Annotated in this window: 25 protein-coding genes, 3 tRNA genes, 3 rRNA genes and 2 pseudogenes (2 of these 33 only partly in view); 8 read left to right on the top strand and 25 right to left on the bottom strand. The window is 66.7% G+C overall.

Annotated elements, in window-relative coordinates:
• Together aceF and aceE are read right to left on the bottom strand one after the other, a co-directional pair.
• Positions 1-437, bottom strand: partial view of a dihydrolipoyllysine-residue acetyltransferase gene (gene aceF / locus ACQ86G_RS30400; RefSeq protein WP_431258731.1) — the beginning only. It extends 1258 nt beyond the left edge of the window; 437 of the gene's 1695 nt are visible here — the first part of the coding sequence; its start codon is at positions 435-437; the stop codon falls past the left edge of the window.
• A 24-nt stretch (positions 438-461) separates the two neighbouring features.
• The gene (aceE, locus tag ACQ86G_RS30405) at positions 462-3191 is read right to left on the bottom strand and encodes a pyruvate dehydrogenase (acetyl-transferring), homodimeric type (RefSeq protein ID WP_431258732.1); all 2730 of its coding nucleotides are present in this window, start codon (positions 3189-3191) and stop codon (positions 462-464) included.
• A gap of 368 nt (positions 3192-3559) precedes the next feature.
• On the opposite strand from aceE, the pseudogene ACQ86G_RS30410 reads away from it, so the two are divergent.
• The 3 genes and pseudogenes from ACQ86G_RS30410 (at position 3560) to folD (ending at position 7787) form a co-directional block, all read left to right on the top strand.
• A pseudogene (locus ACQ86G_RS30410) lies at positions 3560-6213 on the top strand (PAS domain-containing sensor histidine kinase).
• A complete protein-coding gene (locus tag ACQ86G_RS30415; protein ID WP_067268997.1) occupies positions 6210-6842 on the top strand; it encodes a response regulator transcription factor in 633 nt (210 codons plus the stop codon). The pseudogene ACQ86G_RS30410 and the gene ACQ86G_RS30415 overlap by 4 nt, the downstream one beginning before the upstream one ends.
• Before the next feature lie 87 nt (positions 6843-6929).
• On the top strand, positions 6930-7787 hold the full coding sequence (folD, locus tag ACQ86G_RS30420) for a bifunctional methylenetetrahydrofolate dehydrogenase/methenyltetrahydrofolate cyclohydrolase FolD (protein WP_088409068.1): 858 nt from the start codon (positions 6930-6932) through the stop codon (positions 7785-7787).
• Positions 7788-7843: 56 nt separating this feature from the next.
• On the opposite strand, the gene ACQ86G_RS30425 is transcribed toward folD, so the two are convergent.
• Complete coding sequence (locus ACQ86G_RS30425; RefSeq protein ID WP_431258733.1) at positions 7844-10336, bottom strand: ABC transporter permease; 2493 nt, start codon at positions 10334-10336, stop codon at positions 7844-7846.
• A gap of 252 nt (positions 10337-10588) precedes the next feature.
• Here ACQ86G_RS30425 and ACQ86G_RS30430 point away from each other — a divergent pair, with 252 nt between their 5' ends.
• Positions 10589-11389: a dioxygenase family protein gene (locus tag ACQ86G_RS30430; RefSeq protein ID WP_431261535.1), complete on the top strand. Its 801-nt coding sequence runs from the start codon at positions 10589-10591 to the stop codon at positions 11387-11389.
• Positions 11390-11463: 74 nt separating this feature from the next.
• Here the strand turns inward: ACQ86G_RS30430 and ACQ86G_RS30435 are convergent, their stop codons facing one another.
• From ACQ86G_RS30435 to ACQ86G_RS30480, 10 genes are all read right to left on the bottom strand, one after another.
• A complete protein-coding gene (locus ACQ86G_RS30435; RefSeq protein WP_431258734.1) occupies positions 11464-12381 on the bottom strand; it encodes an aspartyl/asparaginyl beta-hydroxylase domain-containing protein in 918 nt (305 codons plus the stop codon).
• A gap of 30 nt (positions 12382-12411) precedes the next feature.
• Positions 12412-13614 carry an MFS transporter gene (locus ACQ86G_RS30440; protein ID WP_431258735.1) on the bottom strand — a complete coding sequence of 401 codons (1203 nt, stop codon included), beginning with the start codon at positions 13612-13614 and terminating at the stop codon, positions 12412-12414.
• Positions 13615-13729: 115 nt separating this feature from the next.
• Positions 13730-14521 carry a hypothetical protein gene (locus tag ACQ86G_RS30445; protein WP_431258736.1) on the bottom strand — a complete coding sequence of 264 codons (792 nt, stop codon included), beginning with the start codon at positions 14519-14521 and terminating at the stop codon, positions 13730-13732.
• A 23-nt stretch (positions 14522-14544) separates the two neighbouring features.
• Positions 14545-14700, bottom strand: coding sequence for a hypothetical protein (locus ACQ86G_RS30450; protein WP_431258737.1), 156 nt, complete (start codon positions 14698-14700; stop codon positions 14545-14547).
• Positions 14701-14803: 103 nt separating this feature from the next.
• Positions 14804-14878: transfer RNA gene (locus tag ACQ86G_RS30455), tRNA-Gly, on the bottom strand.
• A 49-nt stretch (positions 14879-14927) separates the two neighbouring features.
• On the bottom strand, positions 14928-15449 hold the full coding sequence (locus tag ACQ86G_RS30460) for a hypothetical protein (RefSeq protein WP_431258738.1): 522 nt from the start codon (positions 15447-15449) through the stop codon (positions 14928-14930).
• Positions 15450-15598: 149 nt separating this feature from the next.
• Entirely contained in the window at positions 15599-16429 is an 831-nt protein-coding gene (gene dkgB / locus ACQ86G_RS30465; protein WP_431258739.1) for a 2,5-didehydrogluconate reductase DkgB, read from the bottom strand.
• Positions 16430-16475: 46 nt separating this feature from the next.
• Positions 16476-17684, bottom strand: coding sequence for an MFS transporter (locus ACQ86G_RS30470; RefSeq protein WP_431258740.1), 1209 nt, complete (start codon positions 17682-17684; stop codon positions 16476-16478).
• 111 nt (positions 17685-17795) lie between these two features.
• Positions 17796-18086 (bottom strand): helix-turn-helix domain-containing protein, encoded by a 291-nt coding sequence (locus tag ACQ86G_RS30475; protein WP_431258741.1) that lies wholly within the window; start codon positions 18084-18086, stop codon positions 17796-17798.
• A 16-nt stretch (positions 18087-18102) separates the two neighbouring features.
• Positions 18103-18378, bottom strand: coding sequence for a type II toxin-antitoxin system RelE/ParE family toxin (locus ACQ86G_RS30480; RefSeq protein ID WP_431258742.1), 276 nt, complete (start codon positions 18376-18378; stop codon positions 18103-18105).
• A gap of 260 nt (positions 18379-18638) precedes the next feature.
• On the opposite strand from ACQ86G_RS30480, the gene ACQ86G_RS30485 reads away from it, so the two are divergent.
• The gene (locus tag ACQ86G_RS30485) at positions 18639-19535 is read left to right on the top strand and encodes a LysR substrate-binding domain-containing protein (RefSeq protein WP_431258743.1); all 897 of its coding nucleotides are present in this window, start codon (positions 18639-18641) and stop codon (positions 19533-19535) included.
• A gap of 71 nt (positions 19536-19606) precedes the next feature.
• Here the strand turns inward: ACQ86G_RS30485 and ACQ86G_RS30490 are convergent, their stop codons facing one another.
• Positions 19607-21085 (bottom strand): NAD-dependent succinate-semialdehyde dehydrogenase, encoded by a 1479-nt coding sequence (locus ACQ86G_RS30490; protein WP_431261536.1) that lies wholly within the window; start codon positions 21083-21085, stop codon positions 19607-19609.
• A gap of 271 nt (positions 21086-21356) precedes the next feature.
• Between ACQ86G_RS30490 and alaS the strand changes: the two genes are divergently transcribed.
• Positions 21357-23990 carry an alanine--tRNA ligase gene (alaS, locus tag ACQ86G_RS30495; protein ID WP_431258744.1) on the top strand — a complete coding sequence of 878 codons (2634 nt, stop codon included), beginning with the start codon at positions 21357-21359 and terminating at the stop codon, positions 23988-23990.
• 123 nt (positions 23991-24113) lie between these two features.
• Positions 24114-24866, top strand: coding sequence for a UPF0149 family protein (locus ACQ86G_RS30500; RefSeq protein ID WP_431258745.1), 753 nt, complete (start codon positions 24114-24116; stop codon positions 24864-24866).
• A 116-nt stretch (positions 24867-24982) separates the two neighbouring features.
• On the opposite strand, the gene ACQ86G_RS30505 is transcribed toward ACQ86G_RS30500, so the two are convergent.
• Positions 24983-25468 carry an SET domain-containing protein gene (locus tag ACQ86G_RS30505; RefSeq protein ID WP_431258746.1) on the bottom strand — a complete coding sequence of 162 codons (486 nt, stop codon included), beginning with the start codon at positions 25466-25468 and terminating at the stop codon, positions 24983-24985.
• A gap of 353 nt (positions 25469-25821) precedes the next feature.
• Between ACQ86G_RS30505 and ACQ86G_RS30510 the strand changes: the two genes are divergently transcribed.
• Positions 25822-26427: a GNAT family N-acetyltransferase gene (locus ACQ86G_RS30510; protein ID WP_431258747.1), complete on the top strand. Its 606-nt coding sequence runs from the start codon at positions 25822-25824 to the stop codon at positions 26425-26427.
• 58 nt (positions 26428-26485) lie between these two features.
• On the opposite strand, the gene ACQ86G_RS30515 is transcribed toward ACQ86G_RS30510, so the two are convergent.
• From ACQ86G_RS30515 to ACQ86G_RS30560, 10 genes and pseudogenes are all read right to left on the bottom strand, one after another.
• Positions 26486-29077, bottom strand: coding sequence for a chemotaxis protein CheW (locus tag ACQ86G_RS30515; RefSeq protein WP_431258748.1), 2592 nt, complete (start codon positions 29075-29077; stop codon positions 26486-26488).
• 203 nt (positions 29078-29280) lie between these two features.
• On the bottom strand, positions 29281-29586 hold the full coding sequence (locus tag ACQ86G_RS30520) for a hypothetical protein (protein WP_431258749.1): 306 nt from the start codon (positions 29584-29586) through the stop codon (positions 29281-29283).
• 52 nt (positions 29587-29638) lie between these two features.
• Positions 29639-31903: a penicillin-binding protein 1C gene (gene pbpC, locus ACQ86G_RS30525; protein WP_431258750.1), complete on the bottom strand. Its 2265-nt coding sequence runs from the start codon at positions 31901-31903 to the stop codon at positions 29639-29641.
• Positions 31900-33194 (bottom strand): annotated as a pseudogene (locus ACQ86G_RS30530) (hypothetical protein). The gene pbpC and the pseudogene ACQ86G_RS30530 overlap by 4 nt, the downstream one beginning before the upstream one ends.
• On the bottom strand, positions 33194-36766 hold the full coding sequence (locus ACQ86G_RS30535) for an MG2 domain-containing protein (RefSeq protein WP_431258751.1): 3573 nt from the start codon (positions 36764-36766) through the stop codon (positions 33194-33196). The pseudogene ACQ86G_RS30530 and the gene ACQ86G_RS30535 overlap by 1 nt, the downstream one beginning before the upstream one ends.
• 1121 nt (positions 36767-37887) lie before the next feature.
• Positions 37888-38000, bottom strand: a 5S ribosomal RNA gene (gene rrf / locus ACQ86G_RS30540).
• A gap of 169 nt (positions 38001-38169) precedes the next feature.
• Positions 38170-41049: ribosomal RNA gene (locus ACQ86G_RS30545) — 23S ribosomal RNA — on the bottom strand.
• Positions 41050-41350: 301 nt separating this feature from the next.
• Positions 41351-41426, bottom strand: a tRNA-Ala gene (locus tag ACQ86G_RS30550).
• A gap of 19 nt (positions 41427-41445) precedes the next feature.
• Positions 41446-41522: transfer RNA gene (locus ACQ86G_RS30555), tRNA-Ile, on the bottom strand.
• Between the two features lie 179 nt (positions 41523-41701).
• Positions 41702-42296 (bottom strand): 16S ribosomal RNA (locus ACQ86G_RS30560) (it continues 934 nt past the right edge of the window).
• The 16S, 23S and 5S rRNA genes sit together here with 2 tRNA genes alongside, the layout of an rRNA operon.

Consider the following 42296-nt stretch of genomic DNA (forward strand, 5'->3'; position numbering starts at 1 on the left):
CCGACCTTGACCAGCACCTCGATCACCGCGACTTCGTCGAAGTCGCCGATGTCGGGAACGATGATGTCGACGGCACCTGCCGGCGCGGCCGGTGCAGCGGCCGGAGCCGGAGCCGGCGCAGCGGCAGCCTGCGGCGCGGGCGCCGGAGCGGCAGCCGCCGGTGCGGGCGCGGCGGCGGCCGGCGCGGGAGCGCCTGCGGCATCGCTTTCGAGCACGACGATCAGGTCACCCTGGTTGATCGTGTCGCCGATCTTGACCTTCACTTCCTTGACGACGCCCGCCACGGAGGACGGGATCTCCATCGAGGCCTTGTCGGACTCGACGGTGACGAGGCTCTGCTCCACTTTCACCGTGTCGCCGGGCTTGACCAGCAGCTCGATGATCGCGACGTCCTTGAAGTCCCCGATGTCGGGAACCTTGACTTCCACCAATGCCATTTGTGTTGTCTCCGGGTCCGCTGCTTAGGCGTACAAGGGGTTGATCTTGTCGACGTTGATGCCGTACTTCTTGAGGGCTTCAGCCACCTTGGCCTGCGGGATCTTGCCCTCGTCGGCCAGGCTCTTCAGCGCGGCCACGACGATGTAGTGGCGGTTGATCTCGAAGTGCTCACGCAGCTTGGAGCGGAAGTCGCTGCGGCCGAAGCCGTCGGTGCCCAGCACCTTGTACGAACGGCCGGCCGGGATGAAGGCGCGGATCTGCTCCGCATAGTTCTTCATGTAGTCGGTCGACGCGATCACCGGACCCTGCACCTTGCTCAGCTGCTGCGTCACGTAGGGCACGCAGGCCAGTTCGGTCGGGTGCAGCAGGTTCCAGCGCTCGGCGTTCTGGCCGTCGCGGGCCAGCTCGTTGAAGCTGGGGCAGGACCAGACGTTGGCGCCGACGCCCCACTCTTCTTCCAGCAGCTTCTTGGCGGCCTGGCTCTCGCGCAGGATGGTGCCCGAACCCAGCAGGTTCACCGTCAGCGGCTGCGCGCCTTGCGGCTGCACGGCCTCTTCGAGCAGGTACATGCCCTTGAGGATCTGCTCCTCGGTGCCGGCCTTGAGGCCCGGCATCGGGTAGTTCTCGTTGAGCAGCGTCAGGTAGAAGTAGACGTTCTCCTGGTTCTCGACCATGCGCTTCAGGCCGGAGTGCAGGATGACGGCGACTTCATGCGCGAAGGTCGGGTCGTAGCTGATGCAGTTGGGGATGGTGCCGGCCAGGATGTGGCTGTGACCGTCCTCGTGCTGCAGGCCTTCGCCGTTCAGCGTCGTGCGTCCCGAGGTGCCGCCCAGCAGGAATCCGCGCGCCTGCATGTCGCCCGCTGCCCAGGCCAGGTCGCCGATGCGCTGGAAGCCGAACATCGAGTAGTAGACGTAGAACGGGATCATCACGCGGTTGTTCGTCGAGTACGACGTCGCCGCGGCCACCCAGCTGGCCATGCCGCCCGCTTCGTTGATGCCTTCCTGCAGGATCTGGCCGGCCTTGTCCTCGCGGTAGTACATGACCTGGTCCTTGTCGACCGGCGTGTAGTTCTGACCCGCGGGGTTGTAGATGCCGATCTGGCGGAACAGGCCTTCCATGCCGAAGGTGCGCGCCTCGTCGACCAGGATGGGCACGGTGCGCGGGCCCAGTTCCTTGTCGCGCAGCAGCGTCGTCAGGAAGCGGACGTAGGCCTGCGTCGTCGAGATCTCGCGGCCTTCGGCGGTCGGGTCCAGCACGGCCTGGAACGTGGCCAGGTCGGGCACCTTCAGCGCTTCCTCGGCCTGCGGACGGCGCTTGGGCAGGTAGCCGCCCAGCGTCTTGCGGCGCTCGTGCAGGTACTGCATCTCCGGCGTGTCGTCGGCCGGCTTGTAGAACGGGATCTTGGACAGCTCGCTGTCCGGGATGGGGATGTTGAAGCGGTCGCGGAAGGCCTTGATGTCCTCGTCCTGCAGCTTCTTGGTCTGGTGCGCGGTGTTCTTGCCTTCACCGATCTTGCCCATGCCGTAACCCTTGACGGTCTTGATCAGCATGACGGTCGGCTGGCCGACGGTGTTCACCGCCTTGTGATACGCCGCGTACACCTTCTGCGGGTCGTGGCCGCCGCGGTTCAGGCGCCAGATGTCCTCGTCGGACATGTTCTCGACCATCTTCAGCAGCTCGGGGTGCTTGCCGAAGAAATGCTTGCGCACGAACGCGCCGTCGTTGGCCTTGTAGGCCTGGTAGTCGCCGTCCAGCGTCTCCATCATGACCTTGCGCAGCAGCTCCTGCTTGTCGCGGGCCAGCAGCGGATCCCAGTACGAACCCCAGATCAGCTTGATGACGTTCCAGCCGGAACCGCGGAACTCGCCTTCCAGTTCCTGGATGATCTTGCCGTTGCCGCGCACCGGGCCGTCCAGGCGCTGCAGGTTGCAGTTGACGACGAAGATCAGGTTGTCCAGCTTCTCGCGCGCGGCCAGGCCGATCGCGCCCAGGCTTTCCGGCTCGTCCATCTCGCCGTCGCCCAGGAAGACCCAGACCTTGCGCTGCGACGTGTCGGCGATGCCGCGGGCGTGCAGGTACTTCAGGAAGCGCGCCTGGTAGATGGCCATCAGCGGGCCCAGGCCCATGGACACCGTCGGGAACTGCCAGAACTCGGGCATCAGCTTCGGATGCGGGTAGCTCGACAGGCCCTTGCCTTCGACTTCCTGGCGGAAGTTGTTCAGCTGGTCTTCGGTGATGCGGCCTTCCAGGAAGGCGCGGGCGTAGATGCCGGGCGCGCTGTGACCCTGGATGTAGAGCAGGTCGCCGCCGTGCACGCCGCCTTCGCCGGTGTCGTCGCCGTGCCAGAAGTGGTTGAAGCCGCAGCCCAGCATGGTCGCCAGCGAGGCGAAGCTGGAGATGTGACCGCCGAGGTCGCCGCCGTCTTCCGGATGCAGTCGGTTGGCGCGCACCACCATCGCCATCGCGTTCCAGCGCATGAAGGCGCGCAGGCGCTCTTCCATCTCGATGTTGCCGGGGAAGCGCTCTTCCTTGTCGGCCGGGATGGTGTTGACGTAGGCCGTGGTGGCCGAGAAGGGCACGTCGATGCCGGCCTGACGCGCGTGGTCGATCAGGGTCTCGAGCAGGAAGTGGGCACGGTCGCCGCCTTCTTCACCGATGACGGCGGACAGCGCGTCCAGCCATTCCTTGGTTTCGAGGGCGTCGGTGTCATTGGCGGCTGCGCCGAGGAACGACTGGGGCTGCGCGGACATGTCTTTGTCTCCTGTGTTCAATCACGGCCTTCTGGCGGGCATCTGGGCGTCTGGGCGGGCTGGTCGCCGCACGAGGCTCTCGGGTCGAACGGGTCACTGTGCCCGAACTTGCGAGAACCGTCATGCGCGCGCCGTCATGCGTCCGCACGCGGCAAACCCCACCGGAAGGGCTATGGCGGCGGAGTGTCGCATAAGCCTTTCATTTTCCAAATAGCGCGATGCGTTTCCACATAATGAAATGCAATGGCCTGCCCAGGGGTCGTTTCGTGACGGATGTCTTTCACGATGCGATCCGGGAATGCCCGGATCGGGAATGCCCGGGGCCGCCCGGGCCGGGTGGGGTCGAAGGCGCCGGGATAATCGCGCGCATGTTGTCCCGCCTCGATGTCCAAGGCTTTGCGCGCCGTGCCCTGAATCCCGTCAAACGCCTGGTGTCGGCGTGGTGGCGCCGGCAGTCCCCGTCCCGTCAGGACCGCTTCGCGACGCTGGGGCCGCTGCTGTCGGTGGTGCTGTTCCTGGCGGCGATCGTGTCGGCCTTCTGGTACCTGCGCAACGAGGAGATCGAACGCGAGGCGGAGGCCGTCAAGCGCGACACCGAGATGGCGCAGCAGCAGATCCGCTCGCGCCTGATCGAGAACGAGGACTTCCTCATCCTGCTGCAGCGCGACCTGGCCAACCGCTCGATCGACAACCTCGAGTTCACCCAGCGCGCGATGGCGATCGCGCGCAACCGGCCCGAGATCACCCACATCACCTGGCTGAACGCGCGCCGCGAGAAGCGCGTCAGCGTCGCGGCCATCGGCGAGCAGGCCGAGTCGCTGATGACGCTGGAGGGCAGCGACCCGTCCATGCCCAACGGCCATGCCAACAGCGAGCCGGAACGCGCGTTCCAAAGCGCGCGCGACCGGCGTACGCGGGTCTATTCGGCGTCCTTCGCCGACGCCAACAACACGACCGTCTTCCAGCTGCAGCTGCCGCTGAGCGACCGCGCCGGTTTCGCCGGCGTGCTGATCGCCGAGTACGCGGTCGAGGGCCTGCTGCGCTACTCGGTCCCCAATGAGCTGACCTCGCGCCACGCGGTCGCGGTGCTCGATCCGCGCGAGCAGGTCGTCGCCAGCACCGTGACGCCGATGCCGGGCAAGCGCATCACGCGCGCCCCCATCTATCACGAGGTCCCGATGGCGCCCGCGCCCGGGCTGGTGCTGCGCGGCCAGGGCTACCGCACGTCGATCGGGCTGATCTCCAACACGCTGTTCTGGATGGTGATGGCGCTGTCGGTGCTGACCGTCTGGATGCTGCTCGGCACGTGGAAGCACATGCGCCGGCGCGCGCAGGTGCAGAACGCGCTCGCCGCCGAGACCAATTTCCGGCGTGCGATGGAGAACTCCATGCTGACCGGCATGCGGGCCATGGACCTGGAGACGCGCATCAGCTACGTCAACCCGGCCTTCTGCGCGATGACGGGCTTCGCCGAGTCCGAGCTGATCGGCCGCAAGCCCCCTTCCCCTACTGGCCGCCCGACCGTTACGAGGAGAACCTGCGCCTGCTGCAGCAGGAGATGCAGGGCCGCAGCCCGGCCGGCGGCTCCGAGGTGAAGGTGATGCGCAAGGACGGCAGCATCTTCGACGCCCGCATGTACGTCTCGCCGCTGATCGACCCCAAGGGCAAGCAGAACGGCTGGATGACCTCGATGACCAACATCACCGAGGCCAAGCGGGTGCGCGACCAGCTGTCCGCGTCGCACGAGCGCTTCACCACGGTGCTGGAAGGCCTGGACGCGGCGGTGTCGGTGCTGTCGGTGCAGCAGGGCGAACTGCTCTTCGCCAACCGCAGCTACCGGCTGTGGTTCGGTGCCGATCCGAAGGGGCACGCGATGCTCGCGGGCTCGCAGCCGACCAGCCTGGCCGGCGCGACCAGCACGCAGGACGCGAGCTATGCCGAGGGCGCGAACAGCCACGGCGATCACGGCGACGATGACGACGTCGACGACTACGGCGGCCTGCCCGCGCAGCACCTGACCGAGGTCGGCGGCGATTCGCGCGAGGTGTTCATCGCGCAGCTCGACATGTGGTTCGACGTCCGCGCCCGCTACCTGCAGTGGACCGACGGCCGGCTGGCGCAGATGCTGATCGCCACCGACATCACCGCGCGCCGCCATGCCGAGGCGCAGCAGCAGCAGCAGACCGAGAAGGCCCAGGTCACCAGCCGGCTGATCACGATGGGCGAGATGGCCTCGAGCGTCGCGCACGAGCTCAACCAGCCGCTGACCGCGATCACGAACTACTGCAACGGCATGGTCTCGCGGGTGCGCGGCGACAACATCCAGAAGGACGACCTGATCGTCGCGCTGGAGAAGACCGCCAAGCAGGCGCAGCGCGCCGGGCAGATCATCCACCGCATCCGCGCCTTCGTGAAGAAGAGCGAGCCGCAGCGCCAGCCCGCGTTCGCGGCGTCGATCGTGGAGGACTCGGTCGAACTCGCCGGCATCGAACTGCGGCGGCGCAATGTGCAGATCCACACCTACGTCGCGCAGCGGCTGCCGGTGATGCGGGTCGACCCGATCCTGATCGAGCAGGTGCTGCTGAACCTGCTCAAGAACGCCGCCGAGGCGATCGACAACGCGGCGCTGCCGCCCTCGCGCCGGCACATCGAGCTGCGCGTCGTACCCAAGCACACCGCCGAGCTGGGCGCCAACATCGAGTTCTCGGTGACCGACATGGGGCCGGGCCTGCCGGTCGAGGTCATCGAGCGCATGTACGAGGCCTTCTTCTCCACGAAGGCCGATGGATTGGGGATCGGCCTAGGGTTATGCCGGTCCATCATCGAGTCCCACCAGGGTCGGATCCGCGCCGAGAACCTCTACAATGGCCCGTCCATCGTCGGGTGCCGGTTCGCGTTCACGATCCCCGTGGACATTCCGCGTCCGGAGTCATCACTCGCCCCTCTCGCCACTCCGGCCCCTCTGGAGCAGAGCGGCGACGCGGGGACGGGCACAGCACACAACACTGCCGCAACACCATGAGCTTGATTCCGAAGAAGGGTAATGTCTACGTCGTCGATGACGACGAGGCCGTCCGAGATTCCCTGCAATGGTTGCTGGAAGGCAAGGACTACCGGGTCAAGTGCTACGACTCCGCCGAGAGTTTCCTGAGCCGCTACGACCCGCGCGAAGTCGCCTGCCTCATCGCCGACATCCGCATGGAAGGCATGAGCGGCCTGGAACTCCAGGACAAGCTGATCGAGCGCAAGAGTCCCCTGCCCATCGTCTTCATCACCGGCCACGGCGACGTGCCGATGGCGGTGCAGACGATGAAGAAGGGCGCGGTCGACTTCATCGAGAAGCCGTTCAAGGAAGAGGAACTGCTGTCGCTGGTCGAGCGCATGCTGGACCAGGCCCGCGGCGCCTTCGCCACGCAGCAGGAAGCGGCCAGCCGCGACGCGCTGCTGTCGCGCCTGACGACGCGCGAGGCGCAGGTGCTGGAGCGCATCGTCGCCGGCCGCCTGAACAAGCAGATCGCCGACGACCTGGGCATCAGCATCAAGACGGTGGAAGCGCATCGCGCCAACATCATGGAGAAGCTCAACGCCAACACCGTCGCCGACCTGCTGAAGATCGCGCTCGGCGCGAACACGCAGGCCAAGGCCGGCTGAGTTCCTTCCGCATCCCTCATCCCTTGTGGCCGCCCTGTGCGGCCTCTTTCATTTCAGAGTTTCGTTCTCGAGTTCCGGAGTACCGACATGACCGCACAACTGATCGACGGCAACGCCCTGTCCAAGCAACTGCGCGCCGAAGTGGCGACGCGCGCCGCCGCGCTGACCGCCCAGGGCGTGAAGCCGGGACTGGCCGTGGTGCTGGTCGGCGACAACCCCGCGAGCCAGGTCTACGTGCGCAACAAGGTCAAGGCCTGCGAGGACGCGGGCCTGCATTCGGTGCTGGAGAAGTACGCCGACACGATGACCGAGGCGGAGCTGCTCGCTCGCGTCGACGCGCTGAACAACGATCCCTCGATCCACGGCATCCTGGTGCAGCTGCCGCTGCCCAAGGGCATCGATGCACACAAGGTCATCGAGGCGATCGCGCCGGAGAAGGACGTCGACGGCTTCCACGTCGCGAGCGCGGGCGCGCTGATGGTCGGGCAGGAGGGCTTCAAGCCTTGCACGCCGTATGGCTGCATGAAGATGCTGGAGTTCATCGGCTACGACACCAAGGGCAAGCACGCCGTCGTGATCGGCCGCAGCAACATCGTCGGCAAGCCGATGGCGATGCTGCTGCTGCAGGCCAACGCGACGGTGACGGTGTGCCACAGCGCGACGCCGGACCTGGCCCACTTCACGCGCCAGGCCGACATCGTCGTGGCGGCGGTGGGCAAGCGCAACGTGCTGACCGCCGACATGGTCAAGCCGGGTGCGGTCGTCTTGGACGTCGGGATGAACCGCACCGAGGAAGGCAAGCTCTGCGGCGACGTCGACTTCGACGGCGTCAAGGAAGTCGCCGGCTGGATCACGCCGGTGCCGGGCGGCGTCGGGCCAATGACGATCACGATGCTGCTGGTCAACACGATGGAATCGGCTGAGCGCGCCGCCGCCGCTCGCTGATCCTCATCGCACCATGACAACGGGCGGCCACTGGCCGCCCGTTGTCGTATCAGCGGTCAGTTCGTGTCCGCCTCGCGCAGCGTCTGCACCACCGGGCGCTGCAGCACGCCGCGCAGCGCCCACCAGCCGGCGAGCTGCGCCAGCACGGCGCCACCGATGGTGGTGCCGATCAGCACCCAGGGCTTGAACTGCCATTCGAACTCGAAGGCGTAGTGCGTCAGTGCCCAACCCAGCGCCTGCGCGGCGATCCCCGCGAGGAAGCCGGCGAGCGCGCCCAACCCGAGCAACTCCGCGCGCTGCACTGCCGCCAGCAGCGCGCTCGACGCGCCGAAGGCGCGCATCAGCGCGAACTCCCGCGTGCGCGCATCACGTGACCCCACCGCTGCCACCAGCAGCACCACAACGCCCAGCGCCAGCGCCACCGCGAACAGCAGTTGCACGGCCATGATCACCTGCTCCAGCACCTGCTGCACCTGCTTGAGCTCGGCGGAGACGTCGATCAGCGTGAGGTTCGGGAACTCGTTGACCAGCTTGCGGTCCAGCGCCACGGCCTCACCCTGCCCCTGCGGCGAGCGGTAGGCGGAGATGTAGCTGACCGGCAGTTCCGGCATCTGAGCGCGCGGGTAGAGCACGAAGAAGTTCACCCGCATCGATCCCCAGTCGACCTTGCGCAGCGAGGTGATCTTCGAGTCGACCAGCACACCCGCGATGTCGAAGCGCATCGTGTCGCCGAGCTTCAGACCGAGCTGCTCCGCCAGACCCTGCTCGACGCTGACGCCCTCCTTGTCCTCCGGCGTCCACTTGCCGCCGGCGATCAGGTTGTGCGACGGCAGCTCGGCGCTGTGGCTGAGGTTGAACTCGCGCTCCACCAGACGTTGGGCGCGCTCCTCGGTGAATCGGTTGGCCTTGATCGCCTCGCCGTTGATGGCGACCAGGCGGCCGCGGATCATCGGGTACCAGTCGTAGTCCTTGACGCCGGACTTGTCGAGATCGGCACGGAAGCCCGGCCCCTGCTCCGGCTGGATATTGATCACGAAGCGGTCCGGCGCGTTCACCGGCGTCGCCGCGCGCCAGCTCTCGATCAGGTCGGTGCGCATCAGCACCAGCAGCGCCAGCGCGAGCAGCCCCAGCGACAGCGAGCCCACCTGCAGCACGGCGAAGGCCGGCCGCGCGGCGACCTGCCGCGTCGCCAGCAGCAGCCAGCGCGGCGCGCCGGCCTGCGGCACGAGCCGCCGCAGCGCCAGCACCGCGCCGTAGGCGAGCAGCGCGAAGAGGCCCAGCGCGACCGCGAAGCCGCCGGTCGCGAACAGCCCCAGGCGCCAGTCCGCCGACAGCGCCGTCAGCACCGCGGAGAAGCCGATGACGCCGGCCAGCAGCACGGCGATCGAGCCCATCTTCGGACGACCCAGCTCGCGCCGGATCACGCGCAGCGGCGGCACGGCGGCCAGCTGCAGCACCGGCGGCAGGCCGAAGCCCAGCAGCAGGCTCATGCCCATCCCCAGGCCCAGCAGCACCGGCCAGATGCCGGGCGCGGGCAGGTTGACCTCGATCAACCCGGCGAGCATCGCGATGAAGCCGTAATGCAGCAGGAAGCCGAGCAGCACGCCGATCGCGCTGCCGATGAAGCCGACGGTGGCGAACTCCAGCGTGAACACCCAGGTGAGGCGTCGCTGCGGCTGGCCGAGCACGCGCAGCATCGCGCAGTCGTCGAGGTGGCGGTTGGCGAATTCCCGTGCCGCGAGCGCGACCGCGATCGCCGCCAGCAACGCGGCCAGCAGCGCAACGAGGTTCAGGAACTTGGTCGCGCGGTCCAGCGTCTGGCGCATCTCGGGGCGGCCGGTCTCCAGCGACTCCAGCCGCACGCCGCGCCAGTTGCCGTCCTTCAGCTGCTGGCGCGTCTGCGTGTTGAACTGCTGCACCGCGGTCGCGTCACCGATCACCGCGAAACGGTAGGTGATGCGGCTCGCGGGCTGGATCAGCGCGGTCGCGGCGATGTCGGACTGCGCCAGCATCACGCGCGGCGCGAAGTTCATGAATCCGGCGCCGCGATCGGGCTCGTTCGAGATCTCGCCGGCGATCTTCAGCGTCGAATCACCGAGCAGCAGCGGATCGCCGACCTTCAGGCCGAGCGCACTGAGCACGCCGGTGTCGACCCACACGGTGCCGGCGGCCGGCGCGCCGACCTGGCGGCCGTCCTTCAACGACAGCGCGCCGCGCAGCGGATAACGCGGACTGACCGACTTCACCGCCACCAGGCGGCTGCCGCCGCCCTGGTCTTCATTGGCGCGCGCCATGCTGGGGAAGTTCAGCGTCTCGACACTGCGCAGGTTCAGACGCTCGGCGAGCGCTCGCACCGGAGCCGGCGTCGGTTGATCGCTCGCGACGACCGCGTCGCCACCGAGCAGTTGCGCCGCATCGCGGCGCAGGCCCTGGTCGAGCCGGTCCGACAGGAAAGCCACCGCGCACACCGCGGCGACCGCCAGCATCAGGGCCAGGACCAGCAGGTGGAGTTCGCCCGCGCGGAAGTCGCGCCAGGTCTGCAGTCCCATCTGCCGCCACAGCGACGGCGGGCGGCGGCCCGCGGGGGAACCGGAGGCCGGTCGGGTCGCCGGGGCCCCGGCAGGGGTGGCGGACGGAGAAGACGGGTGCGCGCTCATGCGCGGACTGTAGCGAACCCCATGCCTGCGCGCTGGCACGGGGGTGCGGCCATGCAATCGGCTTGAACAGTCCGTGCAACCGGTTTTGACGATGCGGCGGGCTCACGGGCGTTCAATGGACGCCATGAACACCCACTTCCTCCCCTGTTCGTCTCGCATGGCTCGCCGATGATCGCGCTGGAGCCGGGCGAGGCCGGTGCCTTCATGCAACGCCTCGGCCGGACGCTGGACGCCGTCTGGGGCCGCCCGAAGGCGGTGCTGGCGATCTCCGCCCACACCACCGCACGCGAGGCGGTCCTGCTCGACACCGACCGCCACGAGGCGGTGTACGACTTCGGCGGCTTCCCTCCGGCGCTGTACCAGCTGCGCTACGACGCCCCGGGAGACCGCGCGCTGACCGCACAGATCGGCGAGACGCTCGCCCTGCCCGTGTTCGACCACAGCGGCCTGGACCACGGCATCTGGACCTCGCTGCGGTTCCTCTACCCCGACGCCGATGTGCCCGTCATCCCGCTCACGCTGACGGCGCACGCCTCGCCGGCGCAACTGATCGAACTCGGCGAGAAGCTGCAGGCGCTGTCGCGCGAAGGCGTGCTGATCCTGGGCACCGGCAGCATCACGCACAACCTGCGGCTGCTGATGCGAGCATCGTCGGAAGGCGCGCCGGAGATGGCCGAATCGGCGGCCTTCCGGACCTGGTTCGCGGAGCGTTCCGCTGCCCGTGATTGGGAGGCGCTCGCGGCCTACCGGACGCAGGCGCCCAGCGCCGCGCTGATGCATCCGACGGATGAGCACCTGCTGCCCTGGTACGTCGCCGCCGGCGCGGGCGGGCGCGAGGAAGCCCCGATCCGCATCCACGAAGGCGTCACCTTCGGCGCATTGGGGATGGATGCCTACGCGTTCGGCCCGCAGGCGCAGCGCCTGTCCCAGGCGCTGGCTGGCTGAACGAGCCGAGGCCTCAGGGCCTCGGCGGCGTCGCGGCGGTGGGAACGGTCGCGACGGTCAGGACGGTGGGACCGTCAGAGGAAGATCGCCGCCAGGATGCCGAGGATCAGCGCCCACTTGACGACGTAGTAGCCGGTGCGGGACTTCGCCTTGAACGCCTTGAAGAACAGGCGCACCTTGTAGGCGTGATAGAAGAACTTGTTGAGGCCGCCGATGGGCTCGCTCTCCAGGTTCTGGGTCGCGGCGGACGTCATCACCAGCTTGCCGAACGCACGGTTCAGCCAACGGATCGGCGCGAAGTGGACCGGACGCTCCACGTCGCAGAACAGGATCACGCGCTGGTGCGTGGTCGTGTTCTCGGCGTAGTGGATGAAGGTCTCGTCGAACATCACGTCCTCGCCGTCCTTCCAGTGGTACTTCTCGCCGTCGACGTCGATGTAGCAGCCGGGATCGTTGGGCGTGGTCAGGCCGAGGTGGTAGCGCAGCGAGCCCGCGTACGGATCACGGTGGCGCACCAGCTTCGCGCCCGGCGGCAGCGACGCGAACATCGCCGCCTTCACGCCGGGGATCTGCCGGAGCAGCTCGACCGTCTTCGGGCACAGCGCGTTCGCCGAGGCCATGTCCCGGTCGTACCACTTCAGGTAGAAGCGCTTCCAGCCGGTCCGGAAGAACGAGTTGAAGCCGATGTCGTTGTAGCCCGACGCGGCCTTGATGTAGCCCTCGTCGTTGAGCTTGAGGGCTTCCTCGCGGATCACCTGCCAGTTGTCGCGCAGCAGGCTCAGCTCGGGGAACTCGGACGTCTTCAGGTAGGGCGTGGCCGGAGCGCGCGAGAACAGGTACATGACCGCGTTGATCGGCGAGATCAGCACGGTGAAGTCGGTCAGTGCGCGGGCCAGCTTGAAGCGGACGCGGCCGCGGAAGTGGGCATACAGCGCCGAGGCGATGAAGATCGCCAGCACCCAGTAACGCGTGGGCGGCAGCCATTCGGCCATGTGCGGGACTCCAGCAAGAGAAGCCCGCGATTATCGACGATCGAGCGCCAGCGACACGGCCCAGAAGATCAAGCCCCCGAACGCCAGGGCGACCCCCACCCAGCCGGTGGACGTCCAGCCGTGGCCGGCGGCGATCGCCAGCCCGCCCAGCCAAGGGCCCAGCGCGTTCGCCGCGTTGAAGGCCGAGTGGTTCAGCGCGGCGGCCAGCGTCTGCGCCTCGCCGGCGACGTCCATCAGCCGGGTCTGCAGCACGGTGCCGAGACCGCCGCCGCAACCGATCAGGAAAACCACCGGCAGCAGCGTCCACAGGCTGCCGGCGGCGAACGGGTACAGCGCCAGCGACGCGGCGCTCCACAGCAGCAGCCCGCCGATGGTGGGCATCAGCGCGCGGTCGGCGGCCCAGGCGGACACCAGCGTCCCGGCGGTCATGCCGATGCCGAACACGCTCAGCACGACCGGCAGCATGCCGGGGCCGGTGCGGGTGACCTCGAGCAGCGTGGAGCCGAGGTAGGTGTAGACGGCGAACATGCCGCCGAAGCCGATCGTCGCGATGCCCAGCGTCAGCCAGACCTGGCGGCGGCCGAGCGCGCCGAGCTCGCGCATCGCGCTCGCGCCGGGCTGCACGCGGTCGCGCGGCGCATGCATCGCGACCAGCGCGGCGGTCGTCAGCGCCAGCACCGTGACGACGCCGAAGCCCCAGCGCCAGCCGGCCCACTGCCCCAGCCAGTTGGCCAGCGGCACGCCGATGATGGTCGCGACAGTCAGCCCCAGCATCATGAGACTGACGGCCTGGGAGCGTCGGGCCGGCGCCACGAGCGAGGCGGCGACCAGCGCGCCCACGCCGAAGTAGGCGCCGTGCGGCAGGCCGCTCAGGAAGCGGAACAGCAGCATCGCGTGATAGCTGGGCGCGAGCGCGCTCAGGCCGTTGCCGACGGCGAAGGCCAGCATCAGCAGGATCAGCAGCGTGCGCCGCGGCACCTTGGCGCCGAGCACCGCCAGCAGCGGCGCGCCGACGACCACGCCCAGCGCGTAGGCGCTGATCACGTGACCCGCGGCCGGCGCGTCGATGCCGAGGTCGGGCGCAAAGAACGGGACCAGGCTCATCGCCGCGAACTCGGTCGTGCCGATCGCGAAACCGCCGATGGACAGGGCGAGCAGCGCCCAGCCCGTGTGTGCCACAGGCGTCGGGTCGTCGGAGAGCTGGGGAGGGGCGATCGGAGAAGCGGCGGACATGTCGGACTGCTGAAAGCGAACGCTCAGTGAGCGTTCAGGAAACGTTCAGCATTGCAACACGGATCATGGCGTCCAGCGCCCACGAGGGAGATGGAAAGCGCCCGCGCGGATCCGCTCAACGGCGCCGCGATCGCCGGTCGTTCCGGCCGTTATCGGCCACGGAGGGCGCAGCCAGATCCTCCTCCCGACACAGCCATCTCGCCAGCCAGAGATGACGGCGCATCCGCGTCAACTCCTCGAGCCGACTCGTCGTGAACCGTTGGCCGTCGCGGCGCTCCAAGACCCGGAGTGCGAGGATGCGCGCCAGGGACGGACCAAACCCTGTCGCCAGGACATAGGTGACCGTGGCACCGAGCACGGGCATGGCCAGCCACACGATGTCGTCGGCGCGCAATCCGTTCATCTGCAGCAGCAACGGCAGGTTCAATGCGAGCGCGGAGAGGAACGCGATCCGGCCCATGGTGGGCTGAGTGTCCGAGGCGGGCGGCGGGTGCAATTGATGCCTCTGCAGATCCACCGTGGACAGCAGCGCCACCGGCACGCCATCCTTCTTCGGCAGCAGGCGTCGCCGTTCCGCGAGGAAGCCCAGCAGCAATGCGCCGCCTCCGATGAGCGCAGCCAAGCCGACCGCGAGGCCTTGCAGATCGGGCCTCGCCATCCGCCACGCCAGCGACGTCGTGGACGCCACCAGCAAGCTGCCGAAAAAGATCAACACCAGAGGAAAGCTCCACAGCGCCTCCCCCGGCGAAAACCGGCTGCGGTAGGTCATGTGGAGACCCGCCAGCAGGAACAGGAGGCCCGTGATCGGTGCCATCGTCAGGACAACCCCTGGCGCCAGCAGGAAGGCCCACATCGCGGGAATCACCAGCACGCCCGCGCCGAACATGGCGATGGGCGTCCCTTTCAAGGAGTCCAGCTTGTCCGGCGGCCTCACCGAGGCCCTTCGAGCGCCGCGCGCGCCTGCTTCTCCGCGAAGTCGGCGCCTCCGGCCGGATGCCAGATGAACTGGGCGGCCAGGCCCGATGCGTTGCCCGACTGATGGCGCGCCGACGTGATCAGGAACTTGTTGGTATCAGAGGAACGCATGCGTCGCTTGACTGCCCCGTCGTGGCGGAACCACGCGCTGAACGCCGGGGGCGCCGTGCAACGATCGCCACCGTCGCGATCAACGGTCGACGTCCGGCAAACCTGGAGCGGGCGAAGGGAGTCGAACCCTCGTCATTGGCTTGGGAAGCCAAGGTAATAGCCGTTATACGACGCCCGCGGAGGAGGCGGATTATGACCCAAGCCGGCCCTGGCCCCGGAGGAGCGGCTCAGCGCGCGCGCTGTCCGATCAACTGGGACAGCAGTCGCTGGAGTTCCGCCTCGGCGAGCGGGTTCAGGCCCAGGAAGCGGCAGCCGATGTGGACCTGTTCGCCGGCCAGGAACGACCGGAAGCTGCGACGGAGGCGCACGTCGAGGTCGGCCACCAGCACGAGCTGATCGCCCACCATCACCCGTGCCTGCGGCACCTTCTGACCGAGGAACAGGCCGCGGCCCTCTTCGACCGTGCCGCGCAGGCCGAGCCCGCCCAGCGAGACGTCGTCGACGTTGAGGCTGCGGGCGCGGCCCAGCAGCATGAACTCGACTCGCACGGCCGGGCCGAGCGGCACGTCACGGCGCGGCGTGCCGCGGCGCTCGTCGCCCCCATCGTTGCCCTCATCGTCGGATTCTGAAGACGGTGCATCGACGGCGCCGACGGCGACGGCCGCGTGCTCGACGACGGCCGCCGAGGCACGGACGGCGTGCGGGTCGACGGCGGGTGACGGTTTCGGGCGGAAGCGCAGGCGGAACATCGAAAAGTGGGAAAGCACAGGCTCCCGGGTTGTATGCGCTCCAGGTGAACGGCTTCATGTCTCGCCGGTCATGGAGCGTGCACGATTTCACGCTCGCGAACATCCGCTTACAGCCCCTGCCCGCCCGTGCGGCGGACGCGGTCCCGCCTTCAATCCCAGGCGGGCGCGAAGTCCGGGTTGGCCAGCCGCTCACCGCGATCCAGCGTCGCGATGCGGGTCAGGTCGTCATCGCTCAGGCGCAGCGTCAGCGCTTCGAGGTTGGCAGCCTGGTTGGCCGGTTTCGTCGACGACGGGATCACCGTGAAGCCCCGTTGCAGCAGCCAGGCCAGCGAGACCTGTGCCGGCGTCGTGCCATGACGGGCGGCGATGTCGAGCAGCACGGGGTCGGTCATGACCTTGCCGTAGGCCAGCGGCATATAGGCCGTCAGATGCAGGCTCTGCGCTTTCGCGAAATCGACCACTTGCCGGTTCTGCAGGAACGGATGGATCTCGACCTGGTTGGTCGCGATCTCGCCGGCGCCCACGAGACCGATCGCCTCGCGCATCTGCGCGACGGTGAAGTTGGACAGGCCGTTCGCCCGCGTCAGGCCCAGGCGTCTCGCTTGGATCAGCGCCTCGAGCGTCTCCTTCAGCGGCACCGCGTTGCCCGGCGACGGCCAGTGGATCAGCGTCAGGTCGACGCTGTCCATGTGCAGCTTCGCGAGGCTCTCGCGCAGGCTGGGGATCAACCGGTCCCCGGCCAGGTGCTCGGTCCAGATCTTGGTCGTGACGAACAGTTCGGCGCGGGACACGCCGCTTTCGGCGATCGCCTGGCCGACCTCGGCCTCGTTGCCGTAGATCTGGGCGGTGTCGATGTGGCGGTAGCCGAGCGACAGGCCGCTCTTCACGGCGTCGATGACGGTCTGGCCCTTCAGACGGAAGGTACCGAGGCCCAGCGCGGGCATCGGGACGGAGGAGCGGTGCGAGACGGTGGCGGTCATGAGGAACTCCAGAGGATGGTCGGAAGGATGTCGGGGGCGTGAGCGATCAATGGCCCACGGCGATCGGCGCGGCGCCGGCGGCTCGCGCCGGCAACGGGAAGCGACGGTCGAGGCGCCCGGCCAGCACGGTGAGCGCGAAGGCGCCGAGCACGACGAGGGCGCCGATCCAGGGCGTGTGGATCAGCCCCAGGTGCTCGACGATCAGGCCGCCGCCCCAGGCGCCGCCGGCGATGCCGACGTTGAAGGCGGCGATGTTCAGGCCCGAGGCGACATCGACAGCCCGGGGCGCATGGGCCTCGGCCTGCTGAACCACGTAGACCTGCAGACCCGGCACGTTGCCGAAGGCGAAGGCGCCCCAGGCGAGCACGGTCAGCACGGCGGCGATCGGCGACTGCGCGGTGATGCTCAGCACGAACAGCACGGCGGCGAGTCCCAGGAAGATCAGCTTGAGTGCGCCGATCGGGCCGCGCCTGTCCGCGAGCTTGCCGCCCCAGACATTGCCGACCGCGACCGAGATGCCGTACACGAGCAGCACCAGGCTCACGCCGTTGGCGGAGATGCCGCTGATCTGCTGGAGGATGGGTGCGAGGTAGGTGAAGGCGATGAAGGAGCCGCCGTACCCGACCGCCGTCATCGCGTAGACGAGCAGCAGACGCGGCTGGCGCAGCGGTTCCAGCTGATGCAGCAGGCTGGCCGGCGCGGGCTGGGCGAGCTTGCGCGGCACGAAGGCCAGGCTGGCGACGAAGGCGATCAAGCCGAGCGCGGCGACGGCGAGGAAGGTCGCGCGCCAGCCGAAGTGCTGACCGACGAAGGTGCCCAGCGGCACACCGGTGACCAGTGCGACGGTGAGTCCGGAGAACATCGTCGCGATGGCGCTGGCGGCCTTGTCACGCGGGACGAGGCTGGTGGCGATCGTCGAGCCGATGGAGAAGAACACGCCGTGCGCCAGTCCGGTCAGCACGCGGGCGACGACGAGCGCGCCGTAGCCGGGCGCGAGCCATGCGAGCAGGTTGCCCGCGGTGAACAGCAGCATCAGCGCGAGCAGCAGCTGCTTGCGCGGCCAGCGGCCGGAGAGCGCGGTGAGGACGGGCGCGCCGATGGCGACGCCCAGCGCGTACAGCGAGACCAGCAGGCCCGCGGACGGCAGGCTGACGCCGAGGTCGGCGGCCATGGTCGGGATCAGGCCCACGATGACGAATTCCGTGGTCCCGATGGCGAAGGCGCTGACGGTCAGCGCCCACAAGGCGATCGGCATGATGAGGCTCCTGCGAAGCGGGGGAAGTTGGAGGAATGGCCGCCAGTGTGCGCATCCACCGCTTGCAGATAAAGCCTCGATTGACCAAATGATTATTGAATCAAAAGCAACTCAGGAAATTCCATCCAGACCACGTTCCCTGATCAGATGCAGCAGCTTCAATTCCGGCCCCCTCGGGCGCGCAAGCCCTTGCTGCCACCGCAGCACCAGCCGCGGCGTCGTGTTGAGCAGCCGGGCGAAGGTGAAATAGTCGAGTTCCGACTTTCCCACCAGCTCCCGGATTTCGTCCGGCGTCATCGGCGCCGGCAGCGGACGGCAACTCCGCTCGAAGTCACGCCACTTGCCATAGGACATCAGTCCGTTGACATGAAAGCGACGAGAAGTCTCCAGGATGGCGGTCATGATCCGCGATTTCCGTTTACGCATCACAAGGCACCTCAATCAATTCACCACGAACGATCGCGTCGTTCACGCCCGCCGGAGTCAGCGCCAGCAGATAGTCCCCCTGATCGCGGCACACCAAGAGTTCCATCCGGTTGAGGGTGGCTTGACGGTTCTTGGCGTAGCCGAGAACGAAGAACCAGGCGCACGGCGGCTGACTCGCCACGATGGCGCGGTAGCCGGACCGTTTCCCTGCACCCGATCGTGCGATCCGCTTCTTCATCAGTCCATGACCGAGATCTGCATCGATCAAGCCTCGTTTCATTTCGTCCACAGCCCGGCACAGATCGACTTCTGTCCAGCACCTGCTTGCGCATCCAACGACGAAAACCTTCGACCACGAACACTGCCACGGCGACCTCCACGCATTGCTGCCCTGACCGTCAGTGCCAAGACTTGCGTTGTTGTGTGTCACCCTGAAGTTGGCCCACCGTTGGGGGATGAGCGAGGGGAATTCGAGCGCCCCTGTCGGGCTCCTATCATTCACGCCAGCCTCGCCTGTCCATTGCGCCCATGAAAAGCTCCCTCGATGAACTCGCCGTCCTCGCCGCCATCGTCGATGCGGGGTCGATCAGCGCGGCGGCGGAGCATCTCGGCCAGACGGTCTCGGCCGTCAGCCGCTCGTTGAGCCGCCTCGAGCAGAAGCTGGGCACGACCTTGATGCGACGGTCGACGAGACGCCTCGAACTCACCGAGGAGGGCCAGTTCTTCCTCGCCCGCGCCCGCAGCGTGCTCGCCGCGGTCGAGGACGCGGAGGAGCAACTGGCGCTGCGCCGCGACCAGCCCGCCGGCCGCTTGCGTGTGAACGCGGCCTCGCCGTTCATGCTCCATGTGCTGGTACCGCTGATCGGCGGCTTCCGCGAGCGCTACCCGCAGATCGAGCTGGAACTCAACAGCAGCGACCAGATCATCGACCTGCTGGAGCAACGCACCGACGTCGCGTTGCGCATCGGCACGCTGGCCGATTCCTCGCTGCATGCGCGGCCGCTCGGCAGCTTCCGGCTGCGGGTGCTCGCGAGTCCCGCCTATCTCACCGCGCACGGCCGCCCGACGAAGGTCGAGGCGCTCGCGAACCACGCGCTGCTCGGGTTCACCGCGCCGGAGAGCCTCAACACCTGGCCCCTGCGCTGGTCCGGCGGCGAGGGGTATCCGATCCAGGCCGCCGTGAGCGCGTCCTCGGGCGAGACGCTGCGGCAGCTGGCGCTGGCCGGCCAGGGCGTCGTGGCGCTGTCGGACTTCATGACTGCGCGGGATCGCGCCGACGGGACGCTGGTGCAGGTCCTCGCGACGCACACGGTCGACACCCGCCAGCCGGTGCACGCGGTCTACTACCGCAACACCGCGCTGGCTTCACGCATCACCTGCTTCCTCGACTACCTCGCCGTCGAGATGGCGACGCTCACCGCCTGACTCGTCCGGGCGGATCTGGCCGTCCGGGCCAGCCGCGCCGCCCGGGTGCGGCGCGCGGCGTCACGCCGCGATCACTTGTTCACGTCGCCCACGCACAGGTACTTCGTCTCGACGTACTCGTCGATGCCCTGATGGCCGCCCTCGCGACCCAGGCCCGACTGCTTCACGCCGCCGAAGGGCACCTCGGCCGTCGAGATCAGGCCCGTGTTGATGCCGACCATCCCGTACTCCAGGCCTTCGGACACGCGCGTGATCCGGCCGATGTCGCGGGCGTAGAAGTAGCTCGCCAGGCCGAACTCGGTGGCGTTGGCCAGCGCGACGCCCTCGGCCTCCGTGCCGAAGCGGAACACCGGCGCCACCGGGCCGAAGGTCTCCTCGCGCGCGCACAGCATGTCCGACGTCGCCTCCGACAGCACCGTCGGCTGGAAGAAGCGGTCGTGCAGCCGCGCGCCGCCGACCAGCACCTTGGCGCCCTTCTCCACCGCGTCGGCGACGTGCCGCTCGACCTTCTCGATCGCCGCGTCCTCGATCAGCGGCCCCTGCGTCACGCCGGGCTCGAAGCCGTTGCCGACCTTCAGCGCGCCGACCTTCTCCGCCAGCTTCGCCACGAACGCGTCGTACACCCCCGCCTGCACGTAGAGCCGGTTCGCGCACACGCAGGTCTGGCCGGCGTTGCGGTACTTGCTGGCGATCGCGCCCTCGACGGCGCTGTCGATGTCGGCGTCGTCGAAGACCAGGAACGGCGCATTGCCGCCCAGCTCCAGCGACAGCTTCTTGATCGTCGGCGCGCACTGCGCCATCAGGATCCGGCCGACCTCCGTGGAGCCGGTGAACGACAGGTGCCGCACCACGTCGCTCTCGCACAGGACCTTGCCGATGGCGATCGACTGCTCGCCGTCACCGGTGATCACGTTCAGCACGCCGGCCGGCATGCCGGCACGCTGCGCCAGCTCCGCCGCGGCCAGCGCGGTCAGCGGCGTCTGCTCGGCCGGCTTGATCACGACCGGGCATCCCGCCGCCAGCGCCGGCGCCACCTTGCGGGTGATCATCGCCAGCGGGAAGTTCCACGGCGTTATGGCCGCGCACACGCCCACCGGCTGCTTGATGACCATGTAGCGCTTGGTCGCGTCGGTCGTCGGCACGATCTCGCCGCGCACGCGCTTGGATTCCTCGGCGAACCATTCGACGAAGCTCGCGCCGTAGGCGATCTCGCCGCGCGCTTCGGCCAAGGGCTTGCCCTGCTCCGCCGTCAGGATGCGCGCCAGGTCGTCCGCATGCTGCGTCAGCAGGTGGTACCAGCGCATCAGGATCGAGGCGCGCTCCTTGGCCGTCTTCGCCCGCCAGGCCGGCCAGGCGGCGTTCGCGGCAGTCACGGCGGCGTCGGCCTCCGAAGCGCCGAGGTTCGCCACATGCGTCAGCAGCACGCCGGTCGCCGGATCCACCACGTCGAAGCGGCTCGCGCCACCCACCCATTCGCCGTTGATCAGCGCGTCGGTCTTCAGCAGGCTCGGGTCCTTGAGCTGCGCCAGCGGGGAGGTCTTGGGGTCCATCGTCGCCATGTCGTTTCTCCGTGGAAGGCCGGCATCCTAGCGGCGGCACCGTGACCGCCATGTCAACACCGTGTCAACGGCCTCGGCTCCTATAATCGAAAGCTTCGCGAAATCAAGCGCCAGGCCCCGCCATTCCTGAAGGAAGAGCGGCAAACCGCGCACCCGCGAAGATACAAACTGAATCCAGAAACCGGTTCAACCCACCGATTCATGTCGCAGCCCCGGCTGCGCCACATCCGACCCCGCCAGGCCCATCAAGCAAAGGACAGGCATGAAAGCCGCAGAGATCCGCCACACCTTCCTGAAGTTCTTCGAGTCCAAGGGCCACCAGATCGTCGCGTCCAGCCCGGTCGTGCCCGGCGACGACCCGACGCTGCTGTTCACCAACGCGGGCATGAACCAGTTCAAGGACGTGTTCCTGGGCTTCGACAAGCGGGCCTACTCGCGCGCGACCACGGCGCAGAAGTGCATCCGCGCCGGCGGCAAGCACAACGACCTGGACAACGTCGGCTACACGGCGCGCCACCACACCTTCTTCGAGATGCTGGGCAACTTCAGCTTCGGCGACTACTTCAAGAAGGACGCCATCGGCTTCGCCTGGGAACTGCTGACCGAGCACTTCAAGCTGCCGGCCGAGAAGCTGTGGGTGACCGTCTACTCCGAGGACGACGAGGCCTACGAGATCTGGAACAAGCAGGTGGGCGTGCCCGCCGAGCGCATCGTGCGCATCGGCGACAACAAGGGCGGCCGCTACATGTCCGACAACTTCTGGATGATGGGCGACACGGGCCCCTGCGGCCCCTGCACCGAGATCTTCTACGACCACGGCCCGGACGTGGCCGGCGGCCCTCCGGGATCGCCCAACGAGGACGGCGACCGCTACATCGAGATCTGGAACAACGTCTTCATGCAGTTCAACCGGACTGAAGACGGCGTGATGCACAAGCTGCCCAAGCCCAGCGTCGACACCGGCATGGGGCTGGAGCGTCTGGCGGCCGTGCTGCAGCACGTGCACTCGAACTACGAGATCGACCTGTTCGTGAACCTGCTGGCCGCGGCCAAGCAGAGCGTCGACGCGGCCACGCCCGGCACCGGCGACTGCGACAAGGAGTCGCCGTCGCTCAAGGTCATCGCCGACCACATCCGCGCCTGCTCGTTCACCGTCGTCGACGGCGTGATCCCGGGCAACGCCGGCCGCGGCTACGTGCTGCGCCGCATCGCGCGTCGCGCGATCCGCCACGGCTACAAGCTGGGCGCGCGCGCGCCCTTCTTCCACAAGCTCGTGGCCGCGCTGGCCAAGGAGATGGGCGAGGCCTACCCCGAGCTGCGCCGCGATGAGGCCCGCGTCACCGAGGTGCTGAAGCAGGAAGAGGAACGCTTCTTCAAGACCATCGCCACCGGCATGGAACTGCTGGAGTCGGCCCTGGCCGGCGGCGCGACGCAGATCGACGGCGACACCGCCTTCAAGCTGCACGACACCTACGGCTTCCCGGTCGACCTGACCGCCGACGTCTGCCGCGAGCGTGGCGTGACCGTCGACGAGGCCGAATTCAATCGCCTGCTGGAAGAACAGAAGAACCGCGGCCGTCAGGCCGGCAAGTTCAAGATGGCGCAGGGCCTGGCGTACACCGGCGCCGCCACCACCTTCCACGGCTACGACCACCTCGCGCGTGAAGACGCCAAGGTCGTCGCGCTCTACATCGACGGCAGCGCGGTGCAGAGCGCCGACGCGGGCGACGACGTCGTGGTCGTGCTCGACCACACGCCGTTCTATGCGGAAAGCGGTGGCCAGGTCGGCGATGCCGGCGAGCTGCGCAACGCGACGACCCGCTTGGTCGTCGACGACACGCTGAAGATCCAGGCCGACGTGTTCGGCCACCATGCGCAGGTCGTCGAAGGCACGGTCAAGGTCGGCGACGTCTTCGCCGCCAAGGTCGACGCCGAGCGCCGCGCGAAGACGATCCGCAACCACAGCGCGACCCACCTGATGCACAAGGCGCTGCGCGAAGTGCTGGGCGCGCACGTCCAGCAGAAGGGCTCGCTGGTCAACGCCGAGCGCACCCGCTTCGACTTCGCGCACACCGCGCCGATGACGGCCGAGGAGATCCGCAAGGTCGAGGCCATCGTCAACGCCGAGATCCTGGCCAACGCCGACACGCAGGCCGCCGTCATGGCGCTGGACGACGCGCAGAAGAGCGGCGCGATGATGCTGTTCGGCGAGAAGTACGGCGAGACCGTGCGCGTGCTGAGCATCGGCTCGTCCAAGGAACTCTGCGGCGGCACGCACGTGCGCCGCACCGGCGACATCGGCCTGTTCAAGATCGTCGCCGAGAGCGGCGTCGCGGCCGGCATCCGCCGTGTCGAGGCCGTCACCGGCGACAACGCGCTGCATTACCTGCAGTCGCTGGAGTCGACCGTGCAGGCCGTCGCCGGCACGCTGAAGGCCGCGCCCGCCGAACTGGAACCGCGCGTGCAGGCGGTGCTGGAACAGCTCCGCGCGCTGGAGAAGGAACTCACCGCCGCCAAGAGCAAGCTGGCCTCCGCGCAGGGCGACGAACTGATGGCTCAGGCCGTCGACGTCAAGGGACTGAAGGTGCTGGCGGCGACGCTGGTCGGCGCCGACGCCAAGACGCTGCGCGAGACGATGGACAAGCTCAAGGACAAGCTCAAGACCGCCGCGATCGTGCTGGCCGCCGTCGACGGCGACAAGGTCCAGCTGGCCGCCGGCGTGACCGCGGACAGCATCGGCAAGGTGAAGGCCGGCGAGCTCGTCAACTTCGTCGCGCAGCAGGTCGGCGGCAAGGGCGGCGGCAAGCCGGACCTGGCGATGGCCGGCGGCACCGACGCCAAGGCCCTGCCCGCCGCGCTCGCGAGCGTGCAGGCCTGGGTCGGCGAACGCGTCTGACACCTCTGCAGCACAAACTCCGGGACGCGGACGACGATCGAACCGTCCACCCCGGAGTTCCGACGAACAACCTCTTCAAGGGCCCCGGTCGGGCCCTTGTCGTTTCAAGCCACTGGAGCAACCATGACTGACACCCCGATGGACGACGATTTCGCCGACGCGATCGACGTCGAGAACGCGCAGCGCCTCGGCGAGCTGCTGGCCGTGCTGGCCGGACAGGCCGATCCGGATGCGCCGGCGATCACGCTGGACACGATGGACGGTTACCTGACCGCCCTGCGCGTCGGCCCGTCCGATGCCGCGCCCATCCAGGCGATGGACGCGCTGTTCGGCGAGGACTGGCCTGCCGGCCTCGACGAGCAGGACCTGACCGACGCGTTCATGGAAGCGCTGCATGTGCGCTGGAACGAGATCGGCGACAGCCTCGAGCCGCAGCCGCTGCTCGAAGCGCCCGAGCAGATGCACCTGACGCCGCTGATCTCCGAGTTCGACGAGGAGACCAAGGCCGAGCTGGTCGCGCAGGGCTCGATCACCGCGGAGCTGCTGGAACGCATGCCCGCGCCCGGCGCGATGTGGGCCCAGGGCTTCCTGCAGGCGGTCGACGACTCGAACGCGTGGACGCTGCCCGCCGGCGACGGCGCCGACGACCTGCAGGCGATGCTCGAAGCGATCGAGGCCGTGACGCTGGCCGAGGACTCGACGCCGCGCGCCGAGTACGTCCAGCGCGCCTACGAAGAGCCGGAAGGCATCGACCAGAACGCACTGATCGACGACATGCTGTTCACCGTGCAGGACCTGCGCCTGTTCTGGATGCAGCAGCGCGTGCTGAAGGAAGCGATCTCCGGCCTGACCTCGGATCCGGACACGACGCACTGATCCGCCCGGCAGGGCGACCGACGGCGGACACGCACCGCCTCGCACCGACGCCGGCCTCGCGCCGGCGTTTCTCATTCAAGCCGTCGGATGCCGGCCGCAGCCCGGCGACCCTCGACTCAGAGCCGGCCCTTGCAATTCGGCGCGCCGCAGCGGCAGCGCAGGCGGCCCTCGTGGTGGCTCTCGCCGTAGTCGGCGCAGATCTCCTCGCCGGGGTCGATGTCACGCATCGCGTAGAACTCGGCCCGACCCTGCCGGATGCGCAACACCGCGTTCGGTGCGCAGCTGTGATTCACGTGGCGCAGCGCGCAATCGGACTTCGTCGCATCGATCGCGGTCTTGTCGGTCACCTCGACCACATGGATCCGGCGTCGGCCCTCGATGCGCCGGCGGGCTTCGCGCACCGGGACGATCTCGCCGCGCATCTCGCCGATCTTTCGGCGCGCCGGGATCGACTCAGCGGCGAACACCCCGAGCCCGTCGATCGGACTCTTGTCCACCGCCAGCGCGAAGCGCTCGGCCGGCTGCGGCTCGCCCTTCGGGCGCGAGGGCGCGTCGGTGGGAGCCGGGGTGGCGACGGCAGCGACGGAACTCAGTCGAGGCATGAAGCGGCGCGCGGCATCGGCCGCGACGGAAAGGGGAAACGCACATTGTCGCGCCGTTGCCACTGGTGCGGCGGAGGACGCGCTTGACGCCTCCGACACGCCACCAAGATACTGGCCCGCATGTCCTTTGCGATCCGCCCTTCCTGCCTGGTCCAGATGTGCTGCATGCATCCGCTGCAGGCGCTTCTGTGCGCACGCGGCCAGGGACGGCGTCGAACGCGGTAGACGCCCCCGAGGATCCAGGACCCACGGTCCCGAAGCGATCCCCAGAACTCCCCCGACAAGGCCCGCGCACCCCGCGGGCCTTGTTCATTTCCGCCCTCGGTCCTTCCATCCCACCAGGAGAACCTCCGATGCAGCCCTCGACGAATCCGCCCCGCTCCCTCGACGATCGCCCCTCCGGCCGCAGCGCCGTGCGCATCGCCGAGGGCCTCACGCTGCGCCGTCCACGCGCGGAAGACGCCCGTGCGCACGCCGAGTTGATGGGGCATCCCGGCGTCCAGCCGTCGCTGCTCCAGACGCCCTATCCGTCCGAGCAGGCATGGCAGGAGCGATTCTCGAAGGTGCCCGACACGAACAGCGGCGAACTCGTCCTGCTGGCCTTCCACGGCGAGCGGCTGGTGGGCTCAGCAGGCTTGCATCCCGTCGGGCCGCAGGTGCGGCGCCGGCACGCCATGATGCTGGGCATCGGGGTGCATCCCGAAGCCCATGGACGGGGCGTCGGCTCGGCGCTGATGGACGCGCTCACGCGCCAGGCGGACGATTGGCTCGGCGTGCTCCGGATCGAACTCACCGTGTTCGCCGACAACGCCAGGGCGATCCGTCTCTACGAGCGCTTCGGCTTCGAGCACGAGGGCCGACTGCGCGGCTATGCGTTGCGCGACGGTCGCTACGTCGATGCGTTCACGATGGCTCGGCTGCATCCGCAGCCGCCCGTGATCGACAGCACCGCGATCTGAGCGAGGCCCTCGGCGACCGGCGCCCGCAGGCGCCGGTCGATCGACGATCCATCCAGGATCAATCGACGGTCAGCGCTGGCGCCTGCGCCTCGACCACGCCATTGACCAGGCGCCACAGGTCGTCGCTGTCCAGCAGCGTCAGCATCTGCGGCCCATGGCCCTTGAGCAGGTGGACCTGGGCCTGCGCGGCCCAGCCAGGCCGCGTCGGGCTGGGCTGCAGTTGCTCCGCGCCCGCCACGAACACCTGCCCCAGCTGCTGCACGGCCAGCACCAGGCGCTGGCCTGCACCGGTCTGGCAGACCATCAACGCGGCCTCATCGCCACAGGGGCGGTGGAACAGCAACTGACCCAGATCCAGCACCGGCAGCATGCGGCCTTCGAATCCCAGCATGCCGCGCACGGCGGCGGGCGCGGTGGGCCAGGCGGTGATGCGCTGGCGCTCCAGCGCCGCGACGACCTGCATCGCGGGCAGGCCCAGCCACTGGTGATCGACGAGGAAGCTGGCCACATCGACCGTCCTGGCGCCCGTCGGCGACGTCGGCGTGAATGCACCGGGCATCGCGCCCGCGCCGGCCGACGTCCCGGCCGCCAGACGTTCGCCGAGCGGCAGCACCACGAGTGCCGCGAGGTCGGTCGCATCGGGCGGCGTGAGGCGGCGATATTCGCGGTAGCCCCCCGACATCGCCAGCCCGTATGCATGAACGCGGCCATCGAACTCGAGTTCGCCGGTCGCATGCTGGTCCGCGGGCAAGGCCGCCAGTGTGGGCAGCGGCATCGGCAGACGATCGCCCGGCGACCAGCGCGCATCGCTGCTGGCCACGACCTCGCCGGCGCGCGTCACGAGCAGTGCCGCCGCGCCGGCATGATCCGGCAAGGCCGCACCGAGCATGGCGCGGAACTGCGGTGCGCCGTCGAACACGATCGCGATGCCGCCGGCCATCGCCGCACCGTCCGGATGCGGCACGCCGGCCGCGTAGACGAGACAAGGCGCATGTCCGTCCTCGCCGTAGAGCCCGCAAGGCGCGTGCGCCGACACCACGTACTGGCCGGCGTCGCGCAGTCCGAGTGCGCCGGACACCCAGTCGCCTTGCAGCGTTCGCCCGACGTGATGGGACTGGGTGGCATCCGACACGGCGACCACGCGCCCGGCGTTGTCGAAGACCAGCAACAGCGAGTAGACGGTGTAGAGCGCATGGATGCTCTCCAGCACCGTCCCCGCCAAGGCGGCGTCGCCGTCCGCGAGCGCGCGCTGCAGACGCGCGTCGAGCGCCCACCAGCGGCAGTCATTGGCACGCTCGTACAGGTTGCGGTTGACGATGGAGATCGCCAGTTCCGCGCGGAAGCCGGCGCCGTCGAAGACCGCGTCCAGCGCGCCATCCTCGAGCTGCGCAATCGCACGCTCGAACACCTGCCGCAGTTGGTCCCCGGTGCGTTCGACCTCATTGAGCAGGGTCACGGCGAAAGCATTCCCGCCGCCCTGTTCCGCCGCGGCGCCCGGTTGGGCGTGGGCGCGGCTCTTGAGCTTGCCATTCCACAACGACCGCGACAGCTCGCGCTGGATGCGCCGCGCCTCGACGGGAATGCTGCGCAGCTCTTCGTCGAACAACTCTCGCGTGTCGAGGTCGCGGGCGCGATCGCCCTGGCGCTCCGGCGGCGCATCCGCAAAGGCATGCTGCAACGGCTGCAGCATCTGCGCCCGCCATCCCGGTCCGAAGTAGCCTTCGTAGCCGCTGGCCGTGCTCTCGCAGGCCAGATAGTCGCGCCCGGCGAAATCCAGCCGCCATCCTTGCGCTTCGCCGGCCTCCGCCAGCGGCGCGCCGAGCGGGATCTGCCAAGGATCCGAGGTCAGCAGCACACGGCCCTGCGCGTCCTTGAGCACCAGCACCGAGCGGGGCACGCCGGCGCACAACGCGCGGAAGAGCCCCAGCATCTCGTCCTCGAGCTTGAACGACAGGCAGAGCAGTCCGCGTGCGCCGCCAGCGTCGGTGCGCTCACCGCCGCTCACCGCCGCCGCGTAGATCAGTCCCCCGCGCCCGCCAAGCAGCGCCGTGGGTCCGTGTACTTCGACGAAGGCTCGCCCGGGCTCGAAGGCCTCTTGCAGACGCGGGTCGTCAACGACCGGCGCGCAGCTCGACTCATCCAGGGCCGCAAGACGCCGGCCATCGGCGGCCAGCAGCACGACCTGGTCGTAGACGGAGTACTTGGCGACGTAGGCGGCAAAGCGGCGGCGCAGCGCGTCGACCTCACCGGCATCGATGTCACCGGTCGCGTCCGCCTGCAGCAGCGCCCGCAGCGGGCCGTCGCTGGCGAGGAAGCCGACGTCGGCGGTTCGTTCGAAGAGATTGCGCACCAGGATGTCGATCGCCACCTGCGAACGCCCCTGCAGATGCCCGACCGCGTGCCGCAATTGCCGGCGCGCCAGACTGTCCAGCAGGCGTCCCGTCAGCGCCTCGAACGCGGTGCGGGTGTCGGCCATGTCGGTGGCCGCGCCGCTCATCTGACCCAGCAGCGCGAGGCTGTCCCAGGCGCCCTGCAGCCGCAGCAGCGGCTCCCGGTATTCCTCCAGCAGCGGCATGGCGGCCAGCAACGGGGCCACTTCGGCACTGAACGGCAGGCCTTTCCGATAGACCTTGTTCGAACCCTGCGTCATCTCTTTTCCCTCCCAACAATCACGCCCTCGTGAGGCGACGCGCGGCAGTGTGGCGCGCGTTGACGACGTTGTCAGGGGGAGAAACGCACGGTTTCCGAGACTAACTTCATTGATCGCACGGCGATCAGGCGCGAAGTCCTCTACTGGTGCAGCGATGCCGCGAGTTGGGGAGGAAACCGCCGGGGATGCGACAGCTTGGTGCATCAGTCCATCGAGACGGCAGCACCCTCCGCGGTGCGGCGCTGCGTCTGGGCGTGCAATTCGCCATCGGATGCACGGCTCTGGGGCTGGCTGCTGGCGTCGGTGCCACGTTCCGGGGCCGCCGGTTGCGGCGCGGGCGGGCGGCTGGGCTGCCGCTTGCCGGTGATCAGCAGCCGGGCCAGCTTGACGACCTCGCTGGCCTGGGCCGGCGCGGCCGGCATCCACAGGACGGCGCCGAGCACGGCGACGCCCAGCACCCTCCAGAGGGGCCGGTCGGCGTTCAGCGCTTGTTGTTGTCGGCTTTGCATGGTCTCCCCGCGCGAATCTGCATCTTAGCGACGATGACGGGAGTATCGAAAGTCAGCCTCCCGGCCGCCAGGGGGCGGCGACGAACTGCGCCTTGGAGCGGTTGACTTGCGGAATGGGGGGACGGGAGTCGGGTCCGGCCGTGGGCGCCTGCTTCAAGCCGGCACCACGGACCTCGAAGCGCACCGCCTGGATCACCCGGCCCTCCACGTCGAGCAAGGCCAGTTCGTGCCGGCCCGGCATCGGCAGCCAGTCCCAGGTCGCACCACGCCCGATGACGCGGCCGTCCAGTCGCCAGGTCGCGGGGCCGCCGCGTGCCAGCCGGCCCTCGTGAGCGAAACGCAGTCGCTGCGCCATCGGCGGGATGTCGGGGTCCAGCGCATAGATCGCGCCGTCGATCGGATTGGTGAGCGCCACGGCAGTGCCGGCCGGCCGGATGACAGGCTGCTCGGTGCCCGCGACGAACCACTCCCGCCGCGGGGGCTCCTGGCCGCCGTCGAAGCGCAGGACCTGCGGCACGACGCCGGCAGGTGGCACGACCGGTGGCGGGATGCCACCGGCATGGAGGGCCAGCATGACTTCGCGCCAGACCGGCGCCGCCCCGCTCACGCCCGACACCTGATGCATCGCCTCGCCGCTCGAGTTGCCGACCCAGACCCCGACGGTGAACCGGCTGCTCCAGCCGATGCACCAGTTGTCGCGCATGTCCTTGCTGGTGCCGGTCTTCACCGAGGCCGGGAACGGCAGCGCGAGCGCGCTCGACAGTCCGAAGGTCAGAACACGGGCGTTGTTGTCGGCCAGGATGTCACCGACGATGAAGCTGGCCTTCGGATCCGCAACCCGGTGCGAGTCGTTTCGCGGGCTGCCCGGGTCACGGCGCGGCGGACTCACCTCGGCATATCGCCCGCCATTGGCCAACGCGCGGTAGGCGTTCGTGAGGGCGAGCAGCGTCACGTCGGCGCTGCCGAGGGCCAGCGACGGACCATAGAAGCCGCCGGTCTCCGGCAACTGCAGGCCGAGGGCATTGAGCCGCTCGAAGACCGCTTCCGGCGTCAGCATCAGCGACAGCCGCACCGCGGGCACGTTGAGGCTGTTGCCGAGCGAGGCCCGGGCGCTGATCCAGCCTCGGTACTGCTTGTCGTAGTTCTGGGGCAGATACAGCCCCGCCCCGGTCGCGATCTGCGCCGGCGAGTCGTCCAGCAGGCTGGCTGCGGTGATCAGGCGGCGCTCGATCGCCAGTTCGTACAGGAAGGGCTTCAGCGTCGATCCGGGCTGTCGGCGCGCGGTCACATGGTCCACCTGGGCCGCGTCCGACCACTGGCTGCCGCTGGATCCGACCCAGACGCGGATCTCCCCGCTCGCGTTGTCGAGCACGAGCACCGCGCCGTCCTCGACCTGGCGACCGGACAGCTCGGCCAGGTGCCGCCGCAGCGACTGCACCGCGACGCGCTGCCAGGTCGCGTCGAGCGTGCTGCGTTGTGCCGCGGGACCGTCCGCTCGGAGGGCCAGCCGGGCGTAATGCGGCGCCCACTGCGGCATGTCCGCCACTGACAGCGCCTTTCGACGCAGCACGGCGTCGACCTCGTCGATGAGCCCCTCGCAGCCCAGCCGCATCGTGCGCAACACCCCGCAGGCGCGCGTCGAGAGTACGTCCGCCGAGGCGTTCGGCCCCCGCAGCATCGCGGCGAGCAGCGCGGACTCCCGCGCGTCCAGTCCGGCGGCCCGCTTGCCGAAGAGCGCCTGTGCCGCAGCCGGCACGCCGATGAGTTCGCCGCGAAGCGGCACGCGATTCAGATAGGCCTCGAGGATCTGGGCCTTGGTCCACCGTTTCTCCAACCGCCCCGCGACCCACGCCTGCCCGAGCTTCTGCGTCATGCTGCGACCACCCCGCCGGGCCAGGTCGTCGTCGAGCAGGCCCGCGAGCTGCATCGTCACCGTCGACGCGCCGCGGGTGCGCGTGTTCCAGAGATTGGCCCAGGCACTGGCGGCGATGGCCGACCAGTCCACCCCGCTGTGTTCGTAGAAGCGCTGGTCCTCGGAGACCAGCATCGCCCGCAGCAGCGAGGGCGACATCTGCTCCAGCGGCACCCAGGCGAGCACGCGTCGGCGGGCATCCATGCGCAAGGTCTGCAGCGGCTCGCCTCGCCGATCAAGCAGTTGGAGATCCGACACGGGATGCGACGCCCGCGTCTGCGTGAACGAAGGGAGTTCCGCTGCCGGCGCCGACACGCCGGCCCCGGCCCCCAGGAGCACGACGGCCAGCGCCGCCGTCCATCGCGCAGGGCCGCCGCGCACGCAGGCGGCCCTTGGCTTCGTCACGGTTGCACCTCCAGGGTCGCATTCGGCAGTTCGCCGAACCGGTCGGGCGAATACATCGCCTCGGCACGCGTGGTCGGCATCTGGAATCGCCCGGCATTGTTCAGGCGGACCGTGTATTCGAGGACATGCTTGCCGCGCGGCAGGAAACCGAAATAGGCGCGCCACGCAGTGAAGCTGCGTTCGATGAAGCTGGGCCACGCCTGCCCTCGGCGCGCTCGCCCTGCGTGTCGATCGTGCCCTCGACCACGGCGGCGCCGGTGGGCAGCGGATCGCTGAGCACCACCCAGGACATGTCGGCGGCAGCCTCGACCTCCAAACGCACCCGCATCACATCACCGCGGGACCAGCGCGGCGCGGCCTTCTGCGAGACGGCGGTGATCGTCCGCTTGATCGCGTAACCCGAGGAGAGTGGCGCCTTCAACGGCACGGCGGACAAGGCCTGCACCGTGGCCCAGGGGCGTCCGTCGCCCGCCTGCGTGACAGTCAGCGTCCCATTGCCGGCCGCGGGCCACGCCAGACGGAGCTCGCCGCCGTCCGGCTTCGTCGACCAGTCGAGCGCGACGCTCGCGCTGCCCAGTCTGGCCTCGGTCTTTCCCTTCACCGGCTGCGATTCGAAGCGCGCGGAGAACTTCTCGAGCGCCAAGGCGCCCCACAGGTTCGCCGTCGTATTGAACCAGGCACCACGCTCCTGACGCGCCAGCGCGCCAACGACCAACCGGGGCAGATCCTCCTTCCAGCCTGGATCATCCACCAGGGCCAGGATCGCCCGCGCCGCCGTCGCATCGGCGCTGCCCATCAGCCACCACCAGCCGTCGGACTCCTCGTTGACGAAGCGCAGCGTGGTCCCCGCAAAGCTCAGGCGACTGCGCAACTGGTTCTGCGCCGCCGCGATCTGGTTGAGACGATCCGGCGCATCGGTCATCCGCTGATGCAGCACCAGCCAATCCACGACGGTGCCGGTGGGCCACGTCGTCAGGTTCCGGCCCTCCACGGTCCCCAATTGCCGCGGCGTCGCCTTGCCATAACGGGACAAGGCGGCGAGCGCGGCAATGCGCCGCGGTTCATCGTCAGGGCGTGGGGACCAGTGGCGGCGCTCCAGCCGTCCTTCGACGAAAGCGGCCAGGCCGTCGAGCGCCTTGCCCAGTTGCGCCGCCGGCAGCGGCCGGCCGGCTTCCTGTGCCACCGACAGCAGATGGGCTGTCAGCACGTCGCTCCCCTGCGTCAGATGCCGCGACAGCGGGAAGTACGCGAAGAGCCCATCCGGGTCCTGATAGGTCGCCAACTGTCCCATCAACCCGTCCCAGGCCGGGCCGTCGTGCAACGCGATGAACTTCGAACTCTGCTGTTCGAGGCAGGTGTACGGGTACTGCTCGAAATAACGGCGGATGCCGGGAAGTGCCGTCGACAGCTTCGGTTGCAGGCCGATCTGGAGTCCGCCCCGCTTGATGCCCTGCGTGGGCAGTGCGTCGGCAGGCGCGGCGACCGGGAGGCTGAACGGGGCGTCGAGCTGTCGCAGCGTCGCCTGGAGCACCCGCACCGGGACCGCCGGCTCGACGGCTTGCGTGGTCCGCATCGCATCCTTGGCGCTGCCCCCTGCTCCTGGGCCTGCGCCTCCCAGACGATCCGCTGGGCGCCCTCGGGGACCAGGACATCCCAGGTCAGTTCCTGCGCCTGGCCGGCGGCCAGCTTCACGGTTCGAGCGTCGGCGGGCACCGCCTGATCGCCGGCCTCGCCGCTCGCCTTGCCCGCCAGCGTCACCTTGAGGTCCATCGCCCGATTCGTCGCGTTGCGCAGGGTAAGCATGGCCTGCACCCGGTCGCCCTCCCGTACCAGCGGCGGCAGCCCGGAGAGCAGTTGCAGGTCCTGGCTCACATTGATGCTTCCCTCCCCGGTGCCGAAACGCTGCCCCGGTGCATCCGCGACAGCCACGAGCCGGAAGCGCGTGAGCGAATCGTTCAAGGGCACCCGCACGCGGGCTTCGCCCCGGGCATCGACAGTCACCAGCGGCTGCCAGGTCAACAGCGTGTCGAACAGCTCGCGCGTCGCAAACCCGCCGCCGCCGCCGGCGGCGACCGCCTTGCGACCGTAATGCCGCCGACCGATGATCTCGCTGTGCCCGGTCGCCGTCGTGACTCCCCAGGGGCGTGTCTGGATCATGCTGTCCAGCAGCTTCCAGCTCGGGTTGGGAGCCAACGCGAGCAGCCCTTCATCGACGGCCGCGAATGCGATCTGGGCATCCGGCACCGGCTTGCCGTCCTGCGTCACCCGCAATGTCACCTGGGCACTTTGCCGAACGCCGTACTGCGCTTGCTGCGGCACGACCTCGACCTGCAACCGGTGCCTGGCCTGTCCGATCTCGATCGCGGCCATGCCCAGCTTGAAGGACGGCTTGGACAGGTCGACCATCGCCGTGGGCGCCTGATAGTCCCCTGAGGCCCGCCATTCCCGCCACCAGTTCACGGGCTCGCGCCACCCCCAGGAAAAGAACGAGTACCACGGCACTTCCCGCAAGCGGCCTCGCAGCACCATCACGCTGATGAAGGCATTCGGCGTCCAGTCGGGATCGATCTTCAACTCCACCCAGGGGTCGCGACCCGACAGACGACGGACTTCGCTGTGCAACACGCCCTCCCGCTCGACCGTGATAAGCGCCGTCGCGTCGCGATAGGGCATGCGGACCTGGAACCTCGCGGTTTCTCCCGGTTCATAGCGTCGCCGCTCCGGGATCACATCGATGCGGTCGTCGTTGTCCTGCGCAAACCAGAGTTCGCCGGCTTTTGTCACCCAGAGGGATCGGGCGGCTTGCGCCATGCGGCCGCCGTCGTCCTTGGCGGAACCGATCAACTCGATCTGCCCACCTTGACTCAGCTTGACCTCGCAACGCATGAATCCAAGCGCATCGGTCGTGCCGCTGCAGAGCTCGCCGAGATCCTTCAGATTGCGCTGATGTTCGTAGGCATAGAAGCCGCCCACCAGCCGCTTTCGCGTGCTCAGTGTCTGGATCTGGCGCGCACCGACGGTGATCTTCCGATTGGCCATCGGCTTGCCGTTGGTGTCGAGCGCCACGGCCTGAATCGCCAGTGCCTGGCCATTGGCCGCCCACGTGGCCGCGCGCAGGCCGACGATCACATCACTGGGCCACACGACCTGGGAGGCCGCGCGGGTGTGCGTCTGTCCGTCGGGGTCCCGGTAGTTCAGTTCGACGCGCAGTTCGGTGGGGCGATCGACGCCACCCTTCAACGGCACCTTGAACGACACCCCTCCCTTCGCGTCGGTCTGCAACGCCAGCTTGTCCAGCACCAACCGGCTTGCTCCGCGGGGCCCACCGCCAGACTCCCCGTCGCCCTCGTCCATCTCGCCTGTGCCCTCGGAATCCGGCGGCCCCTCCGCTGCTGGTGGCTCGAAGGCGAAATCATCGAAGCCGGGAAAGTTGCTCCAGCGAGGTTGCAACATGGCACTGACTGCCACCGGCGACTTCGCCATGGCGCCTCCCGCCATGTAGTTCAATTGGGCGGCCCAGGCCTGCTCCTTCGCACCCGCAGAAGGCGTCTTGGGCGGGATGAGGCGCGCATCGACAAGCGGTACCCTGAATTCCTCGACACGGACGCTGCCGCTGTCCCAGCTCCGGCGCCCACCGCGCGAACCCTCGCGCTCCATGACAAAACGATATCGACCGAGTTTGGCTCCAGCAGGCACCTTCCACGTGCTCAACGCATAACGGCCCCCCTGCCAACGCAGGTCCAGCGTGGCGATGTCCTCACCCGTGCCTTCGAACACGACGCGCAACTTGTCCGGCAACTGGTCCGGCGTGGCATCGCTCAGACCCTGAACCGTCTCCAAGCGGAAGAAGTGCTTCATGGACAGCGTGTCACCGGCGCGCAGCAGCGGCCGATCAGTGACCGTGTGCGCACGCGCCGCCCGCTCCGAGCCCCAGGCAATGGGCACATTGAAGCGCCAAGGCTCAATGCCACGACTCCAGCCGCTGAACATGAAGGACTGGTCCAAGGCTTTTCCCGGCTGCGAGAAACGCGCCGTGATGAAGAGCCCCGATTCGGCGATGCATTGGCCGCTTCCGCTGTCGCCATCCAGATTCGGGCGATCAATCCGCGCGAGGCCTTGTCCATCGGTCCGTCCACGCCACAGCGATTTGCCGCGACAGTCGTAGACCGACACTTGAGCGCCCTCGACAGGCTTGCCCTTGTCGAGCGATGTCACCCATACCAGGCTGTCGTCTTTCCCCACCTTGACGTGGAGTCCAAGATTGGTGACGAGCGCCCCCGTCCGCACGAACATCGGCTGGATCGGATCAAGGAGCGCCTGGCCCAGTCGCGGCGACTTCAGCTCCAGCACGTGATAGCCGGGTTGCGACAGCGGAACGCCGATCACATCAATGACCTTGTCCGGATTCGGTGGCGGCACCGTCATCGACTGAAGATCCGATGCGTCCTTCAGCCACTCGGACTTGCGATCCTCCCATTCGTTCTGATGGAAGAGCCGTCCGTACCATTTCAGGATCTCGGCATCGTCGGTCAGCCTTCTGATCCGCAAGTGCCCGCCGGAACGAGGCTGCAGGTCAGCCTGCACATGCCGCAGACTGAGGGGGACCAGACTCGGTCCCGCCGACTCCCACTCGACGATCCCGAATGGCGCCGCTGCAAACTTGGCGAGCGGGGGCGCTTCCGATGTTCGAATCTTCAACGGGAAGCTGGCAGCGTTTGACAGAGGCCGACCACTCTCATCCTTGATCCCGTCGGGAAGCTCAAGAAGATAGTCCTGCTGCTCGGCCAATGGCACCGGGAAGCGCACGTTAGCCAACCATTTGGCGGACTGCTGCTCCTGCTCAGTCGGAATCACAGGCGTCACGGTTGCGCCATTCGGTGCCCTGAGTCGCACCTTCAATGCCAGGTCTCGCCCAATCGGCTCAGAGAAGCTGACCGTGATCGGCCGAACCGACAGGCAAGGCGCATTTGCACGTTCGCGTTCGCATGACAACTCTGCAGTCAGCGGCGATCGAACTGAAAAGCGGAAGCGACGATCGGCTCGCGTCCGTACTGAGTCGTTCCCCGCTGCGGCGATGCCAGCTCCCCATACAAGATTGGCCTCCGCGCCTGCCGGCAGTGGCCGCGAGCATCGGACAAGGATCCACCTCTGATCCTTTGCGTCACCCATCTTCAGCGCACGGAGTAGCGCGTCACGTTCGGCAGCATCGCCAAGTACTACGGGAATGCGCTCGCCAAGCGCCTTCGATTCGCACCACATGTAGGGCGCAATCGTCTCAGTCCTGGCGTCACCAGAAAGTTGCAGAAGGAATCGCTGATCCTCCTCGATCTTTCCCCCTCCCAAGGACTCACCCGCCTGACCGTCGGGGCGCCGAGCTGGAAAGAGAACTCGCGAGCGCCGCTCCATCCCGGAGCCGCACCGGGCGCCGTGGGTTGAAAACCCTCGCTCGCCTTGACCACGCACTTCGTTCCTGCAGCCAGTGGGCGAGCGAAATCGAAAACCCATTCCCGCTCGTTGGTCCAACGCCCGCTTCCCTGCGCAGCACTGTCTCCACAACGGATCGTCACGGGAGCAGCGAGGCGCGGATCACCAAACCTTGACGTTGCCGCGCCGAACCTCACTACAACGTTCTGGACTTGCTCCACTTCGCCCTGGGGCACGACAGAGGCGATCTCCGCTGCGCGCGCCGGTGGACCAGACAGCAAGACAGCGAGTGCAGCCAAGGCAAACAGTAGGGAAGGCCTCACGCCACTCCAGAAATGCTGCATAAACCCCTCGCCATGCTCAAACGTGAGGCGCAGTCTATTCCGAGGCCCTAAAAAAAACAGTCCCACAAAAGGGGCGAATACATACACGAATCTGGCGCTGCACTACCGAGATTAGCGGAGCAAACGTATGCACCCCAAATCAAGACCAATCAAACTGAAACTCCAAAAGACAAAACCCCTCGATCATTGCTGATCGAGGGGTTTGGCGGTGTATTAGCCTGACGATGACCTACTTTCACACGGGAATCCGCACTATCATCGGCGCTGAGTCGTTTCACGGTCCTGTTCGGGATGGGAAGGGGTGGGACCGACTCGCTATGGTCATCAGGCTTGACTGGTTGGCTTGCTGAGGAGCTCAGCAGGCCCAATTCGGTAGAGTCAAATCAGCTTTGGTTTGATTGCGTCTTCAGGGATTGAAGAACGGTTTTGATCAGACATCCCGGGATGGGAGTTGATCTGCGTGACCACTCACCTTGACGTTTTGAGTGTCAAAGTTATAGGGTCAAGCCTCACGGGCAATTAGTACTGGTTAGCTTAACGCATTACTGCGCTTCCACACCCAGCCTATCAACGTCCTGGTCTTGAACGACCCTTCAGGGGGCTCTAGGCCCCGGCAAGACTCATCTTGAGACGAGTTTCCCGCTTAGATGCTTTCAGCGGTTATCTCTTCCGCACTTAGCTACTCGGCGATGCCACTGGCGTGACAACCGATACACCAGAGGTGCGTCCACTCCGGTCCTCTCGTACTAGGAGCAGGCTCTCTCAATCTTGCAGCGCCCACGGAAGATAGGGACCAAACTGTCTCACGACGTTTTAAACCCAGCTCACGTACCTCTTTAAATGGCGAACAGCCATACCCTTGGGACCGGCTACAGCCCCAGGATGAGATGAGCCGACATCGAGGTGCCAAACACCGCCGTCGATATGAACTCTTGGGCGGTATCAGCCTGTTATCCCCAGAGTACCTTTTATCCGTTGAGCGATGGCCCTTCCATACAGAACCACCGGATCACTTTGTCCTACTTTCGTACCTGCTCGACTTGTCAGTCTCGCAGTCAAGCACGCTTATGCCAATGCACTATCAACACGATTTCCGACCGTATTTAGCGTACCTTCGAACTCCTCCGTTACACTTTGGGAGGAGACCGCCCCAGTCAAACTGCCCACCATACACTGTCCCCAACCCGGATAACGGGCCAAGGTTAGAACCTCAAACACACCAGGGTGGTATTTCAACGTTGGCTCCACCCGATCTAGCGACCGGGTTTCAAAGCCTCCCACCTATCCTACACAGATCTGTTCAAAGTCCAATGTAAAGCTACAGTAAAGGTTCATGGGGTCTTTCCGTCTTTCCGCGGGGAGATTGCATCATCACAAACATTTCAACTTCGCTGAGTCTCTGGAGGAGACAGTGTGGCCATCATTACTCCATTCGTGCAGGTCGGAACTTACCCGACAAGGAATTTCGCTACCTTAGGACCGTTATAGTTACGGCCGCCGTTTACTGGGACTTCAGTCAAGAGCTTGCACCCCATCATTTAATCTTCCAGCACCGGGCAGGAGTCACACCCTATACGTCGACTTTCGTCTTTGCAGAGTGCTGTGTTTTTAATAAACAGTTGCAGCCACCGATTCTCTGCGGCCTCATTGGGCTAACCAAGTAAATGGATCACCTACTAAAGGCACACCTTCTTCCGAAGTTACGGTGTCAATTTGCCGAGTTCCTTCTCCAGAGTTCTCTCAAGCGCCTTAGAATACTCATCTCGCGCACCAGTGTCGGTTTGCGGTACGGTCGTCAATAGCTGAAGCTTAGTGGCTTTTCCTGGAAGCAGGGTATCACTCACTTCGTCTGCAAGCAGACTCGTTATCACCCCTCATCTAAGCCCGGCGGATTTGCCTACCAGGCACGACTACAGGCTTGAACCGGGACATCCAACACCCGGCTGAGCTAACCTTCTCCGTCCCCACATCGCACTATTGATCGGTACAGGAATATTGACCTGTTTCCCATCAGCTACGCATCTCTGCCTCGCCTTAGGGGCCGACTCACCCTACGCCGATGAACGTTGCGTAGGAAACCTTGCGCTTTCGGCGAGGGGGCTTTTCACCCCTTTAACGCTACTCATGTCAGCATTCGCACTTCTGATACCTCCAGCAGGCCTCACGACCCACCTTCACAGGCGTACAGAACGCTCTCCTACCACGCACAGTAAACTGTGCATCCGCAGCTTCGGTAACTGGCTTAGCCCCGTTACATCTTCCGCGCAGGACGACTCGATCAGTGAGCTATTACGCTTTCTTTAAATGATGGCTGCTTCTAAGCCAACATCCTGACTGTTTTAGCCTTCCCACTTCGTTTCCCACTTAGCCAATTTTAGGGACCTTAGCTGGCGGTCTGGGTTGTTTCCCTCTTGAGTCCGGACGTTAGCACCCGGTGCTCTGTCTCCCAAGCTGTACTCTTCGGTATTCGGAGTTTGCATAGGTTTGGTAAGTCGCCATGACCCCCTAGCCTAAACAGTGCTCTACCCCCGAAGGTAATACTTGAGGCACTACCTAAATAGTTTTCGGAGAGAACCAGCTATCTCCAGGTTTGTTTAGCCTTTCACCCCTATCCACAGCTCATCCGCTAGTTTTGCAACACTAGTCGGTTCGGACCTCCAGCACCTGTTACGGTACCTTCATCCTGGCCATGGATAGATCACCTGGTTTCGGGTCTACACCCAGCGACTGAATCGCCCTATTCGGACTCGATTTCTCTACGGCTACCCTATTCGGTTAACCTCGCCACTGAATGTAAGTCGCTGACCCATTATACAAAAGGTACGCAGTCACCCTTGCGGGCTCCTACTTTTTGTATGCATGCGGTTTCAGGATCTATTTCACTCCCCTCCCGGGGTTCTTTTCGCCTTTCCCTCACGGTACTTGTTCACTATCGGTCGATTACGAGTATTTAGCCTTGGAGGATGGTCCCCCCATATTCAGACAGGATTTCACGTGTCCCGCCCTACTCTATTCGTGCCTAGTTCCACAATCGACATTTCTCATACGGGGCTATCACCCGCTATGGCCGGACTTTCCATTCCGTTCTGATATGCCAACTGCTAAAACACGAGGGCTACTCCGATTTCGCTCGCCACTACTTTCGGAATCTCGGTTGATGTCTTTTCCTCGAGCTACTGAGATGTTTCAGTTCACCCGGTTCGCCTCGCATACCTATGTATTCAGTATGCGATACCTCTAATCGAGGTGGGTTTCCCCATTCGGAAATCTCCGGATCAAAGCTTATTTGCCAGCTCCCCGAAGCTTATCGCAGGCTATCACGTCCTTCGTCGCCTGTAATCGCCAAGGCATCCACCACATGCACTTAGTCACTTGACCCTATAACTTTGACATCCGCAGATGTCGTCAAGGACAGATGCTCAACAACTTGAGCATTTATTTGAGTATCACGCGTTCGCCGTTCTTCAATTTCTACTCTTTTCAGAGTTGAAGTTTGTTGACGCAATCAAATGTCGCTGGCGGCACGGTGCCGCGCCCCTTTACGAAGCGCTAAGCTTTCCGCCAGCAACGCTGATTCGACTCTACGAATTGTTAAAGAACAACAGCCGACTAAAAAGTCGAGACTGGCAAACCACAGTGCCCATTTGGACGCTGTGGTTTGCCACCCATGTGAAGTGATTGGTGGAGGATGACGGGATCGAACCGACGACCCCCTGCTTGCAAAGCAGGTGCTCTCCCAGCTGAGCTAATCCCCCAAGATCTTGACGATCCCCGTGGTGGGTCTGGCTGGATTCGAACCAGCGACCCCCGCCTTATCAAGACGGTGCTCTAACCGACTGAGCTACAGACCCACGCGTTTCTTGCGTGCTCCTGTATCGCGCCAACCGGCAAGGCCAGCTCACCAGGCTCACGCGTTTTCTCACTCACTGTTGTGTGTCTACAGCCGATAAGTGTGGGCGCGCTGAACTCGCTTATGTGGACTCGACTCAATTCTCTGACCTAAGCCAGACAACGGTCTTGTCATCTCTAGAAAGGAGGTGATCCAGCCGCACCTTCCGATACGGCTACCTTGTTACGACTTCACCCCAGTCACGAACCCTGCCGTGGTAATCGCCCTCCTTGCGGTTAGGCTAACTACTTCTGGCAGAACCCGCTCCCATGGTGTGACGGGCGGTGTGTACAAGACCCGGGAACGTATTCACCGCGGCAAGCTGATCCGCGATTACTAGCGATTCCGACTTCACGCAGTCGAGTTGCAGACTGCGATCCGGACTACGACCGGGTTTCTGGGATTAGCTCCCCCTCGCGGGTTGGCAGCCCTCTGTCCCGGCCATTGTATGACGTGTGTAGCCCTACCCATAAGGGCCATGATGACCTGACGTCATCCCCACCTTCCTCCGGTTTGTCACCGGCAGTCTCATTAGAGTGCCCTTTCGTAGCAACTAATGACAAGGGTTGCGCTCGTTGCGGGACTTAACCCAACATCTCACGACACGAGCTGACGACGGCCATGCAGCACCTGTGTCCAGGTTCTCTTTCGAGCACTCCCACATCTCTGCAGGATTCCTGGCATGTCAAGGGTAGGTAAGGTTTTTCGCGTTGCATCGAATTAAACCACATCATCC

The organism is Roseateles chitinivorans (assembly GCF_050632145.1).
Taxonomy (GTDB): Bacteria; Pseudomonadota; Gammaproteobacteria; order Burkholderiales; family Burkholderiaceae_C; genus Roseateles; species Roseateles chitinivorans_B.

Bases quoted from the DNA above. Each gene is read 5' to 3' on its own strand.
- aceE (WP_431258732.1), bottom strand. From the start codon at position 3,191: ATGTCCGCGCAGCCCCAGTCGTTCCTCGGCGCAGCCGCCAATGACACC.
- ACQ86G_RS30415 (WP_067268997.1), top strand. From the start codon at position 6,210: ATGAGCTTGATTCCGAAGAAGGGTAATGTCTACGTCGTCGATGACGAC.
- folD (WP_088409068.1), top strand. From the start codon at position 6,930: ATGACCGCACAACTGATCGACGGCAACGCCCTGTCCAAGCAACTGCGC.
- ACQ86G_RS30425 (WP_431258733.1), bottom strand. From the start codon at position 10,336: ATGGGACTGCAGACCTGGCGCGACTTCCGCGCGGGCGAACTCCACCTG.
- ACQ86G_RS30435 (WP_431258734.1), bottom strand. From the start codon at position 12,381: ATGGCCGAATGGCTGCCGCCCACGCGTTACTGGGTGCTGGCGATCTTC.
- ACQ86G_RS30440 (WP_431258735.1), bottom strand. From the start codon at position 13,614: ATGTCCGCCGCTTCTCCGATCGCCCCTCCCCAGCTCTCCGACGACCCG.
- ACQ86G_RS30450 (WP_431258737.1), bottom strand. From the start codon at position 14,700: ATGCGTTCCTCTGATACCAACAAGTTCCTGATCACGTCGGCGCGCCAT.
- ACQ86G_RS30460 (WP_431258738.1), bottom strand. From the start codon at position 15,449: ATGTTCCGCCTGCGCTTCCGCCCGAAACCGTCACCCGCCGTCGACCCG.
- dkgB (WP_431258739.1), bottom strand. From the start codon at position 16,429: ATGACCGCCACCGTCTCGCACCGCTCCTCCGTCCCGATGCCCGCGCTG.
- ACQ86G_RS30470 (WP_431258740.1), bottom strand. From the start codon at position 17,684: ATGCCGATCGCCTTGTGGGCGCTGACCGTCAGCGCCTTCGCCATCGGG.
- ACQ86G_RS30475 (WP_431258741.1), bottom strand. From the start codon at position 18,086: ATGACCGCCATCCTGGAGACTTCTCGTCGCTTTCATGTCAACGGACTG.
- ACQ86G_RS30485 (WP_431258743.1), top strand. From the start codon at position 18,639: ATGAAAAGCTCCCTCGATGAACTCGCCGTCCTCGCCGCCATCGTCGAT.
- ACQ86G_RS30490 (WP_431261536.1), bottom strand. From the start codon at position 21,085: ATGGACCCCAAGACCTCCCCGCTGGCGCAGCTCAAGGACCCGAGCCTG.
- alaS (WP_431258744.1), top strand. From the start codon at position 21,357: ATGAAAGCCGCAGAGATCCGCCACACCTTCCTGAAGTTCTTCGAGTCC.
- ACQ86G_RS30500 (WP_431258745.1), top strand. From the start codon at position 24,114: ATGACTGACACCCCGATGGACGACGATTTCGCCGACGCGATCGACGTC.
- ACQ86G_RS30505 (WP_431258746.1), bottom strand. From the start codon at position 25,468: ATGCCTCGACTGAGTTCCGTCGCTGCCGTCGCCACCCCGGCTCCCACC.
- ACQ86G_RS30510 (WP_431258747.1), top strand. From the start codon at position 25,822: ATGCAGCCCTCGACGAATCCGCCCCGCTCCCTCGACGATCGCCCCTCC.
- ACQ86G_RS30515 (WP_431258748.1), bottom strand. From the start codon at position 29,077: ATGACGCAGGGTTCGAACAAGGTCTATCGGAAAGGCCTGCCGTTCAGT.
- ACQ86G_RS30520 (WP_431258749.1), bottom strand. From the start codon at position 29,586: ATGCAAAGCCGACAACAACAAGCGCTGAACGCCGACCGGCCCCTCTGG.